General features: G+C 65.8%; 49 protein-coding genes (1 of these 49 only partly in view). 30 read left to right on the forward strand and 19 right to left on the reverse strand.

Features of this window, described 5'->3' with window-relative positions; all coding sequences use genetic code 11:
• The 5 genes from GEV01_RS27570 to GEV01_RS27590 form a co-directional block, all read left to right on the forward strand.
• Positions 1-820, forward strand: an 820-nt coding sequence (locus GEV01_RS27570; protein WP_152809153.1) for a DUF3108 domain-containing protein, incomplete at its 5' end; no start/stop codon positions are given.
• Position 821: 1 nt separating this feature from the next.
• On the forward strand, positions 822-1583 hold the full coding sequence (locus GEV01_RS27575) for a DUF3108 domain-containing protein (protein WP_152809155.1): 762 nt from the start codon (positions 822-824) through the stop codon (positions 1581-1583).
• A 61-nt stretch (positions 1584-1644) separates the two neighbouring features.
• Positions 1645-3000 carry a hypothetical protein gene (locus GEV01_RS27580; protein ID WP_152809157.1) on the forward strand — a complete coding sequence of 452 codons (1356 nt, stop codon included), beginning with the start codon at positions 1645-1647 and terminating at the stop codon, positions 2998-3000.
• Positions 2993-3721 (forward strand): hypothetical protein, encoded by a 729-nt coding sequence (locus GEV01_RS27585; RefSeq protein ID WP_152809159.1) that lies wholly within the window; start codon positions 2993-2995, stop codon positions 3719-3721. The genes GEV01_RS27580 and GEV01_RS27585 overlap by 8 nt, the downstream gene beginning before the upstream one ends.
• Positions 3722-3723: 2 nt before the next feature.
• Positions 3724-6558 carry an AAA family ATPase gene (locus GEV01_RS27590; protein ID WP_328595646.1) on the forward strand — a complete coding sequence of 945 codons (2835 nt, stop codon included), beginning with the start codon at positions 3724-3726 and terminating at the stop codon, positions 6556-6558.
• Between the two features lie 3 nt (positions 6559-6561).
• On the opposite strand, the gene GEV01_RS27595 is transcribed toward GEV01_RS27590, so the two are convergent.
• The 3 genes from GEV01_RS27595 to GEV01_RS27605 all read right to left on the reverse strand — a co-directional run bounded on the left by GEV01_RS27595 (position 6562) and on the right by GEV01_RS27605 (position 7930).
• Positions 6562-7065: a hypothetical protein gene (locus GEV01_RS27595; RefSeq protein WP_152809161.1), complete on the reverse strand. Its 504-nt coding sequence runs from the start codon at positions 7063-7065 to the stop codon at positions 6562-6564.
• A gap of 101 nt (positions 7066-7166) precedes the next feature.
• Positions 7167-7409, reverse strand: coding sequence for a helix-turn-helix domain-containing protein (locus tag GEV01_RS27600; protein ID WP_008444654.1), 243 nt, complete (start codon positions 7407-7409; stop codon positions 7167-7169).
• Positions 7409-7930, reverse strand: coding sequence for a DUF2975 domain-containing protein (locus GEV01_RS27605; RefSeq protein ID WP_152809163.1), 522 nt, complete (start codon positions 7928-7930; stop codon positions 7409-7411). The genes GEV01_RS27600 and GEV01_RS27605 overlap by 1 nt, the downstream gene beginning before the upstream one ends.
• Positions 7931-8010: 80 nt before the next feature.
• Between GEV01_RS27605 and GEV01_RS27610 the strand changes: the two genes are divergently transcribed.
• On the forward strand, positions 8011-8844 hold the full coding sequence (locus GEV01_RS27610) for an alpha/beta hydrolase (RefSeq protein ID WP_152809165.1): 834 nt from the start codon (positions 8011-8013) through the stop codon (positions 8842-8844).
• A gap of 1 nt (position 8845) precedes the next feature.
• Here GEV01_RS27610 and GEV01_RS27615 read toward each other — a convergent pair whose 3' ends face one another.
• Positions 8846-9379 (reverse strand): hypothetical protein, encoded by a 534-nt coding sequence (locus GEV01_RS27615; protein WP_152809167.1) that lies wholly within the window; start codon positions 9377-9379, stop codon positions 8846-8848.
• 165 nt (positions 9380-9544) lie between these two features.
• Between GEV01_RS27615 and GEV01_RS27620 the strand changes: the two genes are divergently transcribed.
• The gene (locus GEV01_RS27620) at positions 9545-12001 is read left to right on the forward strand and encodes an alpha/beta hydrolase family protein (RefSeq protein WP_152809169.1); all 2457 of its coding nucleotides are present in this window, start codon (positions 9545-9547) and stop codon (positions 11999-12001) included.
• 11 nt (positions 12002-12012) lie between these two features.
• Complete coding sequence (locus tag GEV01_RS27625) at positions 12013-13044, forward strand: S41 family peptidase (RefSeq protein WP_152809171.1); 1032 nt, start codon at positions 12013-12015, stop codon at positions 13042-13044.
• 171 nt (positions 13045-13215) lie between these two features.
• Here GEV01_RS27625 and GEV01_RS27630 read toward each other — a convergent pair whose 3' ends face one another.
• On the reverse strand, positions 13216-17691 hold the full coding sequence (locus GEV01_RS27630) for a translocation/assembly module TamB domain-containing protein (protein WP_152809173.1): 4476 nt from the start codon (positions 17689-17691) through the stop codon (positions 13216-13218).
• A complete protein-coding gene (locus GEV01_RS27635) occupies positions 17691-19553 on the reverse strand; it encodes an autotransporter assembly complex protein TamA (protein ID WP_235914608.1) in 1863 nt (620 codons plus the stop codon). Before GEV01_RS27635 ends, GEV01_RS27630 begins: the two co-directional genes overlap by 1 nt.
• A gap of 106 nt (positions 19554-19659) precedes the next feature.
• Here GEV01_RS27635 and queC point away from each other — a divergent pair, with 106 nt between their 5' ends.
• Together queC and GEV01_RS27645 are read left to right on the forward strand one after the other, a co-directional pair.
• Positions 19660-20367: a 7-cyano-7-deazaguanine synthase QueC gene (queC, locus tag GEV01_RS27640; RefSeq protein WP_152809177.1), complete on the forward strand. Its 708-nt coding sequence runs from the start codon at positions 19660-19662 to the stop codon at positions 20365-20367.
• A complete protein-coding gene (locus GEV01_RS27645; protein WP_152809179.1) occupies positions 20368-23403 on the forward strand; it encodes a sensor domain-containing diguanylate cyclase in 3036 nt (1011 codons plus the stop codon).
• A 23-nt stretch (positions 23404-23426) separates the two neighbouring features.
• On the opposite strand, the gene GEV01_RS27650 is transcribed toward GEV01_RS27645, so the two are convergent.
• The 4 genes from GEV01_RS27650 to GEV01_RS27660 form a co-directional block, all read right to left on the reverse strand.
• Positions 23427-23819: a hypothetical protein gene (locus GEV01_RS27650; RefSeq protein ID WP_152809181.1), complete on the reverse strand. Its 393-nt coding sequence runs from the start codon at positions 23817-23819 to the stop codon at positions 23427-23429.
• A gap of 374 nt (positions 23820-24193) precedes the next feature.
• Positions 24194-24328, reverse strand: a complete 135-nt coding sequence (locus GEV01_RS31365; RefSeq protein WP_268878379.1) for a hypothetical protein — start codon at positions 24326-24328, stop codon at positions 24194-24196.
• Between the two features lie 29 nt (positions 24329-24357).
• Entirely contained in the window at positions 24358-24924 is a 567-nt protein-coding gene (locus tag GEV01_RS31245) for a PEPxxWA-CTERM sorting domain-containing protein (RefSeq protein WP_235914609.1), read from the reverse strand.
• Positions 24925-24936: 12 nt separating this feature from the next.
• Positions 24937-25599, reverse strand: coding sequence for an Npun_F0296 family exosortase-dependent surface protein (locus GEV01_RS27660; protein ID WP_152809183.1), 663 nt, complete (start codon positions 25597-25599; stop codon positions 24937-24939).
• Positions 25600-25965: 366 nt separating this feature from the next.
• Here GEV01_RS27660 and GEV01_RS27665 point away from each other — a divergent pair, with 366 nt between their 5' ends.
• The 3 genes from GEV01_RS27665 to GEV01_RS27675 all read left to right on the forward strand — a co-directional run bounded on the left by GEV01_RS27665 (position 25966) and on the right by GEV01_RS27675 (position 29223).
• Positions 25966-26466, forward strand: a complete 501-nt coding sequence (locus GEV01_RS27665) for a hypothetical protein (protein ID WP_152809185.1) — start codon at positions 25966-25968, stop codon at positions 26464-26466.
• Between the two features lie 139 nt (positions 26467-26605).
• Positions 26606-27154, forward strand: a complete 549-nt coding sequence (locus GEV01_RS27670) for an FxDxF family PEP-CTERM protein (RefSeq protein ID WP_152809187.1) — start codon at positions 26606-26608, stop codon at positions 27152-27154.
• Between the two features lie 125 nt (positions 27155-27279).
• Entirely contained in the window at positions 27280-29223 is a 1944-nt protein-coding gene (locus GEV01_RS27675; protein ID WP_152809189.1) for a GAF domain-containing sensor histidine kinase, read from the forward strand.
• A gap of 10 nt (positions 29224-29233) precedes the next feature.
• On the opposite strand, the gene GEV01_RS27680 is transcribed toward GEV01_RS27675, so the two are convergent.
• The 4 genes from GEV01_RS27680 to GEV01_RS27695 form a co-directional block, all read right to left on the reverse strand.
• The gene (locus GEV01_RS27680; protein ID WP_152809191.1) at positions 29234-30691 is read right to left on the reverse strand and encodes a S41 family peptidase; all 1458 of its coding nucleotides are present in this window, start codon (positions 30689-30691) and stop codon (positions 29234-29236) included.
• A 65-nt stretch (positions 30692-30756) separates the two neighbouring features.
• Entirely contained in the window at positions 30757-31677 is a 921-nt protein-coding gene (locus GEV01_RS27685; RefSeq protein WP_152809193.1) for an SAM hydrolase/SAM-dependent halogenase family protein, read from the reverse strand.
• A gap of 11 nt (positions 31678-31688) precedes the next feature.
• The gene (locus tag GEV01_RS27690) at positions 31689-34172 is read right to left on the reverse strand and encodes a TonB-dependent receptor plug domain-containing protein (protein ID WP_152809195.1); all 2484 of its coding nucleotides are present in this window, start codon (positions 34170-34172) and stop codon (positions 31689-31691) included.
• Between the two features lie 88 nt (positions 34173-34260).
• Positions 34261-35766, reverse strand: coding sequence for a response regulator (locus tag GEV01_RS27695; protein ID WP_152809198.1), 1506 nt, complete (start codon positions 35764-35766; stop codon positions 34261-34263).
• Between the two features lie 134 nt (positions 35767-35900).
• On the opposite strand from GEV01_RS27695, the gene GEV01_RS27700 reads away from it, so the two are divergent.
• Complete coding sequence (locus GEV01_RS27700; RefSeq protein WP_152809200.1) at positions 35901-36125, forward strand: hypothetical protein; 225 nt, start codon at positions 35901-35903, stop codon at positions 36123-36125.
• Positions 36126-36165: 40 nt separating this feature from the next.
• Here GEV01_RS27700 and GEV01_RS27705 read toward each other — a convergent pair whose 3' ends face one another.
• On the reverse strand, positions 36166-38088 hold the full coding sequence (locus GEV01_RS27705; protein WP_152809202.1) for a PhoX family protein: 1923 nt from the start codon (positions 38086-38088) through the stop codon (positions 36166-36168).
• A gap of 217 nt (positions 38089-38305) precedes the next feature.
• Here GEV01_RS27705 and GEV01_RS27710 point away from each other — a divergent pair, with 217 nt between their 5' ends.
• On the forward strand, positions 38306-38809 hold the full coding sequence (locus tag GEV01_RS27710; protein WP_152809204.1) for a DUF3016 domain-containing protein: 504 nt from the start codon (positions 38306-38308) through the stop codon (positions 38807-38809).
• Positions 38810-38825: 16 nt separating this feature from the next.
• Here GEV01_RS27710 and GEV01_RS27715 read toward each other — a convergent pair whose 3' ends face one another.
• Positions 38826-39269: a thioesterase family protein gene (locus tag GEV01_RS27715; protein WP_152809206.1), complete on the reverse strand. Its 444-nt coding sequence runs from the start codon at positions 39267-39269 to the stop codon at positions 38826-38828.
• A gap of 129 nt (positions 39270-39398) precedes the next feature.
• Here GEV01_RS27715 and GEV01_RS27720 point away from each other — a divergent pair, with 129 nt between their 5' ends.
• Positions 39399-39905: a DUF2306 domain-containing protein gene (locus GEV01_RS27720; RefSeq protein WP_152809208.1), complete on the forward strand. Its 507-nt coding sequence runs from the start codon at positions 39399-39401 to the stop codon at positions 39903-39905.
• A gap of 6 nt (positions 39906-39911) precedes the next feature.
• Here GEV01_RS27720 and GEV01_RS27725 read toward each other — a convergent pair whose 3' ends face one another.
• The gene (locus tag GEV01_RS27725) at positions 39912-40610 is read right to left on the reverse strand and encodes a dienelactone hydrolase family protein (RefSeq protein WP_152809211.1); all 699 of its coding nucleotides are present in this window, start codon (positions 40608-40610) and stop codon (positions 39912-39914) included.
• A 53-nt stretch (positions 40611-40663) separates the two neighbouring features.
• The gene (locus GEV01_RS27730; RefSeq protein WP_152809213.1) at positions 40664-42292 is read right to left on the reverse strand and encodes a M28 family peptidase; all 1629 of its coding nucleotides are present in this window, start codon (positions 42290-42292) and stop codon (positions 40664-40666) included.
• Positions 42293-42364: 72 nt separating this feature from the next.
• On the opposite strand from GEV01_RS27730, the gene GEV01_RS27735 reads away from it, so the two are divergent.
• The 5 genes from GEV01_RS27735 (at position 42365) to GEV01_RS27755 (ending at position 44741) form a co-directional block, all read left to right on the forward strand.
• Positions 42365-43171, forward strand: a complete 807-nt coding sequence (locus tag GEV01_RS27735) for an SDR family oxidoreductase (protein WP_152809215.1) — start codon at positions 42365-42367, stop codon at positions 43169-43171.
• 143 nt (positions 43172-43314) lie between these two features.
• The gene (locus GEV01_RS27740) at positions 43315-43614 is read left to right on the forward strand and encodes a hypothetical protein (RefSeq protein WP_152809217.1); all 300 of its coding nucleotides are present in this window, start codon (positions 43315-43317) and stop codon (positions 43612-43614) included.
• Between the two features lie 47 nt (positions 43615-43661).
• The gene (locus GEV01_RS27745) at positions 43662-43907 is read left to right on the forward strand and encodes a hypothetical protein (RefSeq protein WP_152809219.1); all 246 of its coding nucleotides are present in this window, start codon (positions 43662-43664) and stop codon (positions 43905-43907) included.
• A gap of 229 nt (positions 43908-44136) precedes the next feature.
• On the forward strand, positions 44137-44448 hold the full coding sequence (locus GEV01_RS27750) for a hypothetical protein (protein WP_152809221.1): 312 nt from the start codon (positions 44137-44139) through the stop codon (positions 44446-44448).
• Between the two features lie 47 nt (positions 44449-44495).
• A complete protein-coding gene (locus tag GEV01_RS27755) occupies positions 44496-44741 on the forward strand; it encodes a hypothetical protein (protein WP_152809223.1) in 246 nt (81 codons plus the stop codon).
• An 89-nt stretch (positions 44742-44830) separates the two neighbouring features.
• Here the strand turns inward: GEV01_RS27755 and GEV01_RS27760 are convergent, their stop codons facing one another.
• Positions 44831-45436, reverse strand: coding sequence for a hypothetical protein (locus GEV01_RS27760; protein WP_152809225.1), 606 nt, complete (start codon positions 45434-45436; stop codon positions 44831-44833).
• 295 nt (positions 45437-45731) lie between these two features.
• Here GEV01_RS27760 and GEV01_RS27765 point away from each other — a divergent pair, with 295 nt between their 5' ends.
• The 9 genes from GEV01_RS27765 to GEV01_RS27805 form a co-directional block, all read left to right on the forward strand.
• On the forward strand, positions 45732-47957 hold the full coding sequence (locus tag GEV01_RS27765) for a DEAD/DEAH box helicase (RefSeq protein WP_152809226.1): 2226 nt from the start codon (positions 45732-45734) through the stop codon (positions 47955-47957).
• Positions 47958-48246: 289 nt separating this feature from the next.
• Complete coding sequence (locus GEV01_RS27770) at positions 48247-49038, forward strand: hypothetical protein (RefSeq protein WP_152809228.1); 792 nt, start codon at positions 48247-48249, stop codon at positions 49036-49038.
• Positions 49039-49057: 19 nt separating this feature from the next.
• A complete protein-coding gene (locus GEV01_RS27775; RefSeq protein WP_152809230.1) occupies positions 49058-50092 on the forward strand; it encodes a Mu transposase C-terminal domain-containing protein in 1035 nt (344 codons plus the stop codon).
• Between the two features lie 268 nt (positions 50093-50360).
• Positions 50361-51977 carry a flavin monoamine oxidase family protein gene (locus tag GEV01_RS27780; RefSeq protein ID WP_152809232.1) on the forward strand — a complete coding sequence of 539 codons (1617 nt, stop codon included), beginning with the start codon at positions 50361-50363 and terminating at the stop codon, positions 51975-51977.
• Entirely contained in the window at positions 51974-52408 is a 435-nt protein-coding gene (locus GEV01_RS27785; protein WP_152809234.1) for a c-type cytochrome, read from the forward strand. Before GEV01_RS27780 ends, GEV01_RS27785 begins: the two co-directional genes overlap by 4 nt.
• Before the next feature lie 23 nt (positions 52409-52431).
• Positions 52432-52953: a RidA family protein gene (locus GEV01_RS27790; protein ID WP_152809236.1), complete on the forward strand. Its 522-nt coding sequence runs from the start codon at positions 52432-52434 to the stop codon at positions 52951-52953.
• A gap of 52 nt (positions 52954-53005) precedes the next feature.
• Positions 53006-55450, forward strand: coding sequence for a TonB-dependent receptor plug domain-containing protein (locus GEV01_RS27795; protein ID WP_152809238.1), 2445 nt, complete (start codon positions 53006-53008; stop codon positions 55448-55450).
• Between the two features lie 140 nt (positions 55451-55590).
• Positions 55591-56466, forward strand: coding sequence for an alpha/beta hydrolase (locus GEV01_RS27800; RefSeq protein ID WP_152809240.1), 876 nt, complete (start codon positions 55591-55593; stop codon positions 56464-56466).
• Positions 56467-56488: 22 nt separating this feature from the next.
• On the forward strand, positions 56489-56934 hold the beginning of the coding sequence (locus tag GEV01_RS27805; RefSeq protein WP_152809242.1) for a helix-turn-helix domain-containing protein. Its footprint extends 793 nt past the window's final position; 446 of the gene's 1239 nt are visible here — the first part of the coding sequence; its start codon is at positions 56489-56491; its stop codon lies off the right edge, out of view.

Below are 56934 nucleotides of genomic sequence, written 5' to 3' on the forward strand. Positions count from 1 at the left end.
TTCCTATAGGAGACTTCCATGGCCCACACACAAATGCCAAACATACCAGGCGCAGACCGGCACCCCGCCACCGCCGAACGCCGCCGGCGCCACCCCGGCCGCCGCCGTGCCGGTGGACGCGGCGCCGCCGCAGGGCATGCGCCGCTACAAGGTCAACCTGCCGCCGTCGGCCAGCTTCGACATGGACGTGGCCCGGGTCGACGCCGACGGCACCAAATGGACGGGCGCCGCCGCGATGACATGGCATACTGACGGTAGCAACTACACGGCCTCGGTGGAAGCGGGCATCAGCCTGCTGGTGACGCGGGTGAACCTGCTGGTGATGCGCAGCAGCGGCACCATCGACGATTTCGGCATCGCCCCGGCCACCGGCACGCAGAAGCGCGCGCGCCGCGCCGAGACGGCGACGCATTTCAACCGCGACGCCGGCACCATCACGTTTTCGGCGTCCGAGCGCAGCTACCCGCTGATGGTGGGCGCGCAGGATATGACGACGGTGCCGTTCCAGCTGGGCGGCATCGGCCGCGCCGACGTCAATCAGTTCAGCAGCGACATCGACATGCAGGTCGGCGAGGACAAGGAAGCGAACATCTTCCGCTTCCAGCTGGTCGGCGAGGAAGAGCTGGAGACGAAGATGGGCAAGGTCGTGACCTGGCACCTGAGCCGGCCGCCGCGTCCCGGCAGCTACTCGTCGCGACTGGACGTATGGCTGGCGCCGGGCCTGAACTGGTACCCGATCCAGCTGCGCAATACCGAAGCAAGCGGCGCGCTGACGACGCAGACCGTATCCAAGATAACGATGACAGAATCCGGAAAATAATATGCATACTTCCCCCACCGCGCGCCTGCTGGCCCTGAGCGCCGCCATCCTGTTCAGCTGCGCGGCCCGCGCCGCCGCACCGGACGCCGAGCACCCGAGCGTCAAGCGCCCATACAGCCTGCCGCCGTCGGCCGACCTGACATACACCATCAAGGCCAAGCAGCACGGCTTGAGCATAGGCGGCACCGCCACCGTGCAATGGCGCGCCGCCGACGGCAAGTACATGGTCGCCACCGAAAGCCGCGCCGCGCTGTTCGGCAAGATCCTGGAAAACCGCAGCGAAGGCCTGATCGACGACTTCGGCCTGGCGCCGGCCACCTTCTACGAAAAGCGCTTCCGCAAGGACCCGAGCAACACGGTCTTCAAGCGCGATGTCAAAACCATCACCTTCAGCGAGGGCGACGAGAGCTACCCGCTCAAGGGCGGCGAGCAGGATCGCACCAGCATCCAGTGGCAGCTGGCGGCGCAGGCGCGCGCCACGCCGGACAAGTTCAAGCCGGGCAGCGAGTGGAATTACTTCGTGGCCGGCCGCCGCGACGCCGAGGTGTGGAGCTTCAAAGTGGTGAAGAACGAGGCGGTGCAGGTCGGCGCGGGGGAGGTCAACGCGGTCCACCTGGTCAAGGCGCCGCCGCCGGATGCGCAGGGCCAGCAGGTCGACCTGTGGCTGGCGCCGTCGATGGACTGGTACCCGGTGCGTGTGCGCTTCAACGACAATGACGGCGACTTCGTCGACCAGACACTGGAAAAGGCCGTGAAAAAGTAAGCTCCTGCTATACTGACGCCCCCGCAATCTAGTCGTTGCGATGCGTACAGAATGGCAAAGAATGATAGAAATTATAACAAGTGAGCTGGATCAGCAACAGCAGCAGGACAGCCTGCAAGCCCACTTCCAGCCGAATATCTCGGCCGACGAGATCGAGCAGGTCTACCACCTGAAACGCGCGCAGCCGCTGCTGCAGGTGTTCACGGCGCTGTTCCACGGCGGCTTCGACGGCGTCCTGGTGCGCCTGCTGGTGCTGCGCGAGCTGGCGTCCGACGCCGCCTCGTCCACCTTCTCGCGTGCCGACATCAACACCCGCCTGGCCTACCTGCTGCCCGAATCGCTGGAAACGGCGCTGATGCGCTTGCGCACCAACCAGCTGCTGGCCTGGGACGCGCAGCAAGCCGTCTACCGCGTCACGCCGATGGCGCGCAACGTGCTGTCGGCCATCGACGGCCTGCTCGCGCTGGGCAAGGAAGAAGACACGGCCGACATGGGCTTCCTGCTGTCGCAGGTGGCCGGCGCCCAGGTGATGGGCGGCGTCACCGTCGAACAACTGAACCACCTGCTGGGCCGCCTGGTCGACCTGACCGAGGAATTCTCGGACGCCATCGCCTCCGGTTCCGAGTTCCGCCTGCGCGCCTCGCAGGCCAAGTGGCATACCGCCTGCGACTGGGTCGAGAAGGGTTCCGAGATCCTGCGCGCCATCCTGTCCGATGAAAACGCCGACGGCGCCACTCACAAGGCGGCGCAGGCCATCGGCCGCGCGCAATCGGCGCTGCTCAACATGCAGGGCATGTTCTCGCGCGCGCTGAACCAGATCGAACGCCAGCGCGTGCACCTGGGCCAGTCCGGCCTGTCCACCACCGACATCAAGCGCTGGCTGCTGCTGCACGAAGACCTGGCCTCGCTGGCCGAAGGCGCGATCGACCAGCCGGTGGTGCCGCTGTTTATCACGCCGGCCGAGATGATCGACGTCGCCGAAACGGAACTGCTGCAGGACCGCGCCATCAGCGCCGTCTCCGGCGGCCTGCCCACCGGCCAGGATGCGCCGACCACCATCAGCGACGGCCCGCAGATGCAGCGCGAGCTGGACGACTGGCTGGCGCGCCTGTCCGACTTCGCCGCGCTGGGCAACTTCCCCAGCATCGCCGACGAAGGCCCGAAATCGATCCCGGTGCAGGATTCGCTGCTGCCGGCCACCTTCGCCGTGGCCTCGTACCGCGCCTCGCTGCTGCCGCTGCTGGGCGACGCCGACGAGGCCCGCCTGCAAGGCGCCACCGCCGAACTGGCGCGCCTGCCGGTCAAATTCGCACCCACCGACGAAATGATACAGCTGCCCGATTTGCACGTGGCGGCGATGTCCCTGGCCTCCCTCTCACTGTCTTTGAATACGGAAGGCGACAAGTCAGATGAATGACGATTCCCAAATCCTGATCGCGCGCCTGCTGACGCATCAAACCCTGCGTCGCGACGACAAGCTGGTCAAGCGCGTGCTGTCCGACGAATTGTTCCGCGCCGAAGTCGACGCCCGCCTGCTGGCCACCGGCCTCAAACTGCTGGACAACGTCTACGCCGACCACGTGACCATCGCGCTGCACCGCGCCATCGAGCCGAAGATCTTCGGCGCCCGCGACGTCTGGCAAAACAATAACTTCGGCCTGTCGCGCGACGGCGTGGCTTTGCTGGTGGTGCTGTGGGCGCAGATCATCCTGCCCAAGCGCGAACGCCAGGAGACGCACCAGCACGCGGACGACGACCAGAACGACATGTTCGGCGTCGAGAAGCCGCTGCCGCGCGCGGAAGACACCTCGATCGGCATCGCCTACAAAGCGCTGCTGGCCGACTTCGGCGACAAGCTGGGTAAGAAGACCCGTCTGGACATGAACCTCGGCATCCTGGCCAAGCTGGGCTTCATCGAGCGCCGTGGCGACGTGATCGTCGAAGGCCCGCTGCTGGACCTGATGATGGATACCGACCAGCTGAAAGAGCGCATCATCAACGGCGCACTGGCCGACGTGTTCAAGCGCTCGCCGGCGCAGATCATTCCGGTGCCGCGCAGCGCTCCGCCGACCGCCGCCAACGACGACGAGGCGGCTGAAGAAGCCGCCCCAGACTCCGAACTTCCAGCCGAGGACTAAACGTGTTTCACATTAAATCATTAGAACTGGTCCACTGGGATTACTGGCAGCGCATCAAGAACATCCCGCTGGACGCCAAGATCATCACCATCGCGGGCCAGAACGGCTCCGGCAAGACCACCTTGCTGGACGCCTTGCGCACGCTGTTCGGCCTCGATTGCTCGATGGGCCGCACCTACAAGCACTACGCCCGCCACAGCGGCCAGCAGACCGCATGGCTGCGCGCCGTGGTGGACAACAAGAACATCGGCAAGCAGCTGTCCAACCGTCCGTTCCGCAGCTCCGGCTTCTTCAGCGACGACGAAGTCACGCTGTTCTGCCAGATCCAGAAGAATGGCGGCGACTGGAAGCGCCAGTACCTTATGCGCCCCGGTAACGTGCAGATCGAAGACATCGGCGAAGCCGGCAACGACTGGCTCGGCGTCGAAAACTACCGCAAGCGCCTCGCCAACGCCGGCCTGTCGCCGGCGATGGCGAAAGTGCTGGCGCTTGAGCAGGGCGAAACCGACAAGCTGTGCGAATACGCGCCGCGCCAGCTGCTGGACCTGGTGTTCCAGGTCTTCGGCGACAAGGAAGTGCTGGACGCCTACGACGAAGCCAAGCGCCACCAGCGCGATACCGAAGTCGAACTGAAACGCTTCGAGTCCGAACTGGAAGCCTCCAAGACCAACTTGGAGGGCTTGCGCCTGCGCGTGGCCAACTACCACCAGTGGGAAGACCTGAACAAGGAGCGCCGCAACCTGCAGGAAGAAGTGCTGCCGACGCTGGAGTACCACGAAGCGCGCGAGAAGCACGCTAACCTGAGCCGCCAGCTGCGCGATGCACGCAAGCCGCTGATGCAGGCCGACGCCCAGCTGACCGACAAGCGCAACGCGTTGGCCGCGCAGGCCAAGGCGCTGAGCGACGCGCAGCAGCACGAGACGGTGCTGGAGCAGGAATCGACCGCGCTGCAAAGCCGCCTGAATCAGATCAACGGCAAACTCAAGCCGCTGGACAGCCTGCTGGAACAGAAGACCCGCCTGCAAAAGCTGGCCGCCGATGCAGGTGCAGACCTGGCCGAAGTGGCGCAGCAGTTGCAGGAAAAGGAAATCGAGCTGGCCCGCCAGCGCATGGCGCGCGACGCCATCGCCACCAAGATAGCAGGCGAGCTGTCGACCATCGCCGCCTTGCAGGGCAAGACCGCGATGCCGGAGCCGGAAGCGCAACGCGGCATGCGCCGCGCGTTGAACGACGCCGGCATCGGCCACGCCATGCTGTCCGACATCGTCGAGGTGACGGATGCGCGCTGGCAGGGCGCCATCGAAGGCGTGCTGGGTGGCTATGCCTCCGTGGTGCTGCTGGATAAATCGTCCGACGCCTCGGCCGCGTACCGCCTGGCGGAGAAGGAGCGCTATCGCCACTTCATCGTGCCGGACCTGGTGCATGCGCCGACCGTCAAGGATGACTCGCTGATGTCGGTGGTGAAGTTCTCGGCCAAGGTTCCGTCCTGGCTGGTGGAGCAGCTGTCGCGCATCACCCGCGTGGACACCGTGGACGCCGGCGCCAAGCTGGGTAGCCACGACGAGTGGATCACGCCGGACGCCTACCACCGCGAACGCCGCGGTGGCCGCTCGCTGTTCGTGGAAGCTTCGCGCTACCGCTTCGGTTCCGCAGGCCGCACGCAGCGTATGGAAGCGATCCAGAAATCGCTGCCGGCGCTGGAGGCGCAGGAAGATGGACTGACCTTGATCGTGTCCAAGCTGGCGACCGAAATCAGCGCGCTGAAATCGCGCCTGGCCGGTGTGGACGCCGCCAAGGAACTGGCCGCGCGCCAGGAGGAATTCGACGAGGCGGTACGCAATTCGGTGCCGCTGAAGGCGGAACGCACCGAAGTCGGCACCCGTCTGGGCGAGCTGCAAACGCTGATCAAGAACGCCGTGGTCACGCGCACCCGCGCCGACACCACTTGGCAGAACGCGCGCTTCGCATTGTCGGAATCGGAAGCCGGTCTGCGCCTGAACAACAAGCGCCAGATCGAACAACGCTCCGACCACGCGCGCGCTCTGCTCACGCTGCGCAAGGCCTGGCGTCACCTGCCGAAGAGCTGGCGTCGTCCGGCGCGTCGTGCAGGCCTGGTCAGCGAGCATCAGAACTCGCACCAGGTGGTGCTGCGCGTTCACTCGCTGGAGGCCAGCCTGGCCCGCAGCGACTGGGAACTGGACGCCACCGTGATCGACCAGTACCAGCGCTTGAACGACCAGCTGCATGGCCGCCAGTCGGAAACCGAAGAGCGCCGCTACCAGAACAACCGCGCCATCGAAGCCACCGGCAACGCGCGCGGCGCCTACATGGAGCGGCTGCGCTACACCATCAAGACCTACTCCAAGAACATCAAGGAGCTGGGCGAGCTGGCGGGCATCGAGGTGCACTCCGATCCGGTGCGCCTGGAGAACGACGATACGCAACTGGCGCAGGCCGGCCTGCACGTACGCTTCAAGTTCGACGGCAAGGGCATCATCGGCATGAACGACGGCGAAGCGTCCGGCGGCCAGCAGGTGATGAAATCGCTGGTGCTGCTGATTGGCTTGCTGAAGTCGGAAGACGGTTCCGGCGGCTTCGTGTTCATCGACGAACCGTTTGCCCACCTGGATATCCGTAACATCCAGCTGGTCGGCGAGTTCCTGAAGAACACCGAGGCGCAATACCTGATGACGACGCCGCTGACGCACAACACCGACGTCTACGATCCTTCGGAACTGACGCTCATCACGAGCAAAAAGAAGAAGGATACGGAGTGGGCGCAGCCTATCTTCGTGCTGCAGCGCCGTCCCGCCGCCGAGGTGGCGAAGGTGGCCTAAGCTTCAGTAGAAACCCAGCAGCCGATCCAGCTGCATGGCGAGGGCAGCGGCAGTGTCGCTGCCCTTTGCTTTTTGTACCGCCTCCAGATAGGGCTCGCGCAGCTGGCGCAGCTCGTCGACCGAGCTGGCTTTTTCCACCTTCAGCTGCAAGGTGAAGCCGCGCAGGCCTATCGTGCTTTTGATGGTCTGGTTGTAGAACTGGTAGACGGACTGGAATTGCTGGACCTGCTCGGCGGCCGGTTGTTCGGGTTCCGGCTGCGATGGCTCGGCCGGCTCCTCCGCCATCGACGCGTAGCTGGTCGACAGCACGATGTATTCTCCCGCCAGCAGTTCGTGCACTGCGGCGATGGTCAAGCCCAGCCCTGCCACATTGCGCAGCAGTTCTTCCTCCGTACGACGGCCATCGATCAGCACCAGCAAGCTACGCAGACGCGGCGCAAGGCCGTCCCTGCGCGTCGCGATCTCTTCCCGGCCCTTGGCGGTTTTGTCGTAAATGGACGTATTCATAACAGTGCAAATAATTGCCGTACGGATACATCCAGCATATCACCAAATGTCACCAGCACCGCATGAAATACGATAGCACTGTCGCTAAAACGACGGCGTTCTTATAGCAGCTCGCCGGCGTCGTCTTTCGTCTCGCCGTCGTCCGGCTCCCAGCTCAGGATGTCGCCGGGCTGGCAGGCCAGGCGCTCGCAGATTTTCTCCAGCGTCGCAAAGCGGATGCCCTTCACCTTGCCGGACTTGAGCAGCGACAGATTCTGTTCGGTGATGCCGACGTAGGCCGCCAGTTCGCGCGACTTCAGCTTGCGCTTGGCCAGCATCAGATCGAGGTTGATCAGGATCGCCATCAGACAAAGCCCTCGTTCTCTTCGCGCAGGCGGCGGCCTTCCTGCATCAGCCGCGTGATCAGGTAGAACATGCCGCACACCAGTATCAGCATCAGCTGCTCGGAGTTGACGCCGACCGCGAAGTGCTGGCCGCCGTTGCCGCTCAGGCGCAGCGCCAGCGTGCGCACCGGCAGTTCGACGATGGACAGCAGGGTCGCCAGCAGCGTGGCGCCGGCGAAGGCGCGCAGGTGGCCGATGGACTGCGCGGTGAACAGCTCGCGGCGGCGGAAGTTGAGCAGCAGCCGGTCCAGCCGCCACAGCCCCACGAACAGCACCAGCACGGCCGGCAGCGCCAGCGCCGCGCCGATCGCGCGCTGCGCGGGCGTCATCGCCAGCTTGGCGCCGAAGGGCAGGCCGATGGCGGTCATGTCGATGGTCATCGAGCCGATGCTGGGCGCATAGGTGGTCCACGCCAGCACGAAGAAGGCCGCTTGCACGGCAACGCACAGCCACAGCAGCGCGCGGATCAGGGTGATTTTCATATTTATCGTAATACAGTAAAAAATTATCGTTTTACATTAAAACTTTGTTGTAATATATTGTACATTCACTGGAGATAATTATGAAACTCATATTGGCGATGATGGCGGTTTTGTTGTCTGGATGTGCGATGCAGATAGGCGAGGGCAGCATCGTGCGGCCGGACCGCGCCGGTGCGGTGCTGCCTCCGGGCCGGCTCGGCGACGACGGTGCGAGCGCCTACAAACTGGCGCCGCTGACGCTGGCGGCGGACGACGCGCAACTGGCCGGCGTCAGCGCCAGCGGCGACGGTAACGCGCTGACGGTGCTGTACTTCGGCGGCAACGGCTTCCACCTGGACCAGCATGGCGACCATGTGCTGGCCGCCGTCGCGCCGTGCCGCGCGGATGTGGTGATGATCGATTATCGCGGCTACGGCCGCAGCACCGGCGTGCCGACCATCGCCACGCTGAAGGCCGATGCGCTGCGCGAGTTCGACCTGGTCAACGGGCAGGCGCCGGGCCGGGTGATCGTGCACGGGCAATCGCTGGGCAGCTTCATCGCCGCCTATGTGGCGCAGCAGCGCCCCGCCGTGCGCGGGCTGGTGCTGGAATCGACCACCACCAATGCGCGCGACTGGGCCAACAATATGATGCCGTGGTATGTGTGGCCGTTCGTGCGGGTGGAGCTGAGCGAGTCGCTGAAGGGGATAGACAACGTGGCGGCGGCGTCGGGGTATGCCGGGCCGGCGCTGGTGCTGGAGGGCGCCGACGACGAGGTCACGCCGCCGCGCCTGGCGCGCAAGGTGTACGACGCCTTGCCGACGCCGTCCAAACGCATGGTGATGGTGCCGGGCGCCGGACACAATGGCGTGCTGTCCAGCGCTGCGGTGCGGCCGGCCTACTGCGAGTTCGTGCAGCAGCTGGCGGCTAAATAGTTTATTTAATATCGAAGATATCGATAGGGCGCGGCACCGGTTTCTGGGTGCGGCGCCAGCGCAGCAGCAGCACGCTGTAGCAGGCGTAGAAGCCGCCCAGCAAACCAAACAGCACGGCCGTCAGCGGATTGCCGACGAAATCGGGATCCAGCGGCAGGTGGTCGTGCATGTGCAGGTAGGCCTCGAACAGGCGGTAAATCAGGCGGCTGATGAACAGCATCGCCACCAGCAGGCCGAGACGGCGGTTGGGCGTGTAGAAGAAGCCCTCGGTCGTATTTTCAAGCCGGGTCAGTTGCATGTTGCGGTAGCCCAGCGCGGCGCCGAACGCGGCGCCCACCACCAGCGCGCCGAAAGCCTCCCATTTGCCCAGCAGCGTCGCGGCCAGTACGCCCAGCAGGGCGGACATCGCGCCCGCCGCCAGGTAGTGGCGCCACAGTTCCGAGCGGGTGCGGCCCATCAGGCGCTTCAGGCGCGAGTAGATGCGCCAGATGGCCAGGGGCACCAGCAGCAACAGGACGATAGTAGGCATATCCATAAGCGATTCCAACGGCGAAATTCAAAGAACAGCGATTGTACGCCACTCCGCCTTCTCCCCACAGCGTTACAGATTGTCACCCAATATCCTGCATTGATTGACAATCACGGATAGCATAAGCAAACTGATCCGCAGCAGCCTCGCTTCTGGACCGAAAGGACTTCCATGAACAAACCGTTACCCCTGCTGCCCCTGAATCTGGGTTTGATGGCCGCCTCGCCGCAATCCGGCGCCCAGGAGGGCGGCTACCGCCTGCCGCCCGCCGCCCTGATGGAGATCGTCGACGCCCCGCGCGCGCCGGCCCTCAGCCTGAGCCCCCAACGCAACCTGGCCGCCGTGGTGCAGACGCCGCCGCTGCCCGGCATCGCCGAAGTGGCGCAGCCGGAGCTCAAGCTGGCCGGCCTGCGCATCAACCCGCGCACCTGTTCCTCTTCCCGCTTCGCCTTCGGCACCGATCTCGGCCTGCTCGATATCGCCACGCAAAAGGAAAGCCGCATCCGCGGGCTGCCGCGCGCGCTGCGCCTGGCGGACCTGGCCTGGTCGCCGGACCAGCGCTACCTGGCCTTCTCGCACGTGGCCTACAAGGGCGAGCGCGGATCGGTGGAGCTGTGGCTGGTAGATATCGCTGCACGCAAGGCCTCGCGGCTGTCGGCCCAGCCCTTGTCGGCGGTGCTGACGCGCGGCTTCAACTGGCTGCCCGACAGCAGCGGGCTGCTGGTGCACTGGCGTCCGGCCGGCATCGGCAAGGCGCCCGTGTCGGACGGCATTCCGACCGGCCCGATCCAGCAGGACAGCGATGCCGGCGGCGCGTTGCGCCAGCTGCGCACCTATCAGGATCTGCTGAAGAACGAGGCCGATGCGCGCCTGTTCGAATACTACGTGACGGTGCAGATGGTGCTGCTCGACCTGCACGGCAAGGGACGGCCCATCGGCGAGCCGGGGCAGTTCTCGCGCACGTCGGTCGCGCCGGGCGGCCAGTACCTGCTGACGCAAAGCGTGACGCGGCCGTACTCGTACATCGTGCCCGCCTCCAGTTTCGGCGAGCGGGTGGAAGTGCGCGATCTGCATGGCACGGTGCTGCACACGGTGGCCTTGCTGCCGCTGGAGGAGGGCCTGCCGCCGGGGAATGACGCGGTGTCCGAAGGCGTGCGCCATGTGTCGTGGCGCGCCGACGCGCCGGCCACGCTGGTGTGGACCGAGGCGCAGGATGGCGGCGATCCGGCCCGTCCGGTGATCGACAACATCCGCGACCTGGTCTACCAGCACGCGGCGCCGTTCCGCGAACCGCCGCTGGTGCTGGCGCGGCTGACGATGCGCTACGCCGGCATCGCCTGGGGCCGTGGCGATGTCGCGCTGATCAATGAGCGCTGGCACAAGACGCGCGACTACAAGCAGTGGATGATACAGCCCGACCATCTGTCCACGCCGCCGGAGCTGATCTACGCCGGTTCGTACGAAGACCGCTACAGCAGCCCCGGTTCGCCGGTGATGCGGGCCGACGGCAGCGGCTTCCCGCGCCTGTTGATCGGCCCCGGCACCACGCTGCTGCTGGATGGCGCAGGCGCCACGCCGGAGGGCGACCGTCCCTTCATCGATCGCCTGAGCCTGACCACCAAGACCAAGGAGCGCCTGTTCCAGAGCGCCGCGCCGTACTTCGAAAACGTGGCGGCGGTGCTGAACGATGACGGCACGCTGCTGTTGACGACGCGCGAATCGCCGACGGAACGGCCGAACTACTATCTGCGCGACCTGACTAAGCCGGAAGGCCGGCAACTGACGGCGCTGACCAGCTATCCGCATCCGACGCCGCAGCTGAAGGATGTGCACAAGGAGCAGATCCGCTACCCGCGCAACGACGGCGTGGAGCTGACGGCCACGCTGATGCTGCCGCCCGGTTACGACGCAGTGCGCGACGGCCCGCTGCCGCTGCTGATGTGGGCTTATCCGCAGGAGTTCAAATCGGCCGGCGCGGCCAGCCAGACCACCGGTTCGCCGTACCGTTTCAACGCGGTCAGCTACTGGGGGCCGGCGGCCTTCCTGGCGATGGGATATGCGGTGCTGGACAATCCATCCTTCCCCATCGTCGGCGCGGGCGAGGAAGAGCCGAACGACAGCTATCTGCCGCAGTTGGTGGCGGACGCGCAGGCGGCGGTGGACGAGGTGGTACGGCGCGGCGTGGCCGACCGCCACCGCATCGCCATCGGCGGCCATTCGTATGGCGCTTTCATGACGGGCAATCTGCTGGCGCATACGCGTCTGTTCAAGGCCGGCATCGCGCGCAGCGGCGCCTACAACCGCACGCTGACGCCGTTCGGTTTCCAGTCGGAGGAACGGCCGTTCTGGCAGGCGCAGGCGGTGTACCAGGCCATGTCGCCGTTTAATAACGCCGACAAGATCAAGGATGCGATGCTGCTGATCCACGGCGCGGAGGACAGCAATACCGGCACCTTCCCCTTGCAGAGCGAGCGCATGTTCCAGGCCATCAAAGGCCTGGGCGGCACGGCGCGGCTGGTGATGCTGCCGAACGAATCGCACGCCTACCGCGCACGCGAATCGATCCTGCACATGCTGTACGAAACCAATGCGTGGCTGGACAAATACGTGAAGCACGCAAAACCGTGAGAAGAAAAAATATGAAGCGCATCGTCGCGCTGGCGTTGGCGGCGGCCTTGCTGTCGGCCGGCGCGCGGGCGCAGAACGGCGATGCTGGCCAGATCGACGGCGCCACCGCGCGCGCCCTGGTGCAGAAGGTGCTGGAACTGGTCGAGAGCAAGGCGGTGCCGCCGCTCGACCAAGCCGACTACGACGTGGCCAGGAAACGCCTGCTGGCGCTGGCGCCCGCCGATGCGTCTTCGGTGGAGCGGCCCGCAGTCTATGCGGCGATCCGCAAGCTGCTCAACACCTTGGATAGCGACCGTCACAGCTTCTTCTGGTCGGATCAGGCGATCAACGATTACAAGGGCTACGGCGCCAGCGTGGCGGCGAAACTGGTGACAGTGAAGACGATAGAAACCCCCACCGGACGCGCGCTGCTGATACTGCCGCCACCCATTACCGACGGCACACCGGAAGCCGTTACTGCTTATGTCGACACCTTGTTGCAGCAGGTGGCAAGTGAGCCCGGGCTGGCGGAGACTTGCGCGCTGGTGGTCGACCTGACGATGCAAACCGGCGGCAACGCCTGGCCGCCGATGGTGGCGCTGGCGCCGCTGTTCACGGTGGAGAACCAGGCCCGCTTCGTGCCCGCCCATGGCGAACGCTGGCCGCTGGCCAATTTGCAGAGCATCGCCCATCTCGCGCAGAAAAGCGTCAAGGCCAGGACTAATCCCCTGGAGAAGTTCAGGGGGCAGGACTTTGCCGTCATCCTTGGTTCCGACACGGCGAGTGCCGGCGAGATGGTGGCGATCGCCCTGCGCGGCGAGACAGGGCGTTCGCGCTCCTTCGGCCTGGCCACCGCCGGAAAGACGACGGCCAACAACGTATTCGATACGCCGGATCACGGGCATCTGGTGTTGACGACGGCGCTGTATGCGTACGGCCAGCAGCCGCCGCTGCGCGGCAAGCTGGTGCCGGACGAACCCGCGTTCGGCGGTGAGTCGCTGGCTTCGGTGCGCGCCAGGGCGGCGGCGTGGGCCACCGCGCGCGCCACGGCGTGCCGGCGCTGAGCGGGGCGGCGTAGAATACAGGACGTGCCAATCACCGGAGTGTCGACCATGGATACCGTTACCGCTCACCGCGCCCCCGATCCCGTACCGGTGGATGATCCGGCGCCGCCGGCCATCCCCCATCCTGTGCCGCAGGATGATCCGGTGCCGGACCATAACCCAAGCTAGGGCTTAATCGAAGGCCCAGGTGTAGAGCACGTCCAGCGCGTTGTTGGTGCCGGTCTGGAATTGCAGCGTGATGCGCGGGTTCAGTTTGTATTTGAGCTTGACCAGGCTGGTCGCCGTGCCCGCACCCTGTTCAAAGCTCAGGTAAGCCCGCGACGACAGGCGCTTGCCCACCGTGACCACCGTCGTCTGCAAGCCGGTGGCCGCACCGGCCGAGGTGCCGGCCGCCTGACTCACGCCCAGTTCATCCACGCCCAATGCATTCGCCAGTTTCCCCTGGCCGCCGCCGAACAGTGCGCCCGCCGCTGCGCTGAGCAGCGCCATGTCGTTGCCGGCGGTGTTGTCGATGCCGTGGCCCAGCACCAGCCAGGCCAGCTTGTCGCTGTCCGACACGGTAGGCGTCGACACCAGCTTGGCCACCGGCGCCAGCGCCGTGCCGCGCACTTCCACGCCCGCTTCCACATTAGTCTCGCTGAGCGCTTCGCCTTCCGGGCGGCGCCGCACGGCGAGGATGTTCAGGCCAGGGTTGTCGTAGGCGCCAGTGAAGTTGATTACGCCGCGGTCGATCGCCAGCTTCTGTCCATACGCCGCATAAGTACCGCTGTCCACGCGGATGCTGCCGGTGACGCGCGGCGGCCGGCGGTCGGCCACGCGGATGCGTACCGCGCCCGCCAGCTGGGCATCCAGGCCTTTGCCTTTGAGGTGGAAGGCGTCGCCGAGGTCCGCTTCCAGGTCGATGTTGAGCGGCTGGCCTTGCGGCGTCTTGGCCGGCGCGGCACCTTTGCCGACGATGACCACGTCGTCGCTGAGCGTCGGTGTGTTCTCGCCGGCCAGTTCGATGCTGGCGCGGTCGGCGCGGAATTTTCCGTCCAGCTGGAAGCGTTTGGCGTCGCGCACCAGCGTGCTCTGGCCGCTGATGACCAGGATGCGGTCCGGCCGCGCCAGCACTTCCAGTTTGTCGGCGCTGAGCTTGAGGTTCATGGTGGCTTCGTTGCCGGCGTAGCGTATCCAGCCGTCTGCCTGGGCGTGGCCCTCGGCACCGTCGAAGGCCAGCTTTTGCAGTTGTAGCTGGTCGCCGCTCAGACGCGCTTGCAATTGGCCGTTGCGCAGCTTGATGCCCTGGTCCAGCCAGTTCAGCACCAGCTTGTCGCCGCTGATGTCGCCGTTCAGTTGCGGCGCGCCGATGGTGCCGGCGCCGGTGACGGCCAGCTTCAGCGAGCCGTCGATCTCCAGGCCGGGTTGGCCGGCCAGCGGTGCGAGCCAGGCCAGCGAACCCATATTGGCGCTGCCGTTCAGCGTGATGGCGCTGCTCTCGGCCAGGCGGCCGTCGTGCAGCTGGGCGGTGGCGTCGATGCGGGCCTGGCCGGCGCGGGTGCCGTCCAGGTTCAGTTGCAGGTGCAGCGTGCCGTCGTTGACGTCGACGCGGCCGTTCAGCGTGCGCAGGCCGAGTGGTTGCGGCAGGTCGGCGCCGATGATGGTCAGGTCGCCCTGTTCGCGGTACACATGCAGCATGCCGCCGAGGACGGGCGGGCTGCCTTTGCTGGCGGCCTGCAGGTTCAGGCCCCATTCGGCGCCGATGGTCATGCTGCTGCGGACGTTGTCGCGCCAGGCGTCGGAGAGCTGGGCCAGGTAGTTGACCGGTACGCCGGCCGCCATGCCTTTGCTGCTCCAGGCGGGGCCGGTCTTCGCCAGGCTGTCGATGCGGATGCTGCCGTCGGGGAGCTTGATGGTGGCGCTGCCCAGTGCGATCTGCTCGGGGTGCAGCAGGCCGGCCACGCCGGTGCCGCTTGGTGCGGTCAGTTTCAGCTGCGCCGGCGCGGCCAGCGTGAGGGCGAAGCGGCCACGGTTTTGCAGTGTGTCGATGGCGCCGGTCCAGGCGTCGTTGGCCCAGGAGCCCTTGACGCGCAAGGCGGCGTCGAAGTCGGCGTTGCTGGCGCTGACTTGCAGCACGTGGCCGCTGCGCGTGCCGCTGGTTTGCAGGCGGGCTTTGTCCAGTGTCAGGGTAGGGGAGACGTAGCGGGTGATTTCGATGTCGCTGACCAGTGGCACGTCGGCGTAGGTGTCGGCGTCGGTGGCCGGTATCGTGCGGCGGCCTTGCTTCGTCGCTGCGGGGGCGGGAGCGGCCGCCATCGCGATCGTGCTGCCCAGCGTGGCGCTTCCGCGTATGGTGCCGATCTGCTGTTGGCCCGGTGCGCGCAGGTTGCTGCCGTCCAGCGTGAGCGCAAGCGCCGGCTTGGCGCTGGTGCCGGACAAGGTGCCGTTGGCGCGCAGCGCGCCTGCAAACTGCGGTCCCAGCGCGGCCAGTTGCGGCGCGTTGAGTTTCCATTCCAGTTTGTCGAGCGCGCTGCCGAAGCTGCCCTTGGCTTGCAGGCTGTTGGCCGCCAGCCGCAGGTCGATGTCGGCGTTGCCGATGCTGTTCTTGTCGGCGTTGAGTTTTGCGTAGCCGTTCAACGGCGCGTTGGCGAAGGTCGATGGCTGCAAGGTCAGGTTCAGGCCTGCGCGCCAGTCGGCGGCCAGCCGTGCGTCGGCCGTGAAGCCGGCGTTGATGGCGCCCGCCTGCGCCGCGCCGAATGCGGCGGGATTGAGGCGCTGTATGCTGCCGTTCATTTTCAGCTCGGGCGTTTTCTTCGCGCCGGCCAGTGCGATGTCGCCGCTGGCGTGGATCAGGCTATCCGGCGCGGGGCGCTTGGCGGAGGCCAGGCCCAGGCCTTTGGCGTCGGCTTCGAAGCTGGTGCGCGGCGCGTCCATGGTGCCGCTGACGATGCCGCTGGCGTTGACGGCGCCGATCAAGTCGGCGGCCACCGCGGACAGTTGGCGCGCGTCGATTTTCCAACGCAGCTGTTCGCCCGCTGCGCCGAAGCTGCCGCTGATATCGGCGGTGTTCTGCGCCATCGCCAGATGCGCGTCGACGCCGCTGATGTGCTTTGCATCGGCATTCAGCTTGCCGCTGCCGGACAGGGTCTGGCCAGCGAGCTTGCTGGCCTTGAGGTCGAAGCCTGCGGCGACTTGCCATGCGGGGGCGATGTGGCCGCTGGCGTTGATGTCTGCGTTCAGATCGGCGATCGGCAGGGCAGGGGCGAGCGCGGACGGGTCGAAGTGTTCGGCGCGCAGTTTGGCGCTGAATTCCTGCTTGTCCTTCAGGCTGGCCTGGCCGGTGGCGGTGATGCTGCCTTTCTTCGCCAGCAGGCGGGCCTGGTGCAGTTGCAGCATGGCGTTGGCCAGCGTGGCTTGCAGGTCGAGTCGCAGGCCGTCTTGCGCGAGTTTGGCGTTCAGCGTTTGCTTGGTGGGCGTGCTGGCCAGCGTGATGTCGCCAGCGACGGCGGTTTTGTTGATGCCGCTGTGGATGTTCTTCAGGTCGAAGCGGTCGGTGTGCAGCGTGAACTGCGCGGCGTCGATGCCGGCTTCGGGGCCGCTGCGCTTGACGTGGCCGCCGCCGGTGAAGCGTCCTGCCTGGCCCAGGTCGAGCAGGACGTTTTCCAGTGTGGAGGCGGTCAGCGTGCCGGCCAGCTTGCCGCTGAAGGCTTGCAGGGGCAGGCCTTGCTGGTCGAGCGGGGCGGCTTTGTCCTGGTTTTGCAGGGCGAATTGGCCGGACAGTTTTTGGTCGGGCGTGATGGCGGCGCTGAGTTTCAGGCTGAACTTCGCCTGCGGCCAGCCGGGATCGAAGCCGGCCGGGTCGAGATCGCGGCCGCTCAGGTCGAGCGCGCGCAGGATGACCGGATCGAACGGCGCCAATGCGGCGCTGGCGTTGCCGCTGGCGCCGTTGGCGCTGCCCTGTGCCTTCAAGGTGATCAGCGCGAGGTTGCCGCCGGCTTCCAGCGACAGCTGCGCGTTGCCGCCTGCCGCTGCGGCTTTGCCTTGCAGTGCAAATGGTTTGTCGGCGCCGATGGTCAGGTCGGCCTTCACGTTGCCGAACGCCGTCTGTGCGCTGGCGTCTTCCAGGTGCCAGCTGCTCTTGTCGCCGTACAGTTTGAAGCGCAGGCGTTCGATGACGTCGCTGCCGGTGGCGCTGCTCAAGGTCAGCTTGTCGAGCCGCGCGTCGGACAGGCTGAGACGGAAGGGCGCCGCCAGCGATGCCGGCATCTTGGCCGGTTCCGACGGGCCGAGACTGCGCACCGTCAGCGCCGCCACGTGCAGTTCGCTGATGGACAAGCCTTCCGAAAAATACTGCAGCGGCGACCAGTTGATATCGATGTTGTCGGCCGTGATGACGCTGTCCTTGCTGCGGTACACCAGCCGGTCGATATGCATGCGGTGGTACAGCGATCCGCTCACGCCCGTCACGGACACTTGCCCGCCGCTGGCGTTGGAGATGCGCTGCACCAGCTGCTGCAAGGTCGATTCGCGGCCCAGCAGCCAGAAGGCGCCGGCCAGCAGGGCCACCAGCACCGCCAGCGTAATGAGCACGCGGCGCGGCCAGCGGCGGCGGGCAGGTGTGGCGGCGTTCGGCGCGTCCGGCGTCGGATTGTCTTTGTTGTCAGCCATCAGAAGGTGAATCCCAGCGAGAAGTGCAAACGGTATTTGCGTACCGCGTGGCCGTAGGCGACGTCCACGTTGATCGGCCCGACGGGGCTCTTCCAGCGGCCGCCGACGCCGTAGCCGGATTTAGGATGCAGCGCGTTGAAGGTGTCGCCCGCGTTGCCGGCGTCGTAGAACACCGCCGCGCCGTACGAAGGCTTGAACCAGTACTGGAACTCGGCGCTGCCGGTGGCCAGGTAGCGGCCGCCGGTGATGGCGTCGCCTTCGCGCACGCCCAGCTCCTGGAAGGCGTAGCCGCGCACCGACTGGTCGCCGCCGGCGCGGAACAGGTACACGGCCGGCACGCCGACCTTGTCGCGCGAGGCCAGCCCGCCCAGTTCTGCGCGCAGTATCAGGTTGGTGCTGGTGGTCAGCGGTCGGTACAACACGCCGCGCGCATAGCCGCGCACGAAGGCGCGGTCGGTCAGGACGGGCAGCAGCGCGCCGCCCAGCTGCGCGTTGAGCGCGTAGCCTTTGGTCGGGAACAGCAGGTTGTCCAGCTTGCGCCAGGTGACGCCGTAGGTCAGCGGCAAACTCTTGCTGGTGCTGGACGGGATGCCGTCCAGCGTCTTGGTCTCGGTCAGCAGCTCCAGCGACAGGCTGCGCTCCAGCAGTGGCGTGCCCCAGGCGCGCTTGCCGGCCACGCTGGCCACGCTGGTGACTTCGCCCGAGATGTCGCTGCGTTCGAAGGAGGCGCCGAAGCTGTCGTTGTAGCCTTCGGCCGTGGTGGGGAAGTAGAAGTCGCTGCGCGCGGTCTGCTTCTTGGTTTCCAGCGTCAGCGCGCTTTTCATGCGCAGGCCGAATACCGACAGGTCGTCGTAGGTGAGCGAGGCGCGGTTGCCGGTGTTGGTACTGAAACCCACGCCGGCGCTGACGTTGCGGCGCTTGTTCTCGGTCACGCGCACCAGCAGCGGCAGCGGCGCCATGGCCGCTTCGGCGTTCTGCGCCGGGGTGGCGGCGGCCGCGTCGAGCTGCTCGTTGAGGATGGCGCCCATGTCGGCGCTCACTTCGACGCTGCTGAAATAGCCGGTGTCCTGCAGGCGCGATTGATACGATTGCAGCGCCGCTTCGCTGTAGTAGTCGCCGGCGTGGATCGGGTTCAGGTTGCGGACGATGGCGGCCGGATAGCGCTTCAGGCCTTCGATGCGCAGTTCGCCGAAGCGCAGCTCCGGGCCGCTGTCGAGCACCACGCGCAGCGCGGCCAGGTGCTGCTCCGGGTCCACCGTAGCCTGGCTGTCGGTCAGCTGGGCGCGCGGGTAGCGCGTCTGCACCACCTGGCGCAGCAGGCCGCGCTTGGCTTGTTCCCAGTCGGTCTGGCGGAACACTTCGCCTTTTTTCAGCGTCCAGCCGGCCTTCAGCCTGGCGGTGTCGAACTGCTGGTCGGGCGGCAGGCCGGGCGTCGGCGCGAAGCCTTCCAGCACCAGGTCGATGTCGCCGACCCGCACCGGCTCGCCCGGCTGCACGCTGATCTCGACCTTGGGCGTTTCGCCGTCACGGTCGAGCTTGGCGCTGACGACCGGCGAGTAGTAGCCGTCGGTGGCCACCAGCGTGCGGATCTGCTCGGGCGCGGCGCGCACCAGGCGCAGCAGTTGCTCGCGGTCCATGCGCGGATTGCCGCGAAAGCGCAGCAGGTCGAGGTTTTGTTCCAGCAGTTCTTCCAGCGCGCCGGGGGCTGCGATGTGGACGTCGTACTTCAGGGCTTGGGCGGCGGCGGGGGAGGCCAGGACGGCCAGGACGCCGGCTGCCGCCAGGCAGCCGGATACTTTTGCCACAACTTGTGCCAAAATTCGTGATCCTGCCAATTTTTTTGCTGGCAATGCCGGTAACATGAGACTCCATCAGGGTGTACGCTGACAGTCATGTTACCGGATTGCCTCAAAAGATGGCGTACTAATAACGTTGCAACACCCTGCACGCCCTTGAAAGAACAAAGCAATGCTGCCTACCGATTCCGCCCTGGTCCTGTTTAGCGGTGGCCAAGATTCCACCACCTGCCTGGCCTGGGCGCTGAAGCACTACGCGCGCGTGGAAACCATAGGCTTCGATTACGGCCAGCGCCACGCCGTCGAGCTGACCGTGCGCCCGTCCGTGATCGCCAGCCTGCGCGCCCATACGCCCGAGTGGAATGCCAAGCTGGGCGAAGACCATATGATCGACCTGTCGCTGATCTCCGAGATTTCGCAGACCGCGATGACGCACGATATCGCCATCGAGACCCAGGCCAACGGCTTGCCGAACACCTTCGTCCCCGGCCGCAACCTGCTGTTCATGACGGTGGCCGCCACCGTGGCGTATCGCCGCGGCCTGACGGTGCTGGTCGGCGGCATGTGCGAGACCGATTTCTCCGGCTACCCGGACTGTCGCGACGACACCATGAAGGCGCTGCAGGTGGCGCTCAACCTGGGCATGGATACGCGCCTGAAGCTGGAAACCCCGCTGATGTGGCGCGACAAGCGTCAGACCTGGGAGCTGGCGCAGGAGCTGGGCGGCCAGGCGCTGGTCGACCTGATCCGCGACGGCACCCACACCTGCTACCTGGGCGAGCGCGGCGCGCTGCACGACTGGGGCTATGGCTGCGGCACCTGCCCGGCATGCGCACTGCGCGCGCGCGGCTACCGCCAGTTCGCGGGCAGCGAGGTGTAGATGGCTGCCGGCGCCCGGGTCAGGCTGCGCCGGTTGTTACAAGGGCTGCTCACGCCGGGTGTCCTGACGGTGGCGGTGCTGGCCGGCTGCCTGGGCGCCACCGCCGTGCTGTGGCAGGGCGCGCGCCAGGATGCCGAACACGATGCCCGGGTTGATTTCGACAGCCGGGCGCGCGAGCTGGTCAACAATCTCGACCAGCGCATGCAGACCTATATGCAGGTGCTGTACGGCGTGCAGGGCTTGTTCCTCAGCTCCGCCGAGGTCGACCGCGGCGAATTCCGCACTTATCTGGCCGGGCAAAACCTGAACCAGCATTTCCCCGGCATCCAGGGCGTCGGCTACATCGCGCTGGTGACGCCGGCCCAGCTTGCGGACCACGAGCGCGCGCTACGCCAGGGCGGCTATCCCGCTTACCGTATCCGGCCCGACGGCGCGCGCGGCTGGTATGCGCCGGTCGTGTATATCGAACCGTTCAGCGGCAACAATCAGCGCGCCTTCGGCTTCGACGTCGCCTCGGAAGCGGTGCGGCGTGCCGTGCTGGAGCAGGCACGCGATTCCGGCCTGCCCGCCGTCAGCGGCAAGATACGGCTGGTGCAGGAAGAGGTCGAGCCGGCCCAGTCCGGTTTCCTGATGCTGCTGCCGCTGTATCGCCGCGGGCAGCCGGCCGATACCGTGGCCGCGCGCCGCGCCGCCATCGCCGGCTGGGTGTATGCGCCATTCCGCGTCGGCGACCTGATGGCGGGACTGGGCGGCCCGCGCGCCGCCGCGCTGGACGTGGAGATCTACGACGGCGTGGCGCTGGCCGAGCCGGCGCGCATGTACGACAGCCATCCGGCCATCGGCGCGCAGCCGCGCGGCAGCGTCCAGCAGATCAGCGTGGGCGGCCATATCTGGACGCTGCGCATCAGCGCCGTGCCCGGCGTTGCAGCCGTGCCGGACAAGGCGGCGCCGCTCGCCGTGGCCGGCACGCTGTTGAGCGCGCTGCTGGCCGGCCTGACCTGGCTGCTGGCGCGCGGCCGCGTGCGGGCCCGCGCAGCGCTGGCGCGCGCCGAGGTGCTGGCCGGCGAGCTGCAGGAAGGCCAGTCGACGCTGCTGGTGCTGGCCGACGGCGCCCAGCGCAGCCAGGCGATGTTGCGCAGCATTCTCGATTCGACCGTCGACGGCATCCTGGTCGACAATCTGCAGGGCGGCGTGCTGAACGCCAACCGCCGCTTCCGCGAGTTGTGGAACCTGCCCGAGCATCTGGACTGGCAGGCCGACGGCGCCGCGCTGATGGCGCACATGGCGCGGCAGATGCTGCACCCGGGCCCGGCCATGCTGTTGTCGCCGCAGCAGTTGCCGCTGCCTGGCCTGCAGGAGGGCAGCCAGCTGGAGCTGCTGCGCCTGAAGGATGGCCGCGTGCTGGAGCAGCACACGCGCCGCCTGCAACTGGGCAGCGAGCCGGCGCGGCTGTGGTCGTTCCGCGATATCACCGAGCGCACCCAGGGCGAACAGCGCGAGCAGACCCGGCGCCAGGTGCTGGAACTGCTGGCCACCGGGGCGCCGCTGCAAACCATCCTGGAGAGCGTGGTGCAGGGCGTCGAGGCGGGCAACGAGGAAATGTTGTGCAGCATCCTGCTGCTCGACGAGGCGGGCGAGCACCTGCTGGTCGGCGCCGCGCCCAGCCTGCCGGCCTTCTTCAACGCCGCCGTGCACGGCCGCGCCATCGCGGGCGGCCAGGGCGCCTGCGCGCAGGCGGTGCTGACCCGCAGCCGCGTGATCGTCGAGGATATCCGCAACGCCCCGACCTGGGTCGAGTACCGCGACCTGGCCTTGCAGGCGCGGCTGGGCTCGTGCTGGTCCGACCCGATCTTCGGCGCCGCCGGCAATGTGCTGGGCGCCTTCGCCATCTACCACCGCGATGCGCGCCTGCCCAGCCTGGCCAACATGGCGCTGATCGAACAGGCCGCGCGGCTGGCCGGCATCGCCATCGAGCAGGCCCGGGCGACGGTGGCGCTGCGCGCCGGCGAGGCCCGCTTCCGCAGCCTGTACGACCATGCGCCGGTGGCGCTGTGGGAGCAGGACTGGTCGGGCGTGCGCGCCGCGCTGGCCGAGCTGGAGCTGTCCGGCATCGACGACCTGGGCCGCTATCTGCAGGCCAACGCCAGCCAGCTGCGGCGCATGGCCGGGCTGGTGCGCATCGTCGACGCCAACGCCGCCGCGCTGGCGCAGGTGGGGATGGCGCCGGGGCGCAAGGATTTATCACAGCTGAGCCTGGCGCAAAACTTCGACCTGGCCGCCATGCCCAGCTTCGCGCTGGCGCTGACCGCGCTGGCGCAGGGCCAGCATTTCTTCGCCTGCGAGGCGAGCTTCGAGCGGCTCGACGGCGTGGCCCGGCTCAACGAGCTGACCTTGCTGGTGATGCCGGGCCACACGCACAGCCTCGACTTCGTCATCGTCTCGACGCTGGACGTGACCGAGCGGCGCCGCATGGACGACGAGCTGCGCCTGCTGGCCACCACCGATTTCCTCACCGGCCTGCCGAACCGGCGCGAGTTCATGCGCCGCCTGGAGGACGAGCACGGCCGCGTGCAGCGCGACGTCGAAGCCTGCGCCACGGTGCTGCTGCTCGACGTCGACCACTTCAAGCGCATCAACGACGAGCACGGCCACGCGGCCGGCGACGCCGTGCTGCGCCAGCTGGGCGCGCTGATGCGCGACGGCCAGCGCAAGATCGACATGCTGGGCCGCATCGGCGGCGAGGAATTCGCGGTGCTGTTGCCGGGCACGCCGCTGGATGCGGGGGCGGTGTTTGCCGAGCGCCTGCGCCAGCGCGTGGCGGAGGCGGCGATGCGGCTCGACGATGGCGTGCTGCTGACGGTGACGGTGAGTATCGGGATCGCCGCGATGGGCCGGGCCGACAGCGGCGGCGATGTGGCGTTGCGGCGGGCCGACCAGGCGCTGTACTGTGCCAAGCGCGGCGGCCGCAACCGGGTGGAACTGCTTGATGTCGAGGCGGATCGGCCGGGAGTTCAGGTCCCGGCCGCTTCCGATTGAAACTGGTGGTGCTGGGGGCTGGCTTAGACCGCGTGTTCCAGCGCGGCGTGCTGGTGTTGCTTGCGGCTGCGCTTGCGGAAGATCCAGTAGATGCCGACCGGGATCAGCAGCGGCAGCAGCAGGGGCGAGACGGCCGCCGCGACCACCACCGCCAGCAGCACCATGCCGCTGATCATCAGGATGCCGAGGCCGGCGAACAGCACGCCGACGAACACGGCCGCGCAGGTGATGGCCACCGCGGCGATCAGCAGGCCGCCGCCGGCGAACACGGTGCCGAGCAGGAAGCCCAGCGGGCCGTCGATCTCGTCGCCGTCGATGTTGACCTGCATGCCGTCACCGAAGATGGCCTGCCATGCGGAGACTGCCAGCAGGGTGACGAAGGCTGCGAATACCAGTTTTTTAGCGGTGATTTTCATGGCTGACCTCGGTGGTTGGGTGGTTCTGTTTTTCTTGTGCCGTTTGGCATGGTTGAACTTTACCGAGCCCGCCCCGCGCCAGCCAGCGGATTGCGACAGACCGGCAAATTGGCGGGATGGAATGCGATCCAGGCGCGACGAGCGGGGGAATGTTCCTTGATTTAAAGTTATCCCTGCCTATACTGATAACCTGACCAGTGCAGGGAGGGCTTTAACATGGCTTGGCTAGAATTGAGCGAGGGTCAATCGATATCCTCGATGTGCAAGCGGAGACAGCGCCAGCGTAGCGCCCAGCGTCTTTCCGGCGGAGGACCCAAAGGACCGCCATCGGCGCCGCCCACGATACCGCCCATCATCATTACGCCGTTCAGCTATCAGATGCCGGAACCGGCCATCGATCCGCGCATCACGCCGCTGCGGCCGCCCATCATGCCGCCGCCGCGGCCGTGCATCTCGTGCTGACCATCACCGGTTGACCGCCCCGGCGCCAGACGAAAAAAAGCCCGCATGATGCGGGCTTTTGTGCTGGCCGGGGTGTTCAGGCGCGGGCGCGGCGGCGGGCGAGCACGCCCACCAGGCCCAGTCCTGCCAGCATCATGGCGTAGGTTTCCGGTTCCGGCACCGGCGGCGTGTACACGCTCAGCTTGTACAGGCCGGCGTTCGAGCTGGCCTGCAGGTGGGTGAAGAACTTGTCGACGCCGCTGCCGGCGTTGAACTCGTAGAACGCCGTGCCATTGCCCGGACCACCGTTGCCGTTGCCGAAGTGCAGGCCGACGATGACGTCGCCGGTCAGCAGGTGGGCGAAGTCGTAGGTGGTGACGTGGGTCGAGGGATTCATGACGACGTTGATCGACTCGATCGGCGCCCCGCTCTGGCCGGGGAAGGCGAATTGCGACGACAGGATGTTTTTCACCGCCAGCGTGTCGGCCGGCGAATTGTCGATCATGTTGCCTGCGACATAGCCGTAGCATTTCGACACCGTCACGCCCGGGATGTCAAAGTAAATATCGGTCAGGCTGCAGTCGGCCAGCGAGGCGCTGGCCGATGCGAAGCCGGACACGGCGAACAGGGCGGCGGCTGCTATTTTTGGAAACAGTGTTTTCATGTCTCTTCCCGTTTAATCAAAGCGTGGCGAACTCTCGTTGTTCTTGCGGCGGCTGGCGAAACCCAGCAGGCCGAGGCCGGTCAACAGCATGGCGTAGGTCCCGGGTTCCGGAACGGCGGCCGCGATGTAGGAGTGGTTGTCCGATTCGAAGGCGTTCTGGTTGGCCGAGAACGTGACCTTGGTGATGTGCGTGCCGCTGTCGGTGAAGAAGTTCATGTAGAAGCCGACCTGCTGGTTGCCGTTGGCCATCAGGCTGGCGGCGCCCGCCATCGCGATGCCGTTAATCTGCAGCACCATGGTGTTGCCGCTGTACATGGTCACGATGTTGTAGTCGTCTGGCGAACCCATGTAGTAGCCGAAATAGTCGACGCCGTTGCCGCCGAAGGTGACGCTGGACGACGAAGGCTGGCCGTTGCTGATGCCGACCGAGAAGAAGGCGGTCGGGTCGCCCGGCGGCTGGGCCGCGTAGCCGGGATTGCCTGGCGAGGGGATCAGTGCGCCCAGCTGGTCGTAGGTGGCGAAACCGACCGGCAGCAGGCCGTCGTCGAAGGTATTGGTGGTGACGCCGCCGACGCCGGAGGTGGGGCCGGCCGAGGCGTTGTAGGTGACACCGGCGCTGGCGCTGAAGGCTGCGCCTGCCAAGCCGATGGCCAGCAAGGTTTTGGAAATGGACATTTTGGACGTTCCTTGTTGAGTGGTCAGTAAGCGATGAAGCGGACTTTCACTTTTATTAACTACTGGAAACTGGTGATTCAAAATTGATAATAGTCATATTCCTTTGTCTATGCTTGGGGAAATTTAGAGTGTCCAATCGGTTTTTGTGAATTCCTGCCCGTATTTGTGACGCCGGACGGCGAAATGGGCCGCCACGCCCGTGGCCGGGAGGCGTGGCGCCATCGATATCAAATACACAAGTACTGTTGTGCTTAATACACAGCCGTGGCCACAAGGATTTCGCACCGTTGCTGACTTTCTATTGTTGTTACAGGGCGGGCCGCTTATTATTTCACCCCAGCCAACTTTTCAGCACGAGCCATCAGCATGAGCGCAGACTACCCCGATACCGACGAGCAACAAGACGACGACGCCCCGATCCAGGAGGCGCGCGTATGGCAGGGGAACGGCTGGACCGCGCGCGTCATCAAGAACGATGACGACGAGGGCTGGGCGGTGGCGATGATCAAGGATGGCGAGCCGGAACCGGCGCTGGTCGGCCCCTGGACCATGGGCCGCGACAAGAAGAATCCCAAGCCGCTGGACGTCAACGCCTTCAACACGCTGGTCAAGACCGCCAACGAGGTGATACGCCGCCACGAGCAGCAACTGCACGCGCAGCTGCACAAGAATGTGTTCGTCAGCACCGACGACGGCCAAGTCAAGGTCAACCTGGACATCGTGCCGGACGAGGACGACGCCTACGCCACCCTGACCGCCTTCGACCAGTACGGCGAGGAGCTGGCCCAGGTGCGGGTAGCCCCGACCTTCAAGCTGAGCGTGACGAGCGCCTCGGCCTGGATAGAAAACGGTTACAAAAAACCATGATTTCCTGCGACATTTGTTCTTTACTGGAATTAAGATTTCATTAATTAAACGTGTAAGCAGATGTAACTTTCAATTGTGCGGGCCCGTCCAAAATTGTCGAGCCTGATACATTTTGATCTCTTTTTTTTAGGAGATCTTAATGACTAAACTCAAAGCCTTGGCTGGCGCTTTCGTGCTAGGCAGTGCCGCCTTTCTGTCGCAAAGTGCGATGGCCGCAGACATCAGCAATCCGGACGCACCGCTCGATCTGAGCTCCGGTTCCGATTTCTTCGGCCACTTCATCACCGGCAACAACGCCGGCAACACTTTCTCCGACCGCTACACCTTCACCCTGACCGGCAACAGCATCCTGACCTCGGATCTGTCTTCGTTCTCGGGTAACGCCAAAAACGGCCTGGACATCACCAGCCTGGGCCTGTTCAACGCGAACGGCCTGGTGCTCAAGGGTACCCAGGTCTCGACCGGCGAGATCGACGTCTGGACGCTGTCCTCGGCCCCGCTGTCCGCCGGCCAGTACTTCCTGCAGATCAGCGGCACCGTGATGTCGAAAGCTGCCGGCGTGTACTCGGCCGGCGCCACCGTTTCGGCCGTGCCGGAACCGGCGACCTACGGCATGATGCTGGGCGGCCTGGCGCTGGTCGGCGCCGTCGCTGCACGTCGCAAGTCCAAGCAAGACGACGCCGCGTAAGCGTCTTCGCGCTGCACAACGACAGCCAGGCCGTTCCGACGGCCTGGCTGTTTTTGTTTCTGTGGCCGGGCCGGGCCGGACCTGCTAGTATTTCCTATGCGCATTACCTCACAATAGGAAAACCGATGGAAAGTCGCCTCACCCGCCTGGAAGCCGTTCAAACGATGTTGCTCGAAATCGGGCAGAAGTCGAGCAGCTGCACCGATATCAGCGAGTTCCTGCAGGCCGTGCACGCGGCGCTGGGGCGCATCATGTACGCGGCCAACTTCTTCGTGGCGTTGAGCGACCGTGACGGTCCGGTCAACCAGGTGCGTTTCGTGTATTTCGTCGACGAGGTCGACGACCCGCCGAGCCGCGACGACTTGTTCGAACTGGTCGAGGGCGAGTCGCCGACCGCCACCGTGATCGCCAGCCGCGAGCGCATGGTGATGACGGCGGCCGAGCACCAGTCGCGGCGCGAGGCCAACGCCGGCTTCGGCATCGGCACCATCGCCGAACACTGGATGGGCTGCCCGCTGCTGGACCAGAACCACCAGGCGCTGGGCGCCATCGTCATCCAGAGCTATGACAAACAGCATACCTTCAACGAGGAAGACCAGGCGCTGTTCGCGCTGATCGCCAACCACGTGTCGAGCGCGCTGCAGCACCTGCAGAGCATGGACCGGCTGGAGCGCGCGGTGCAGGAGCGCACCGCCCAGCTGTCGCACGAGGTGGCCGAGCGCCGCCGCGCCGAGAACATCCAGCGCGCGCTGTACGAGCTGGCCAATCTGTCGGCCACGGCCACCGGCGGCAGCCGCCTGAACATGCGGCTGCACCAGATCATCAGCGAGCTGGTGCCGGCGAAGAATTTCCTGATGGCGCTGTACCACCCGGACACCAAGGAAATCAGCATCCCGTATTTTGTCGACGAGAAGGACGAGCATGCGCCGGTCAAGCGCTTCGACTTCGGCCTCGGCATGTCCTCGTATGTGCTGCAGCGCAAGCAGGCCATGCTGCTGGACCGCGCCGGCTACGCCGCGCTGGTGGACAGCGGCGAGATGGAGCACCCGCTGGGCAATGTCGACATCGCCAGCTGGATGGGGGCGCCGATGCTGCTGGGCGACGTGGCGTATGGCGTCATCATCGTGCAAAGCTATGACGACTCGGTGGTCTACACCCAGGCCGACCTCGACATCCTGGCCTTCATGGCCAGCCACGTGGCGGTGGCGATCGCGCGCATGCAGGCCGACCGCGAGATCCGCCGCGCCAAGGAAACGCTGGAAGAACAGAACGCGGCGCTGGAAAATGCGCTGACCTCGCTCAAGGATGCGCAGGGCGAGCTGGTGCGGCAGGAGAAGCTGGCCTCGCTGGGCCGGCTGGTGGCCGGCGTGGCGCACGAGATCAACACGCCGCTGGGCATCTGCGTGACGGCCACCAGCCACCTGGTGGAAGAGCTCAAGCTGACGCGCGAAGACCTGGCCGCCGGTACGCTGGACGAGGACGGCCTGAACCAGTTCTTCGAGATCATCGACCAGTCGCTGCGCATCATGACCACCAACACGCAGCGCGCCGCGGCGCTGGTGCGCAGCTTCAAGCAGGTGGCGGTGGACCAGTCGTCCGACGATATCCGCAGCTTCAACCTGCGCAAATACCTGGACGAGGTGCTGCTGTCGCTGCAGCCCAAGCTCAAGGGCAAGCCGATCGCTGTCGAGATCGCTTGTGACGAGCACATCAACATGGCCAGCTTCCCGGGGGCGGTGTCGCAGATCGTCACCAATATGGTGGTCAACTCGCTGGTGCACGGCTTCGAGGAGGGGCAGGCCGGCAAGATCAAGATCAGCGGCAAGGTCGATGGCGATTTCGTCGACTTCGAATACAGCGACGATGGCGCGGGCATGGATACCAGCACGCTGGCGCAGCTGTTCGATCCCTTCTTCACCACCAAGCGCGGCTCGGGCGGCAGCGGCCTGGGCGCGCACATCCTGTACAACCTGGTGACGGGCGCGCTGGGCGGCACCATCAAGGTGGCCAGCGCGCCCGGCATGGGCCTGCACTACAAGCTGCGCTTCCCGAAAGTGAAGCGAAAGTAAGCGCCGCCGGCTAGCGGGCCGCCGGCTTGATGGCCGCCAGCGTCGTTTTCACCCAGGTTTTCAGGGCCGCCTCGTCGGCCATGTCGCCGTTGTAGCGGCGCGATGGCACGAAGGGCTCGCGCGTGGCCTGTGAGCCGGCGAAGATAGCCGACGGCAAGGTGATGACGCCATTGCCGCTGGGGAGCTTGTACGGGCCGATCTCGCCGTACGGGGAATAGCCGATGGTCGGCTCACCCAGCACCACGGTGTCGGCGATGGCGCTGATCTGCTGCAGGAAATTCATGCAGGAGCTGAAGCAGCCACGGTCGATCACGGCGGCGATGCGCGGACCCGACGGGCGCTTGCGCACCGCCGCCGCCAATGCATCGGCCTCTTCCTTCGACATTCCTTCGATGCGCGCCATCGGCTCGCCGCGCTCCAGCGCCGCCTTCATCTTGGCGATGGAGTCGTCGAGCATGGGCTTGGCGGAGGCGAACTGCGGCAGGCTGGCGTAGCGCTGGAGCAGGGCGATCGCGGCCGGCGAGGCGATCTGGGATTTGGTGTGGGACGAGGTGTTGCCCAGCTGTTCGCCATAAGCCTCGCCGTACAGCGCCTGCAGCGCGCGGTTGCCCCAGCTGGAATCGCCGCCGCCGTTGCCGCGCAGGTCGAACACGACCCAGCCGGTGTGCTTCAGCGCGGCCAACTGCCGGTAGAGTTTTGCGTAGGCGTCGGCGGAGATGCCGCCGTTGAAGTTCGGCATGGCGACCCACTGCATGTCCGCCGCCAGCGGCGTCAGGCCGACCGCGCCGGCCTGGGCGGTGTAGCGCTGCTGCACCTCGCTCAGGCGGGCCTTGCCAATGCCGTCCTCGATGGCGCGCAGCGGCAGCGCGTAGTCGCGCACGACGCCGCCGGCCAGCTGGAAGGTGCAGCGCTGCGGCGTCCAGCCCAGGCCGATGTCGAACATGGACTGGCGGGCCAGCTCGCTCGGCGTGGTCGCGTATTCGAGGCTCTGGTTGCTGAACGGGGCGACATTGCTTTTCAGGTAGGTGCCGATCCAAACGCCGTCGCAGCTTTGCACGGTGGCGCCGCGCGGCGGCAGCGGCTGCGGCCAGTTCGGCTCGGACCAGATGACGCGGTAGCCGCCGTCGATGTGGTCGAGCACCACGCCGGTCCATGCGCGGGTCGGCATGCGCAGCTGGATGCCGGTGTGCGGATCGCCGAAGCCGTTGATGAAGCGCAGCAGTGCGCGGCGGTAGTCTTGCTCGGTCCTGGCGTTGGCGGCTTCGATCATGCCGGCGCGGCTGCCGGCTTCCAGCGGTGCGGTGACATCGATCTGGCCGCTGACGGCGCCGGCATGGCTGCTGCGCACGGCGTCGATGGCGAACTTCATGTCGGCCTTGGCGACTTCGCTCCAGTCGGTTGCGGAGGCTGTGGATGCCGCGAACGCCAACGGCAGCATGCTGAGACTAAACTTGATGTTGAAGGTCATGAACGGCGCCGGCGCGTAGTTGAGTTGCCAGGATGGTAACTCAACTGCGCGCCCGGCGGAACGGCTTATTTCGCGCCGGCTTTGCTGATCTCCACTTCCCAGTCCACGCCGGAATCGATGTGGTGCTGCTTGGCGTAGTTGCCCTGGCTGACGGCGACCGCCACGTCCAGCAGGCTGTTCAGATAGACCAGCGGCTTGCCCTGCGCGACGCCGCCAAAGGTGTGCTCGAACGGCGCCACCACTTTGTCGACCTGCTTGCCCTTGTGCAGGATGCGCACCTGCACGCGGTCGTGCACGCCGATGCCGAGTTCGTCGAACAGCGCTTTCGGAATATTGGTCCAGACGTTGCCGTACTTGATGTCCAGCACGGGGATGATGCCGCGCACCACCTTGCCGTCGCGGACCGCCTTCTGGTAAGGGATCTTCACCACAGATTCGCCAGGCAACACCGGGCCGACCTGCTCGAAGCTGATCGCGCCGGACGCCAGCCGCGCGCCGACATAGGCGTACACGTCGCGGCCGTGGAAGGTGTAGGACTCGCCGGAGCCGGCCAGGCGGTTGACCTTCTCGTCGATCTCGCGCAGCTCGGCCACGCCGTCGCGCTCGGCGATCAGCGTGAACAGGCCGTTGTCGGGGCCGACGAAGTAGCGGCCTTCCCTGGTCTTCAACACCACCGACTTGCGGGCCGTGCCCACGCCCGGATCGACCACGGCGACGAACACGCTGCCTTGCGGCCAGTAGTTGGCGGTCTGGTAGAGGCGGTAGGCGCCGAGCCAGATGTCGTAGTCGGGAATGTTGTGGGTCAGGTCGGAGACGTTCAGCTTCGGATCGACGCCGAAAGCCACGCCGTGCATGGCGGAGACGGCGCCGTCGGAGGTGCCGAAGTCGGTCAGCAGCACCAAGGCATTGCTGGCGTGGGCTTGCGCGGCCATCAGCGTGCTCATGCAGACGGCGGCGAACAGGTGGGAGATGCGGGTGAGCTTCATGGAATCCTTTTTTAGAATGTGTAGCGCAAGCGGCCGTAGAAGTATGCACCGTTGACGCCGATCGGGTTGATGAAGTTGTACGGCAGCGCGCCGCCGTAAGTGGCGTTGTTGGTCTGGCGCACGCGCTCCGGATAGCGATCGAAGATGTTGTCGCCGCCGACGGCCAGCGTCAGCTGCGTGGTCAGCTTGTACTGCGCCTCCAGGTCGACCGACCACACGGCGCCGAACGATTGCGCGTGGACGCCGTCGACCACCGGCGCCTCCTGGTCGTACGAAAAATCCTTCAGCGCGCCGAAGCGGGTGGCGCGCGCCAGCAGGCTCCAGCGGGCGGCCTGCCAGTCGGCGGTCAGTACCAGCTTGCTGTTCGGCGAAGCGTTGCGGATGCGGAACAGGCTGGTGTCGGTCAGCAGCGTCAGCGATGGATCGATCCTGGCCAGCGCGGCCGAACCCTGGCGCACCTTGTCCAGGCGGGTCTTGTTCAGGTTGAGCGCGGCGTTCAGGTCCAGCTTGCCGCCGGCGAAGGACAGGTCGTGGTTCAGCACGGCGTCCAGGCCGGTGGTGCTGGTGTCGAGCAGGTTGGCCAGGTAGGCCACCGACTGGATGTCGCTGCGGCCGATCGAGGCCAGGTAGGCGGTGGCGGCGTCGCTTTGCAGGTCGCTGCTGCGGGTGATGCGGTCGCGGATCTTGATGCGGTAGGCGTCCAGCGTGACGCTGGTGTTGCGCTGCGGACGCCATGCCAGGCCCAGCGACAGGTTGGTCGATTTCTCCGGCTTCAATGCCTCGGCGCCGAAGCTGCGCGCCAGCGCGTCGCTGGCCGGCAGCAGCGACGCGGTCTGCAAGCCGCTGCCGTCGCTGTTGAAGTTGAGCGTGGAGAAGCGGAAGCCGGTCTGCACCAGGGCCGGCGCGCGGAAGCTGTTGGACAGCGAGCCGCGCAGCAGGAAACCGTCGCTAAGCTTGTAGCGCGCGGACAGCTTGCCGGTGCTGGCGCTGCCGAAATCGCTGTAGTCCGAATAGCGGGCGGCCGCGCCCAGCAACAGGCGGCTGGTGAGGTCGCTTTCGAGGTCGGCGTACACCGAGCGTATCGAACGGCCGCCGTCGAACGCATCCTGCGGCCGCAAGCCCGGGCCGGCCTGCGCGCCCGGCGGCGCGTCGACGATGGGGCCGGCCGCGTAGGAGGCCGCGTCGCCCGGCGAGCTGAGGTAAGTCTCGTGCATGAACTCGGCGCCCAGCGCCAGGTTGACGGGGCTGCCCAGGCCCAGGTCAAGCTCGCGCGTGAGATCGGCGTTGAGCGCGTTCTGGCGGAAGTCGAAGGTGGCCAGGTGGAAGCTGGTCGGGCTCTGCGCGCCCAGCGAGGCGTTGGCCGAGTTGCTCAGGTCGTAGCGGAACAGGTTGCCGCCGTGGCGCGCGCTCAGGTCGGCGTTCCAGCCTGCTGCCGCGAAGCGGGCGCCGGCCACGATGCTGGTGTCGGTCATGTCGCCCTGGGTCACGGGGCGGTAGCCGGACGGGTATAGCGCCGGCACGTTGGACGGGTCGCCCGGATAACGGAAGTAGGCGCTGCCGTCGGACTTGCGCTGGTTGATGGTGGCGAACGAGTAGGCGTCGACGCCGTTGGCCAATGGCAGCAGCGCGTTGTAGAACAGGTAGTGGTTGTCCTGCTGCGAGTCGCCGGACTTGAACACCACCTTGCCGTCCAGCGCCAGGTCGGCCGGGGTCGAGTTCCACGACGTCCAGCCGGCGTCGCTGAAGCCGGCGCGCTGGGTCGGCGAGCGGCTGCGGGTTTCGGCGCCGAAGCGCAGGAAGCCGGCGTCGCCCAGCGGCACGCCGTAGTCGGCGCTGGCGGTCCTGGTCTGGCCGTCGGTCTTGGTCTCGTTGGTGGGCTTGAAGTCGGTGTGGTTGGCGCCGTAGCCGACCGAGGCCGAGCCGCCGCTGCGGGCGCTTTTCAGCACGATGTTGATGACGCCGGCCACGGCGTCGCTGCCGTACTGGGCGCCGGCGCCGTCGCGCAGGATTTCAATGTGGTCGATGGCGCCCGGCGGGATCGCGTTGACGTCTACCGGCACGGTGCCGGCGAAGCTGCTCTCCGTGTCGAGCACGGCGCTGGTGTGGCGGCGCTTGCCGTTGATGAGCACCAGCACCTGGTCCGGCGCCAGTCCGCGCAGCTGGATGCCGCGCACCGAGTCCGAGGCGCCGCTCGATTCGATGCGCGGGAAGTTGATCGACGGCGCCAGGTTTTGCAGGGCCGCGCCCAGTTCGCCGCCGGCCGCCGCGTTCTCGACTTCGCGCTGGCCGAAGCGGTCGATCGGCACGGCGCTGTCGAACACGGTGCGGTTGCGCGCACGCGAGCCGACCACGGTGACCTGGTCGATGGCGGCGTCGCTGGCCGGCGCTTGCTGTGCGTGCACTTCAGGCAGCGCGGCCAGCAGCAGCGCGCAGGCGAGCACGCTGCGGCGCAAAGGCAAGTGGGGGAGGGCGTGTGGGAGCTGGCTGCTTGGCATCGTGAATTCCTTGCGTGGACCGGACTACGATCTTACGGGCAAGGAATTCAGTTTCACAAAGATCTATTGCAAATATGCTTATGCGGGCTTAATCGGGGAAGCGCTCGTTGATGGCGACTGCTTTATCGATGTTTTTGCACAACAGATCGACGTACAGCGGATCGAGGTGATGGCCGGCCACTTCGCGCAAATGCTCGACCACTTTGTCGATCGGCCAGGCTTCCTTGTAGCAGCGCTTGTGCATCAGCGCGTCGAACACATCGGCCACGGCGACGATGCGCGCGTACAGGTGGATGTCGTGGCCCTTCAAGCCTTGCGGATAGCCGCTGCCGTCGAACTTCTCGTGGTGCTGGTGGGCGATCACGGCGGCCGCCTTCAGGATGGGGCGCTGCGAACCGTCGAGGATGGACAGGCCCACCGTCGGGTGCTGCTTCATGATTTCCCACTCGGCCGCGTCGAGCTTGCCCGGCTTGAGCAGCACCGCGTCCGGCGTGGCGATCTTGCCGATGTCGTGCATGGGCGCGGCGTGGCGCAGCACGGCCGTCTCGTCGTCCGGCATGCCGGAGGCCTGGGCCAGCAGGTGGCAGACTTCCGACATGCGGCGCACGTGGTTGCCCGCCTCGTTGGAACGCGATTCGACCACGTCGCCGAGGCGCAGGATCAGCTCGGCCTGGGTGTCGGTGATTTCCTGGGTCAGCAGGATGTTGTCGAAGGCGATGGCGACGCCGGAGCAGAACACTTCCAGCAGCTTGGTGTCGATTTCGGAGATTTCTTCCACGCCCTTGAGCACCAGCAGCGAGGCCTTGCCGCTGCTGTTGGGGAAATAGCCGATGTAGGTGTCGCCTTCGACGCGCGAGATCTTGTTGCTCTTGGCGGCGTCGAGCTGGGCCAGCACGTCGGCGCTGAGCAGGGTGCCGTCCTCGTCGCCGATCTGGGCCAGGATTTCGTAATCGTTCTCGCCGCTGATGGCGGTCGCGCCGCGCAGGCGCAGCAGCATGCTGTGTTCCAGGCGCAGCAGCGCCACCACTTGCTGCAGCAGGCCGTTGGCGAAGTCTTTCAGGTTGCGTTGCTGGAAGATGTGGGCCGAGGCGGCGATCACGCGCTCCAGGCCTTCGCGGTAGTTCAGCTGCTGGCGGCGGGCTTCCTCGACCTTCATGATGTCGCGGTAGGCGCGCAGCGCGGCGAAGGTGGTGGTGAACAGCTTGGTGCGGTCGAGCTCGGTCTTTTCCTTGTAGTCGTTGATGTCGTAGTTGACGATCACGCGTTCTTCGGGAGCCTGGCCGGGCTGGCCGGTGCGCAGCACGATGCGGGTGAACTGGTTGTCGAGGTCCTGGCGCATCCAGCGCGCCACTTCGAGGCCGCTGTCTTCCTTTTCCATCACCACGTCGAGGAACACCAGCGCGATGTCGCTCTCGCGGGCCAGCACTTCCTTGGCTTCGGCGCCGCTGTAGGCGTGCACGAAACTGAGGGCGCGGCCGTCGAGGCGGAAGCGGTTCAGCGTCAGTTTCGTGATGTCGTGGATGTCCGGTTCATCGTCGACCAACAGGACTTTCCAAGGCGCTAGCTTAGGCGAGGCAGCAGACAAAAAAGACATAAGGGCGAGTTCCGCAAAATGGCACTACTGAATGGTTTCTTTCGATTGTAGTCTTACCCACTGCTATTAACAACAGGCAACAAAAATTCCTGTTGCCTTGCACAACACACTCGAAGCGTTTCCAGGCGTTCTGATTGTACGGCGCGTTTGACGGCGGCGGCGCAGCGTTAGTCTTCTGTAACGCCTATGTGCAGCCGAAACAATACTTCGTTTTTGGCAATATTGCTATCTCTGTGAGAAATATTTTATGTAGTGTGCAACAAATCGACGTTGGCGCGGGCCGGGCGGAAATTCTCCAGACGGTGTCTGGCGAATTGGCCGGGCAGCGCTGGACGCAAAAAAGCCCGCAAGGAGCTTGACGCTCGTTGCGGGCCGGGACAGCTGGGGGAAACGTGGAGCTTAGCTCAGCGTCGGCAGGCCGGTCAGGTAGCCGACGGCGGCGCCGAAGCGGTCGCGGTAGTTGGCGCGGATCAGCGGGTCCAGCGTGGCTTGTACCTTGCCGTGCAGCGCCGCTTCCCAGTCGCCAGGGTGCTGGAAGTTGCTCATGATGTAGGCGAAGCCGTTCATGTCGTCCACCGCGTGCAGGCCGGTCGACTCGGCGCCGGCCGGGGTCGACAGCACGCGCGACAGCGCCTTGGTGTCGACGTTGTACGCCCACAGGAAGTTGTTGACGTGCAGGCCGCTATCCTCGCCGATGAACAGCGTGCGCAGCTTTTCCGAGAACTTGATGTTGTCCGGATTGGCGATCTTGTCCGGATTGGCCAGGTTGCCCAGCGCATCAGGCGTGGCCAGGTCTTCGCCCACCAGGGCAGGCACGGCGGCCATGTCGACCGGCACCCATTCGCTGTTGATGGCGGCGCCGGTGTCGTCCACCTGGCCGGCCTTCAGGTTCAGCGCATAGACGATGCCGGCGCTCGGACCCTGGATCTTGATGCCGCCGGAGCCGTCCTTCATGGCGCCGTTGATGTAGCTCATCGCGCTGTAGGCGATCTTGTCCTTGGCGTTGACGGTCGTGCCTTCCATCTTGGTGAAGCCCATGCTGCCGCCCTTGAGCGCGGCGTAGCGGTGGGTTTCCAGGAAGGCTGCGGCTTTTTCCTTGCCCGGCACGATCTTGACCCAGTTGCTCTTGCCGCTGAACGGGATCTTGGTGTAGCTGGCGTCGGCCGGGTCGCTGGTCTTGGCGCTGAGGATGTCGGACGCCTTCAGGGTGTCGGCCAGGGCCTTGATCTCGGCGCTGGTGGCGCTGCCCAGCTTGATCCACGACAGCGTGGCTGAACCGCCGTTTTCGGCCGTCTTCTGGTTCCACTTGGCGACGTACAGCGTGCCGCTGGACAGGTCTTGCGCCTTGTCGGCGACGAACATGAACAGGCCGCCGTTGGTGGCGTCGTCGCCCATCAGCGCGGTGCGCTCGTCAGGCATGACCTGCACCAGCTCGTGCGAGATGCGGCCCATGCAGTAGTGCTTCTTGATGCTGCCGCTGCCGTCCGGGTTGACGGTGATTTCCGGCATGTGGCCGTAGTGGTAAGGGTTGGCCTTGGTGGCGTCGCCGAACAGGTTGGTGCTGAAGTTGGCGAACTGGGTGTTGCTGGCGATGGTGGTCGCGTCCGGCTCGTACTCTTCGCTCGACAGGTGGGTGTTCCACGGCGAACGGCTGGCGCCGCAGGTGATCCACAGGCCGTTGACGCTGCTGGTGTTGACGTTGTGGTACTTCACCAGCGTCAGCGCGCCGGTGGTCTTGTCCTGGTCCAGCGTCAGCACGGCGATCGGCGACGGCAGCATGCCGTACATCGAGTCGCCCTTGACGTTGCGGGTCGCGTATTCGAACTGCACCACGGCGAACACGGTGTTGCCCTTGATGCCGGCCACGGTCGGCGCGGCCAGCTTGAGCAGCGAGGTGCCGTCCGGACAGTCGGAGAAGAACTGGCGCTGGCCGGCGTCGGTCTTGTCGACGATGGGCTGGTTGTTGATGTCGAAGTAGCCGCCGGCCAGGATGGTGCCGCCGGCCTGGTTGGGCACGGTGGCGCCGGTGATGAAGAAGGTCTGGTAGGACAGCGCGTACGGCTGGGTCTTGCCGTCGGAGTAGGTGAAGTTCAGCGTCGAGGCGACGGTGGTGGTGGCCATCTTGGCGGCGTCGGCCAGGGAAGGCGCGCTCATGCCGGAGAAGGTCACGGACAGCAGCTGCGGCGCGGCTGCGGCGGTGTCGCCGCCGCCGCAGGCCGACAGCAGGGTGGCGGCGGCGCCGCCGGCGGTCAGCGGCAGCAGCGGCGCGCTGGACAACATTTTAAGGATGCTGCGGCGGGACAGATCGAGGGACTCGGTCATGGTAAATCCTGTTGGTTGTTATGGCCATTCCATGTGCCTGCGCGGGCGCGGCATCATGCGAGGCGGTGGCTTCACCTCGACGGGCGCAATATTAAGGATTTGTTATGACAGGGGCGTGACAAAGCGCTAAAGTAAGTTTCGTAACAAACTTATTCAAGGCGGGCCTGGCGCAGTGAAAAGGGCTATATTGGAAGTTCGAACCGTGAAGGAGCAGCAAATGCGAACCATGAGCAAAACCTACACCCGGCCGCTGCTGGCCGCCATGCTGGCGCTGCTGGCCGGCGCCGCCTGGGCCGACGTCACCGTCAGCTACGTCAAGCCGGACGACTACGCCGACGTGCCGCGCAACGCCGTCGACCGCGAACGCGTGCTGAAGGATTTCAGCGATTATTTCGCCACGTTCAACAAGCGGCTGCCGGCCGGCCAGAACCTGAAGATCGAGGTGCTGGACATCGACCTGGCGGGCCGCCTGTGGCCGCGCCGCTCGGGCGGCGAGGATATCCGCGTGCTGAACGGCGGCGCCGACTGGCCGCGCATGCATCTGCGCTACACGCTGGAGCAGGACGGCAAGGTGCTGCGCAGCGGCGACGAGCAGCTGTCCAATATGAACTACATGCAGGGCGTGAGCCGCTACAGCGACAGCGACACGCTGCGCTACGAGAAGCAGATGCTGGACGACTGGTTCAAGAAAACCATCGTGCCGCAGGTGGCGGCGCGCTGAGCGCCACCGCCGGGCGTCAGTCGAGGCGGTTGACCTTGGGGAACTTGGCCAGGAATTCGGGCGCCATCGGCGTCACCTGGCTGGTCTTGTAGTTGAAGAAGACGAAGCCCGACTTGGCCATCGCCACCAGCGTGCCGTCCTTGGGGCGGGTGATGCGGAAGGTGATGTCGCCGCCATACTGGTTGAAGTCCATCACGCCGATCTCGAACAGCAGCTGGTCGCGCGCATGGGCTTCGGCGCGGTAGGTGGTGGCGAGGTCGGTGACGATGATGCCCAGGCCTTCGCTGTCGGTTTCCTGCACGCCGAAGTCGAACAGGAAGCGGGCGCGGGCCTCGGAGATCATCGAGATCATCGAGTCGTTGCCCAGATGGTTGGCGCCGTTGATGTCGGTCACGCGCACCGTCAGCTGGGTGGAAAAATAGTATTGGTCTTCCGGGAAGTCCAGTTTCAAACGGGCCATGTGCTCACCTCTGTATCGATCCCCGTATTCTAGCGCAGCCGGCGCCTGCCCCTTTCGGGATAGGACCGCGCCGGTAATCGGGAGTACTATCAGAGTGGCAACTAAGTGCCAACTTTGAAAGGACATCCCATGTATGGTCTCACCCAGCTCGGCGTCATTCATACCCTGATCAGCCTGGTCGCCGTGGCGGCCGGCGTGATCGCCTTCATCCGCGACCGCGGCATCGAGCCAGCCAACACGGTCGGCAAGGTGTATATCGCCACCACCGTGCTGACCTGCCTGACCGGCTTCGGCATCTTCGCCCACGGCGGCTTCGGCAAGCCGCATGCGCTGGGCGTCATCACGCTGCTGACGCTGGGCCTGGCCTGGTGGGCCGGGCAGGGCCGTTTCGGCGCGCGCTCGGCGGCGGTGGCGGTGTGCGCGTATTCGATCACCTTCCTGTTCCACATGATCCCGGCCATCACCGAGACCAGCACCCGCCTGCCGCTGGGCCACCCGCTGCTGGCGGACGCCGAGGCGCCCGAGCTGAAGGCGGCCACCGGCGTGCTGCTGTTGCTGTACCTGGCCGGGGTGACGTTGCAGCTGCGCCGCCTGCGCCGGGTGCGTGGCGTGGCGGCGGCCGCTGCAACCGCCTAGCGATACCTACAGCTGCTCGCCGAGGAACAGCAGCGTGTTGCCGTGCGCCTGGGCGGCGGCGCGCTGCTGGTAGGACGCGCGGTGGTTGCAGTTGAAACCGTGCTCGGCGCCCGGGTAGACGTGGATCTCGACCTGCTCGTTGTCGCCGAAGGTCTCGGCGATGCTTTGCACGGCGGCCGGCGGGATGTGGCTGTCGGCGCCGCCGAAGTGCATCAGCATCGGCACGGTGATCTGCCCGGCGCGATCGAGCGCGTTGTGGATGCCGCCGCCGTAGTAGCACACCGCCGCGTCCACCAGACCGTTGGCGGCCGTGTGGTAGGACAGGCGGCCGCCGAAGCAGAAGCCGATGCTGGCGATCTTGTCTGCCACGCCTTCGGTCGCGCGCAGCGCCTTGACGGTGGCGGCGATGTCCGATTGCGCCAGCGCGAAGTCGGTGGCGTTCATCAGTTCGACGGCGCGCTTCCAGCCGGCGTCGTCGTAACCGAGCTCGATGCGGGCGCCGTGGCGCCAGAACAGGTCCGGCGCGATCACCACATAGCCGTCGGCCGCATACTGGTCGGCGACATTGCGGATATGCTGGTTGACGCCGAAGATCTCCTGCAGCAGCACGATGCCCGGCCCCTTGCCGCCGCGCGGCAGCGAGACGTAGGCGCCGAAGCCGCCGTCGGCGGCGGCGATATCGATCCAGTGGCTATTGGTTTCCATGGTGCTCCTTGTGCGTGGGTGAACGGAGCGGCCATCCTACCTTTTTTTGCGGTTCAGCGTTTGACCTTGCCGAAGGCGTCGCCGTCCTTCCAGCGCTGCATGGCCGGCGCGTTGCCGACCGCGTAGCCGAGGTTGAGCGTGAACTGCGCCTGCTGCACCATGCCCGACAGATCCCAGTCGGCGTGGTACTCGTCGCTGACCTGGTGGTAATCCTGCTTGAAGGCGACCAGGCGCGCGGCCGACTTGGCCGGATCCTTGACGAACTCGAAGTGGCCGTCGCCGGAGAACACCGCCGAGCCGACGTTAAACGCGGGCACGCCGGCCTTGGCGAAGTTGAAGTGGTCGGCGCGGAAGTAGGCGCCCGACAGGTCGGGGATGGCCGGCGCCAGCTTCAGGCCCATCTTGCGCGCGACTTCGCCGGCCGCTTCGTACAGGCTGCTGCGCTCGGCCCCGGCCACGCCGATGTCGCGCGTGGCGCCGACGAAGTTCATGCTGTCCAGATTGAGGTCGGCCGTGGTCAGCGCCAGCGGCCAGGCCGGGTTCTGCACGTAGGCGGCGCTGCCCAGCAGGCCCTGTTCCTCGGCGGCCGGCCACAGGAAGACCTGGGTGCGCTTGGCCGGATGCTTGACCGCTTCGGCCGCCATCGCCAGCAGGGCGGCGGCGCCGGAGGCGTTGTCGATGGCGCCGTTCCAGATATGGTCGCTGCGGTCGTCGCGGCGCACGCCTTCGTCCATGCCCAGATGGTCCCAGTGGGCCGAGTAGACCACCGCCTGGTCCTTCAGCTTGGCGTCGCTGCCGGGCACGATGCCGGCCACGTTGAACTGCTCGATGCGGCGGATGGCGCTGTGCACTTCGGCGTGCACGCGGGTCTTCAGGTCGACCGGGCGGAACTCGCGGGTTTCGGCCTGGGCGCGCAGGGTGTCGAGATCGAAGCCGGCGGCGGCGAACAGCGCGCGCGCGGTGTCTTCCTGCAGCCAGCCTTCGACCGGATTGCCGGCCACGGCGAGGTGGAAGCGCTCGTGACTGAAGCCGTTGGCGGGCACGCTCCACGGGTAGGAGGCGGACGGCGTGGTGTGGATCAGCAGCACGCCGGCGGCGCCCTGGCGCACCGCCTCTTCGTACTTGTACAGCCAGCGGCCGTAGTAGGTGTAGGCCTTGCCGGCGAAGCGGTTCGGCTCGGCGGCGGTGGGCTGCGGGTCGTTGACCATCATGACCAGCACCTTGCCCTTCATGTCGATGCCCTTGTAGTCGTCCCATTTTTCTTCCGGCGCGATGGCGCCGTAGCCGACGAACACCAGCGGCGCGTCGATGGTGACGGCGCTCTTGCCGCTGGCGGTGCCGAACACGATCTCGCTGCCATTCTTCGGCGTGACGCTCTTGCCGCCGGCGTCGAAGCGCACGAAGCTCTTGTCCAGCAGGCGCGTGCCTTCGATCTTGACCGGCATGCGGTAGCCGCCGCCGGCCAGCGGCTTGAGGCCGATGACGGCGGCCTGGGTCTCCAGGTAGCGCACCGCGAGGTCGCCGCCGCGCTGGCCGGTGCCGCGGCCTTCGAACAGGTCGTCGGCCAGGAAGGACAGGTGGGCGCGCAGCGGCGCCTCCGTCACGACCGGGGCCTGCTGGGCGGCGGCGTGCAGGGATGCCAGGCCTAGGCCGGCGGCGATTGCGAGTGCTGGAAGACGCATATTTACTCCGTGATGTGTGATTCGGTGCAGAAGCGGGCTATCTTACTGTACTTGCCAAAATAAGGAAGAGCCATGAAAGTCATCGTCATCACCGGGAGTTCGGACGGCATCGGCGCCGAGATCGCGCGCCAGCTGGCGCATAGCCATGGCGCCGGCGTGGCGCTGGTGCTGGCGGCGCGCAACGCCGCGCTGCTGGAGCAGGTGGCCGCGCAGTGTGCGGCGGCCGGGGCGCAGACGCTGGTGGTGCCCACCGATGTGTCGCAGCAGGCGCAGTGCGCGGCGCTGGTGGCGGCCTGCGTGGCGCGCTTCGGCCGCATCGATGCGCTGATCAACAACGCGGGGCGTTCGGCGCATGCGCTGTTCGAGGAGGTCGCGGATCTGGCGTGGTATGAGGAGCTGATGAAGATTAACCTGTGGGGCAGCGTGTGGTGCACGCATGCGGCGCTGCCTTATCTGAAGCAGTCGCGCGGCAGCATCGTCGCGGTGTCGTCGCTGGCGGGGCTGGTCGGCGTGCCTGGGCGTACGGCCTACGGCGCCACCAAGTTCGCCATGAGCGGCTTCTTCGAGGCCCTGCGCGCGGAGCTGAAGGCGGCCGGGGTGAGCGTGACGATCGCCTATCCGGGTGTGGTGGCGACGCAGATACGCTATCGCGGCTTCAACGCGGCCGGCGGGGCGCTGGGCAGCAGCAGTCTGAAAGAAGACAAGGCGATGACGGTGGAGGAGTGCGCGCGGCTGATTGTCGACGGCATGCAGGCGCGCAGGCGCGAGGTGGTGATGTCGGCAAAGGGCAAGCTGGGTCGCTGGATGAAGCTGATCGCGCCCGGGCTGGTGGAGCGCATGGCGCTGGCGGCGCTGAAGGATGACGTGAAACCGCATTGAGCGGGTTTTGGGCGAGTTGTAAGCGAGTGTAAGAGTCGGTAAGAGGTTGTAATGGTCGTCAACTGATCGGGAGGCTGCGCCGTTTTTTGCTCATGCGACACGGGATTGTCCCGATGCCGAAACCCAGAAAAAGGAAATACATCATGACCAAAATTATCGCTTCCCTGATCGCCGGCCTGTTCGCAACCGCAGCATTCGCACAAGCGCCAGTCGCCGCCACCACCGCTCCAGCCGCCAAGACGGCCGTGGTGAAAACCGAAGCGAAGGCTGAAGTAAAAACCGCCGAAGTCAAAGCTGAAGCCAAGCCTGAAGTGAAGGCCGAAGCCAAAGCTGAAACGAAGACCGACGGCAAAACCAAAGTCCATCACAAGGCCAAAGAATCCAAAGCCGCAGCGCCAGTCGCAGCAGCGAAAGCAGACACCAAAGTAGCAGCAAGTAAGTAATTTAAGTAATTAGCTAAACTATATAAACCAATTAAAGGAAATACATCATGAAAAAAGTAATCGCTACCCTGATCGCCACCCTGTTCGCAGGCGCCGCATTCGCACAAGCTCCGGCCGCTTCGGCTCCTGCAACTGCCGCAGCATCGACCCCGATGCCAGCCGCATCGGCACCGGCAGCGAGCGCACCGGCCAAGAAGGCGCATCACAAGAAAGTCAAAGCCGCCAAAGCCGCCAGCGCACCGGCAGCTTCGACCCCGGCGCCAGCAGCATCGGCTCCAGCAGCCAGCAAGTAATTCGCATCCGCTAGCGCGGAGCGCAGCACGGCTTCGGCCCGAATGCCGCCCAGTTCACACTGGGCGGCATTTTTGTTTTCATAGTGCTGGCCGTTCGGCGAGTTGTAAGCGAGTGTAAGAGTCGGTAAGAGGTTGTAATGAGCGTCAACTGATCGGGTGGCTGCCCCGTTTTTTGCTCATGCGACACGGGATAGTCCCGATGCCGAAACCCAGAAAAAGGAAATACATCATGACCAAAATTATCGCTTCCCTGATCGCCGGCCTGTTCGCAACCGCAGCATTCGCACAAGCGCCAGTCGCCGCCACCACCGCACCAGCTGCCAAGCCAGCCGTGGTGAAGACCGAAGCGAAGGCTGAAGTAAAAACCGCCGAAGTCAAAGCCGAAGCCAAGCCAGAAGTGAAAACCGAAGCCAAAGCTGAAACGAAGACCGCCGGCAAAACCAAAGTCCATCACAAGGCCAAAGAATCTAAAGTCGCAGCGCCAGTCGCCGATGCGAAAGCAGACACCAAAGCAGAAACCAAAGTAGTCGCAAGCAAGTAATTCAAGTAATTAGCTAAACTATATAAACCAATTCAAGGAATAACATCATGAAAAAAGTAATCGCTACCCTGATCGCCACCCTGTTCGCAGGCGCTGCATTCGCTCAAGCTCCAGCCGCTTCGGCTCCTGCAACCGCCGCCGCTTCGACCCCGATGCCAGCCGCATCGGCACCGGCAGCGAGCGCACCGGCCAAGAAGGCGCATCACAAGAAGGTCAAGGCAGCCAAAGCCGCCAGCGCACCGGTAGCTTCGACCCCGGCGCCGGCAGCATCGGCTCCAGCGGCCAGCAAGTAATCCGCATCCGCTAGCGCAGGACGTGCCGCCCCGGACCTCAGGCCTGGGCGGCGCAAGGGAAAAGACAGGCTTAGGCCTGTCTTTTTTGCTTAGAAGGCGATGTCCTCGGCGCGGTAGCGGAATTTGCGCCGTTCGGGCAGATCCCAGCCAGGATCGAATTCAGATTTGCCGGGGCGGGCCGGCGGCGCGGCGGTAGCTGCCGTCGGTTGCGGAGCTACGATGGGCGCAGGCGTTGCAGGAGGCGCGGCGGGCACCGCGCTCCGCTGCGATGTGGATTGCTCGGCCAGCTCCTTGCGCAGCAGGGCTGCCATCTTGAAGTGCTTTTCACCAGGCCGGCGGATCGATAGATCAAACCAGGCGTTGCGCGTGGTGCGCGCGAAGGAGCGCGCGAACTGGTTCGGCGAGACGGCTTTACCTTTGTGGATGATTTCCTCGCCTTCAACCCGCGCGTAGTTATGTTCGCCATAACTCCATGACCGCAAGACGGTGCCCTCAGGCAGAAACAGTGACTTCCATTGGTAGCCGCGCGTGTCCGCCGCTTCGAAATCGGCATCCGCGCTTTGCCCGTCGAGCCAGAGCTGGACCGCTGAACTGATGGCCTCCGACATGTCCTGCGATCCGCCACGGGACCGCAGGCGTTCGACCAGCTGGAGCAGGGTGTGGGTGGGCAGCTGCACGCTCATTGTGGTAAACATCCTCATTTCTCCTCTCTTTTTGACCTTCCTACCTCTCTTTTGACCTCAAACTCCGGCGGAAGTTCAAAAGAGGAGGGCTGCCGGGAAAAGAGAGCAAAAGAGAGGTCGAAAAGAGGGCGTTTGCCACAAGGTCCGGTATGCGCCACCCCCTCTACGTATCCTGAAGGGAACGTCGCGCTTTTGGCTGCAAATCGCCGTTTTTGCCCAAAAACCGGCTTAAAGTGTCGATAGAGAGTAAACTACGCACAAATTTCTTTCGCAATTAGGCGATTCGAACATACTTGTGAGTGACGCCATGTCTGAAACCCCAACATCCCCCATTACCCTTTTCACCGACCTGAACCTCAGCGCACCCCTGATCAAAGTGCTGAAAGAAGTCGGTTACGAGTCGCCTTCGCCTATCCAGGCCGCGACCATCCCGTCGCTGCTGGATAACCAGGACGTCCTGGGCCAGGCGCAAACGGGTACGGGGAAGACCGCAGCCTTCGCGCTGCCTATCCTGTCGCGCCTCGATATCAAACAGACCACGCCGCAAGCGCTGGTGCTGGCGCCGACGCGCGAACTGGCGATCCAGGTCGCCGAAGCTTTCCAGACCTACGCTACGCATATCCCAGGCTTCCACGTGCTGCCGATCTATGGCGGCCAAAGCTACGGCCCGCAGCTGTCGGCCCTGCGCCGCGGCGTGCACGTCGTCGTCGGCACCCCGGGCCGCGTCATCGATCACCTGGACAAGGGTTCGCTCGACCTGTCCAAGCTGAAAACGCTGGTGCTGGACGAAGCCGACGAAATGCTGCGCATGGGCTTTATCGACGACGTCGAACGCATCCTGCAGGAGACCCCGGAGTCGCGCCAGACCGCGCTGTTCTCGGCCACCATGCCGTCGGCCATCCGCCGCATCGCCAACACCTACCTGCGCAATCCGAAGGAAATCACGGTCGCCGCCAAAACCGGCACCAATGAAAACATCCGCCAGCGCTACTGGCTGGTGTCCGGCATGCACAAGCTGGACGCGCTGACCCGCATCCTGGAAGCCGAGAACTTCGACGGCATGATCATCTTCTCGCGCACCAAGCTCGGTACCGAGGAACTGGCGCAGAAGCTGCAAGCGCGCGGCTTCTCGGCCGCCGCCATCAACGGCGACATCCAGCAGGCGCAGCGCGAACGCACCATCCAGCAGCTCAAGGACGGCAAGATCGACATCCTGGTGGCGACCGACGTCGCCGCGCGCGGCCTGGACGTGGAGCGCATCAGCCACGTGGTCAACTACGACGTGCCACACGATCCGGAAAGCTATACCCACCGCATCGGCCGCACCGGCCGCGCAGGCCGCAGCGGCGAGGCGATCCTGTTCATCACCCCGCGTGAAAAGAACCTGCTCAAATCGATCGAACGCGCCACCCGCCAGCCAATCGGCATGCTGGAGCTGCCGACCATCCAGGCCGTCAACGATGTCCGCATCGCCAAGTTCAAATCGCAGATCAGCGAAACCCTGGCCCAGGGCGAGCTGGAACAGTTCCAGTCGCTGATCGAGGACTTCGAACGCGAACAGAATATCCCGGCGATCGAAATCGCCGCCGCGCTGGCCAAGATGGCGCGCGGCGATGTGCCGCTGCTGCTCGATAAAAAGCAGCAGGTGGCTGCCGCGACCTGGGACGAGCGCCCGGGCCGTCAAGTCGGCTTCGAACGCAACGACCGTGGCGACCGCGCCGAACGCTTCGACCGCGGCGGCGACCGTCCGGACCGCAGCGAGCGTTTCCCGAAAAAGGAACGCATCGTGCGCGCCGCCGATCCTGGCATGCAGACCTTCCGCATTGAAGTGGGCTACCAGCACGGCGTCAAGCCGGGCAATATCGTCGGCGCCATCGCCAACGAAGGCGGCATCGACTCCAAGCACATCGGCCGCATCGAAATCTACGACGACTACAGCGTGCTCGATATGCCGGACAACCTGACCGGCGACGTGCTCGATCACCTGGCCGGCATCAAGGTCGCCGGCCAGCAGCTGCGCATCAGCCGCGATAACGGCGACAGCGCACCGGCGCCATCGGCACCGGTCGCGGCCCGTCCGGTACCGGCGCGCGCGCCGGCCGCCGCACCGGCACCGGCATCGTCGCCGCTGGTCAAGGCCGCGCGTGTCGAGTCGACCGAACTGGAAGACGCCGCGCCGAAGAAGAAAAAGGAAAAGCCGGGCAAGATCGCCCTGCCGATGAGCGCCTTCCGCATTGAAGTGGGCAGCAACCACGCGGCCACGCCGTCCAACATCGTCGGCGCCATCGCCAACGAGGCGGGCCTGGAAGCCAAGCATATCGGCCGCATCGAGATCTTCGACACCTACAGCATGCTGGAACTGCCGGACGGGATGCCGCCCGAGCTGTTCAAGCACCTGGGCAAAGTGTGGGTCGGCGGCGCGCAGCTGAAGATCAGCCATGCCGAGCGCATGCCGCCGGAGTCGGGCAAATCGACGCCGCCTAAGAAGCCGGCGCTGGGCGCCGCCAAGGACAAGTTCAAGAAGAAGTATTGAACTTGAAAGTACTGAGGTAGTACAGCACAGGGCCGCAAGGCCCTGTTTTCATATGGCCCCCAACGTGCACGCACGCGGTGCGGCGGCTGTGCGCATTGCACCACAACCAAGCTTGACCAAGTCTTTAAAGTCTTTACCTTGCCGCGAAATCAATTGGTTTCATAGGGCAGGGCGGTGCGCGCGCCCTCTGGCCCGGTTATTGCATTACGAATGGGATAAACCGATCAGTCGTTGAGCAAGGAGCACGGAATGTCCCCATTGTTTCTGACTTCCACCGCACGAGGCGCCGATGCTGCTGCGGAATGACCTGCTGCACTACACGCATCCATCCGCGCGCACCGTCCGCATCCTGTGGATCGCCCCCGAGCAAAGCCACGCCTACGTGTTCGACGTGGCCGCGCGCTCGGCCGAGGTGGAGCTGGTCCGGCTGTCGGCGCTGCATGCGGACCTGCACGCCGGCCACGCGCGCGTGCTGGCGGCCGATCCCTACCTGATGGTGGTCAGCCAGGAGCTGCTGCCGCCCAAGCACCTGCAACTGCGCGCCCGCGCATGGGAGATCGTCGAGCCGCTGGTGGCACAGGAACCTGGCATTTACGAGGCGCGTTTGCGCGGCCAGCTGATCGCGCAGGCCACGGCCACGCACGGCGTCTCGCATCCGACCATCTACCGCTACCTGCGCCGCTACTGGCAGCGAGGGCAGACGCCCAACGCCCTGCTGCCCGACTACAGCAACTCCGGTGGACGCGGCAAGGTGCGCCAGGCTTCGGCCGGCATCAAGCGCGGGCGGCCGCGCAAGAACGGCGCCGGCGACGGCCCGGGCCTGAACGCGGACGAGGAAATCCGCCGCACCTTCCGCGTCGCCATCGCGCGCTACGCGGCGGGCCACGCCAGGTTCTCGCGGCTGGGCGCCTACCAGCAGATGCTGGCCGACTTCTTCATCGAACGCCGCATCGACGCCGACAGCGGCCGCGTACTGGCGACGCCCGGCGCGCAGGCCGCCGAGCTGCCCAGTTTCGGCCAGTTCAACTACTGGCTGGACCACGACGACGACCGCCCGCCGGAAGTCGCCCGCCGCCGCTGACGCGCCGCCCGCGAACGGCATGCCGGCCGCCGAGGCGTTCGATGGCGCGGCCATCGCCGGCCGGCCGGGCGCCACCTTCTACCTGGACGTGGTGCGCGCCGAAGTGCAGCTGGTCTCGCGCGCCGACCGCCAGCAGGCCATAGGCCAACCGCTGGTCTACGTGGCGGTGGACGTCTTCAGCCGCATGGTGGCCGGGGTGTATATCGGCATCGGCGCGGCTAGCTGGCAGCACGCCATGCTGGCACTGGCCCACTGCGGCGCGGACAAGCAGCGCTACAGCCGGCGCTTCGGCCGCAGCATCGAGGCCGGCCTATGGCCCAGCCGCCACCTGCCGGAAACCCTGCACACCAGCGCCGCCCTGAGCGGCGCAACTCAGCGCGAAACCCAGCGCGACACGCTGCTGAACAACTTCAACCTGCGCTGCACCGCCGTCGCCGACGAAGGCCCCGTCGAATGGCGCACCGTGCTGGCAAGGCGCTTCCGCCTGCTGACACCCGATACCGCCGCCGCTCCCTCCCGGCTGGACGGCGTGCTCGATCTGGACCAGTTCACCCGCATCGTCATCGACGCCATCCTGTACCACAACAACCGCCAGCCGCTGCGCCACGCCGGCGGCGCTACACCGCGCGTGTTGTGGGAGTGGGGCGTGGCACATCGCGGCGGCGGCCTGAAAACCTACCCCGAACAGCTGCTGCGTTGCAGCCTGATGCCGGCGGCGCAAGCCACCGTCACCGGCGACGGCATCCTGCTGTTCGACAGCACCTACACCTGCGCGCGCGCCATCAACGAACGCTGGTTCGAACGCGCGCGCCTGCGCGGACAATGGAGCGTGCGCGTCGCCTACGATCCGGCCGACATGGACGTGATCTATCTGCTGGACCCGAACGCACCCATGCAGTTCCACGCCTGCCACATGACCGACAGCAGCAGCGCGCACCGCCACCTGGCGGCGTCGGAAATCGCCCGCCTGCCGCATCCCACTTCCGCCGCCCCCGCAGTCCTCAGCGCTCCCTTACGTAGCACTACGCACGCTTACGTTAGCTACGCTAACTGATTTCCCATATCGATAGCACACGGCGCCAACCGGCGCCGTGCGTCGTGCATCCCGCTGGTGCGGCGCACCAAAAACACCTGCTCAGACGCGCAAATAAAGTCTGTCGCCGGAAGCGTGGTTTTGAACTGAAAACCGCGCTTTCTCCGTTCTATGAAAACACATTGTTCGATGTCGTTTCCCCTTATTCCATAAGGCTCCATGCGTTGACGACGTGGCACGCCGATTGCTAGATAGGAGCTATGGAAACGCAAGTCACATGAGGACGCAGATGAACAGTAAAACAGTCAAACCATTTAAACCGTTTAGCTCATTTAGCTCATTTAGCCGAAGGGACTTTCTATACCGTGCCGCCGCCGTCGGCGGCACCAGCCTGCTGCTCAACACCATGAACGCCTGGGGCATGGGCATAGGCTCCACCGCCTCCGCGCCGCCTGCGCTGAGCGGCAGCGGCAAGGGCAAGAAGGTGCTGATACTGGGCGCCGGCCTGGCCGGCATGACCGCCGCCTATGAATTGGGCAAGCTGGGCTACCACTGCCAGATCCTCGAAGCGCGCGGCTTCGCCGGCGGCCGCTGCCAGACCGCCCGCAAAGGCTTCGGCCTGACCGAGCTCGGAGGCGAAAAGCAGACCTGCGACTTCGACGAAGGCCAATACATCAACCACGGCCCATGGCGCATCCCGCTGCACCACCAGTCCACGCTGCACTACACGCGGCTGTTCGAGGTGCCGCTGGAAGTCATGGTCAACGATAACGACCACGCCTTCGTCTACTCCGAGAACGCCGGCCCCTACGCCGGCAAGCGCATGCGCGTGGCCGAGATCAAGGCCGACATGCGCGGCCACGTCTCCGAGCTGCTGGCCAAGTCGGTCAAGGGCCACCACCTCGACCAGGAACTGACCGCCGACGACCAGCGCCTGCTGCTGGACTACCTGGCGCACGAAGGCCAGCTGGCCGGCGCCGACCTGCAATACAAGGGCCGCAGCGGCCGTGGCTACGCCGTCAATCCCGGCGCCGGCCTGTCGCCGGGGCCGGGCACGCCGTCCGATCCGCTGGGCTTCAAGGATCTGCTGGCGTCCAAGCTGGGCAACGTCTACAGCGCGGTGCAGGACTTCCCGATGCAGAACACCATGTTCCAGCCGGTCGGCGGCATGGACGCCATCGCCAGGGCGTTTGAAAAGCGCGTCGGCAAGAACATCCGCTACCGCTCGGAAGTGCAGACCATCCGCCAGAACGACAAGGGCGTGACCGTCACCTACAAGGACACCGGCACCGGCAAGAGCGCCAGCATCAGCGCCGACTACTGCCTGTGCGCGATGCCGCTGTCGGTGCTGCGCCAGATCGATACCGACTTCTCGGACAAGTTCAAGAAGGCCGTCGCCACCGTCGCCTACGCGCCGGTCGGCAAGATCGGCCTGCAGATGAAGCGCCGCTTCTGGGAGGAGGACGAGCACCTGTACGGCGGCCATGTGCTCACCGACCTCAAAGGCATCAACACCATCTCCATGCCGTCCTACGGCTGGCAAAAGAAGAAGGGCGTGCTGCTCGGGTACTACCAGTACCAAACGGCGGCCATCGAAACCAGCGCGCTGACGCCGAAGGAGCGCGCCGCGTTCGCGCTGGAGGCGGGACAGAAGATATTCCCGCAGTACACGGAGAACTTCGAGACCGCGTTCTCGGTCGCCTGGCACCGCGTGCAGTACAACCTGGGCGGCTGGGCCGAGTGGACCGACAAGACCCGCGTCGCCGCGTATCCGACGCTGGTGGAGGGCGAGGGCCGCGTGCTGCTGGCCGGCGAACACCTGAGCTACCTGACCGGCTGGCAGGCCGGCGCCATCGAATCGGCGTGGCAGCAGATCGCCAAAATCCATGAAAGGGCCAGCGCATGAAGGACGCATTGATCAAGGCGGCGATGGTCGTCGTCGCCGCGCTGGCGGCCGGCGCCACCGCGCCTTCACGTGCCCAGGATGCGCAGGGCGCGGCCGCACCGGGCGATGGCAAGGCGCTGTTCCTGAAGAACTGCGCGGCCTGTCATCAGGCCAGCGGCAAGGGCATACCCGGCGCCTTCCCGGCGCTGGCGGGGAACAGCTTCGTGCAGGGCAAGGGCGCGGAGGTCGCGACGGTGCTGCTGAAAGGGCGGGGCGGCATGCCCGACTTCAGCGATAGCCTGAGCGACCACGAGATCGCCACCATCCTCAGCTTCGTGCGTAGCAACTGGGGCAACCGCGCCACGCCGCTGAGCGAGTCCGAGGTGCTGGCCCTGCGCGACACGCTGCAAGTCGACCATTTTAGCAACGGCCAGATGTCCAACAAACACTGACAAACACTGAAAGAGCACACCGCATGAACAAAGCTATCGCCACCCTGTTGATCCCCGCCGCGCTGGCATGCATGTCCGGCGCCGCCATCGCCGCGCCCAAGGCCGCGCCGAAAGCCGCCGACATCGTCCGCCACAAGATCCCCGGCTCGGACTTCCCGATCGCGCTGGCTGTCAGCGTGCCTGCCACCGCCACCATCCACTTCGTCAGCGGCCAGGTGCCGGCCGTCGCCGACAAGAGCGCGCCGCCCGATAGCGTGGCCGCTTTCGGCGACACGCGCGCGCAATCCGAATCGGTGCTGAAGAAGATCAAGGAAGCCCTGGAGAGCATGCAGCTCGATATGCCGGACGTGGTGAAGATGACCGTCTACCTGGTCGGCGATCCGGCCAAGGGCGGCAAGGCCGACACCAAGGGCTTCATGGAAGCCTACACCCAGTACTTCGGCGGCGCGCAGCCCAACCTGCCCGCGCGCGCCGTGGTGCAGGTGGCGGCGCTGAGCAATCCGGGCTGGCTGGTGGAAATCGAAGTCGTCGCCGCAAAAAAATAAAACGCAGCAGTTGTGAGGTCTTACTTTCTTTTTCATTCAATGGGGATTTACCATGCATAAGGCCATACTCAAGACCGGCGTCGCCGCCGTGCTGTCCACCCTGGCGATGGGCGCCAACGCAGCCGATGCCGCGGCCGATGCCGCCGCAGCAGCCGACGACGCCGTCGTCAGCGCGGTGATCGTCACCGGCACCCGCTCCAGCGGCATCAAGGTGGAGAACAGCGCCTCGCCGATCCAGGTGCTGGACTCGGCCTCGCTGCAGCGCACCGGCCAGCCGGACCTGATCCAGGCGCTGGCGCAGAACCTGCCGTCGTTCACCGCCCAAGCCTTCGGCGGCGACACCGCCAACCTGACGCTGTCGGCCCGCCTGCGCGGCCTGAGCCCGAACAACACGCTGGTGCTGATCAACGGCAAACGCCGCCACGGCACCGCCAACCTGGCCGTGCTGGGCGGGCCATACCAGGGCGGCGCGGCCGCTGACCTGAACTACATCCCGGTCGCCGCGATCGACCACATCGAAGTGCTGCAGGACGGCGCGGCCGCCCAATACGGCTCCGACGCCATCGCCGGCGTGATCAACATCATCCTCAAATCGAACAACCACGGCGGCACCGCCAGCGCCACCGGCGGCGGCTACTCCGACGGCGGCGGCCGCACCGCGGACGCCTCGGCCAACGTCGGCGTCGAACCGTTCAAGGATGCCTACCTGAGCCTGACCGCCGAGTCCAAGTACCACGGCTACAGCGACCGTGGCGGCATCGACCCGCGCGTGATCACCGCCGCCAACATGGCGGCCTATCCCGGCATGTTCCAGCAGGCTGGCTACCCGCACGTCAACCACATCTCGGGCGACGCGCAGTACCACCTGAACGTATTGGCGGCCAACTTCGGCTACGACTTCGCGCCGGACAGCCAGCTGTACGCCATCGCCACCTGGGGCCACAAGGAGGCGCGCGCCTATGAGAACTACCGTCTGCCGAGCCGCCTGCCGAAGGTCTACCCGACCGGCTTCTCGCCGAAGGAGACCATGAAGCAGGACGACTACGCGCTCACCGGCGGCATCAAGGGCGTGGTGGGCGGCTGGAATATGGACCTGAGCAGCACCTACGGCAAGGACACCAGCAAGATCGGTGTGGCCGATTCCGGCAACGTCTCGCTGTTCAACGACACCGGCACCACGCCGACCGTGTTCCATGCCGGCTCCTTCATCGCCAGCCAGCTGACCACCACGCTGGAGGCGAGCCGCGAGTTTGCTATCGGCTGGGCCAAGCCGCTGAACGTGGCGGCCGGCCTTGAGCACCGCATCGACAAGTACGAGATCGAAGCGGGCGACGCCGCCTCGCGCTACAAGGAAGGCTCGCAGTCGTATCCGGGCTTCTCGCTGACCGACGCCGGCAGCCACCGCCGCACCAACGAAGCGGCCTATGTCGACCTGGCCGGCAATCCGATTACCGACCTGACGCTGGACCTGGCCGGCCGCTACGAGCACTTCAGCGATTTCGGCAACGCCAAGGTGGGCAAGTTCACGGCCCGCTACGACGTCTCGCCGGCGCTGGGCATGCGCGGCACCTTCAGCAACGGCTTCCGCGCGCCGACGCTGGCCGAGGAATACTACTCGGCCACCAACGTCAGCCCGACCAGCGCCTTCGTGCAGCTGGCGCCGAATTCGGCGGGCGCCAAGCTGGTGGGCGTGGATGGCCTCAAGCCTGAACGCTCGACCAACTTCAGTGTCGGCCTGGTGCTGAATCCGGCCGCCAACCTGGCCATTACGCTGGATGTCTACCAGATCAAGATCCGCGACCGCATCGTCGGTTCGGGCGCCTTGTACGGCTCGGGTGGATCGGTCAACTCGCCGGCGGTGGTGGCGGCGATCAAGGCCAACGGCAATGTCCTCGACAGCACCGTCAGCCAGACCGGCATCAACATCTTCTCCAACGCGGTCGATACGCGCAGCCGGGGGCTGGAGTTCGTCGCCACGCTGAACCAGAGCTACGGCACGGCGGGCAAGGTGGATTGGTCGGTGGCGGCCAACTACAACAAGGTCGAAGTCACCAAGATCAACCAGGCGCCGGCCCAGCTGCTGCCGCAAACGCTGCTGGACCAGACTGCGATCTCGGACCTGGAGACGGCGTCGCCGAGGGTGCGGGTCAACCTGGGCGCGTTGTGGAAGATCGGTGCCTGGACCATTAACCTGCGCGAGGCGATCTACGGCAAGTCGTCGGAGTATGGCAGCGAGGACGGATCGGTGTACCACAAGACCGAGATCTCGGCCAAGGCCATCACCGACCTGGAGGTGGGCTACAAGATCAATTCCGCGTGGTCGGTGGCGGTGGGGGCCAACAACCTGTTCAACAAGTATCCGGATGGCGTGAATCCGGCGCTGCTGGCTGACCAGCGCGCCGCCGGCGACAACGCGGCGGTGACGGTGCTGCCATCGTTCTCGCCGTTCGGCATCAACGGCGGCTACTACTACGCCCGCGCCAACTACAAGTTCTAAACCAACCCTGGGGTCAAGTCTGACATTTGGACACGAGCTCCGCTGTAGAGGCTTCTACGGTGGAGTTCGTGTCCGATTGTCAGACTTGACCCCAGGGGTTTTGCGTGTAGCATGACGGTATCGTCAAACGGAGCGCACGCATGTTGAATACTGTGGGAACGACCTTGCTGGCGGCAGCCATTGCCGCCGCACCCATGACTTTGCAGGATTATCTGGCGCTGAGCGGCCCGGCGCCGACGCAGCATGTGGCTTACGGCCCGGCGCCTTCGCAGTTCGCGGAACTGTTCCAGCCGCCCGGCGACGGCCCGTTCCCGGTCGCGGTGATCGTCCATGGCGGCTGCTGGACCAAGGAGTTCGGCGGCATCACGCAGATGCACAATATGGCAGGGGCCTTGCAGCAGCAGGGCATCGCGGTCTGGAACGTCGAGTATCGCCGCTTCGACGAGGAGGGCGGCGGCTATCCCGGCATGTACCACGACGTCGCCACGGCGCTGGATCGCCTGCGTACGTTGGCGACGGAGCGTCGCCTGGACCTGTCGCGCATCGTGCTGGTCGGGCATTCGGCCGGCGGCCATCTGGCGCAGTGGGCGGCTTCGCGCGCGCGTCTGCCACGCAGCAGTCCCTTGTATGTGGCCGATCCGCTGCCGGTGTCCACCGTGATCAGCCTGGGCGGGCTGGCCGATCTGCGCAACGAGCAGTCGCTGATCAAGACCAGCTGCGACCGCGACATGGCGCAGTTGGCCGGCACCGCCAGCGCGGCGCGGCCGGACATCTTTTCCGACACGTCGCCCGCCGAGCTGCTGCCGGCCGGCGTGCGCACGGTGCTGATCCACGGAGAATTCGATACCATCTCGCCGCTGCGCGCGGGGCAGGATTATGCGCGCCGCGCCCAGGCGGCGGGCGACCAGGCCGAGGTGATCGTGCTGCCGGGCGGTAGCCATTACGACGAGGTGGCGGCCAGCTCGCCGTCGTGGACCATCGTGTCGGCACAGATCCGCAAGGCGCTGGGCCGGTAGCGCCTTCCCGCGCGCCGCCACCATGGATTCCCTGATCGCCGCCTCCGCACGCGCCCTCGCAGCCGGGGACGCGCTCGGCGCCCTCAAACGCGTCGCCCTGCGCGACGACCCGCCCGCGCTGGCCTTGCGCGGCATCGCCATGGCCCAGCTGGGCGAGCATGGTCGTGCGCGTGAATTGCTGCGGCGGGCCGCGCGCGGTTTCGGCTCCCATGAAGAATTGTCGCGTGCCCGCTGCGTGATCGCCGAGGCCGAGGTGGCGCTGGCCGTGCGCGACTTCACCGCATCGCCGCGCGCGCTGACGGCGGCGATAGCCACGCTGGACGCGCACGCCGACCACGCCAACGCGCTGCATGCCCGGCTGATCGCGGTACGCCGCCTGCTGCTGCTCGGCCGCCTGGAAGAAGCCGGCGCGGCGCTGGCGCAGTCCGACGCGCGCGTCGCACGCGCCACCTTGCCCGTGCCGCCTGC

Source organism: Rugamonas rivuli (genome assembly GCF_009380165.1).
Taxonomy (GTDB): Bacteria; Pseudomonadota; Gammaproteobacteria; order Burkholderiales; family Burkholderiaceae_D; genus Rugamonas; species Rugamonas rivuli.

Bases quoted from the DNA above. Each gene is read 5' to 3' on its own strand.
- GEV01_RS27735 (WP_152809215.1), top strand. From the start codon at position 42,365: ATGAAAGTCATCGTCATCACCGGGAGTTCGGACGGCATCGGCGCCGAG.
- queC (WP_152809177.1), top strand. From the start codon at position 19,660: ATGCTGCCTACCGATTCCGCCCTGGTCCTGTTTAGCGGTGGCCAAGAT.
- GEV01_RS27770 (WP_152809228.1), top strand. From the start codon at position 48,247: ATGCTGCTGCGGAATGACCTGCTGCACTACACGCATCCATCCGCGCGC.
- GEV01_RS27750 (WP_152809221.1), top strand. From the start codon at position 44,137: ATGACCAAAATTATCGCTTCCCTGATCGCCGGCCTGTTCGCAACCGCA.
- GEV01_RS27725 (WP_152809211.1), bottom strand. From the start codon at position 40,610: ATGGAAACCAATAGCCACTGGATCGATATCGCCGCCGCCGACGGCGGC.
- GEV01_RS27800 (WP_152809240.1), top strand. From the start codon at position 55,591: ATGTTGAATACTGTGGGAACGACCTTGCTGGCGGCAGCCATTGCCGCC.
- GEV01_RS27680 (WP_152809191.1), bottom strand. From the start codon at position 30,691: ATGACCTTCAACATCAAGTTTAGTCTCAGCATGCTGCCGTTGGCGTTC.
- GEV01_RS27595 (WP_152809161.1), bottom strand. From the start codon at position 7,065: ATGAATACGTCCATTTACGACAAAACCGCCAAGGGCCGGGAAGAGATC.
- GEV01_RS27795 (WP_152809238.1), top strand. From the start codon at position 53,006: ATGCATAAGGCCATACTCAAGACCGGCGTCGCCGCCGTGCTGTCCACC.
- GEV01_RS27715 (WP_152809206.1), bottom strand. From the start codon at position 39,269: ATGGCCCGTTTGAAACTGGACTTCCCGGAAGACCAATACTATTTTTCC.
- GEV01_RS27665 (WP_152809185.1), top strand. From the start codon at position 25,966: ATGAGCGCAGACTACCCCGATACCGACGAGCAACAAGACGACGACGCC.
- GEV01_RS27620 (WP_152809169.1), top strand. From the start codon at position 9,545: ATGAACAAACCGTTACCCCTGCTGCCCCTGAATCTGGGTTTGATGGCC.
- GEV01_RS27615 (WP_152809167.1), bottom strand. From the start codon at position 9,379: ATGGATATGCCTACTATCGTCCTGTTGCTGCTGGTGCCCCTGGCCATC.
- GEV01_RS27765 (WP_152809226.1), top strand. From the start codon at position 45,732: ATGTCTGAAACCCCAACATCCCCCATTACCCTTTTCACCGACCTGAAC.
- GEV01_RS27730 (WP_152809213.1), bottom strand. From the start codon at position 42,292: ATGCGTCTTCCAGCACTCGCAATCGCCGCCGGCCTAGGCCTGGCATCC.
- GEV01_RS27710 (WP_152809204.1), top strand. From the start codon at position 38,306: ATGCGAACCATGAGCAAAACCTACACCCGGCCGCTGCTGGCCGCCATG.
- GEV01_RS27675 (WP_152809189.1), top strand. From the start codon at position 27,280: ATGGAAAGTCGCCTCACCCGCCTGGAAGCCGTTCAAACGATGTTGCTC.
- GEV01_RS27635 (WP_235914608.1), bottom strand. From the start codon at position 19,553: ATGTTACCGGCATTGCCAGCAAAAAAATTGGCAGGATCACGAATTTTG.
- GEV01_RS27580 (WP_152809157.1), top strand. From the start codon at position 1,645: ATGATAGAAATTATAACAAGTGAGCTGGATCAGCAACAGCAGCAGGAC.
- GEV01_RS27720 (WP_152809208.1), top strand. From the start codon at position 39,399: ATGTATGGTCTCACCCAGCTCGGCGTCATTCATACCCTGATCAGCCTG.
- GEV01_RS27780 (WP_152809232.1), top strand. From the start codon at position 50,361: ATGAACAGTAAAACAGTCAAACCATTTAAACCGTTTAGCTCATTTAGC.
- GEV01_RS27660 (WP_152809183.1), bottom strand. From the start codon at position 25,599: ATGTCCATTTCCAAAACCTTGCTGGCCATCGGCTTGGCAGGCGCAGCC.
- GEV01_RS27745 (WP_152809219.1), top strand. From the start codon at position 43,662: ATGAAAAAAGTAATCGCTACCCTGATCGCCACCCTGTTCGCAGGCGCC.
- GEV01_RS31365 (WP_268878379.1), bottom strand. From the start codon at position 24,328: ATGCGGGCTTTTTTTCGTCTGGCGCCGGGGCGGTCAACCGGTGATGGT.
- GEV01_RS27610 (WP_152809165.1), top strand. From the start codon at position 8,011: ATGAAACTCATATTGGCGATGATGGCGGTTTTGTTGTCTGGATGTGCG.
- GEV01_RS27630 (WP_152809173.1), bottom strand. From the start codon at position 17,691: ATGGCTGACAACAAAGACAATCCGACGCCGGACGCGCCGAACGCCGCC.
- GEV01_RS27785 (WP_152809234.1), top strand. From the start codon at position 51,974: ATGAAGGACGCATTGATCAAGGCGGCGATGGTCGTCGTCGCCGCGCTG.
- GEV01_RS27645 (WP_152809179.1), top strand. From the start codon at position 20,368: ATGGCTGCCGGCGCCCGGGTCAGGCTGCGCCGGTTGTTACAAGGGCTG.
- GEV01_RS27605 (WP_152809163.1), bottom strand. From the start codon at position 7,930: ATGAAAATCACCCTGATCCGCGCGCTGCTGTGGCTGTGCGTTGCCGTG.
- GEV01_RS27575 (WP_152809155.1), top strand. From the start codon at position 822: ATGCATACTTCCCCCACCGCGCGCCTGCTGGCCCTGAGCGCCGCCATC.
- GEV01_RS27760 (WP_152809225.1), bottom strand. From the start codon at position 45,436: ATGTTTACCACAATGAGCGTGCAGCTGCCCACCCACACCCTGCTCCAG.
- GEV01_RS31245 (WP_235914609.1), bottom strand. From the start codon at position 24,924: ATGAAAACACTGTTTCCAAAAATAGCAGCCGCCGCCCTGTTCGCCGTG.
- GEV01_RS27755 (WP_152809223.1), top strand. From the start codon at position 44,496: ATGAAAAAAGTAATCGCTACCCTGATCGCCACCCTGTTCGCAGGCGCT.
- GEV01_RS27625 (WP_152809171.1), top strand. From the start codon at position 12,013: ATGAAGCGCATCGTCGCGCTGGCGTTGGCGGCGGCCTTGCTGTCGGCC.
- GEV01_RS27685 (WP_152809193.1), bottom strand. From the start codon at position 31,677: ATGAAGCTCACCCGCATCTCCCACCTGTTCGCCGCCGTCTGCATGAGC.
- GEV01_RS27600 (WP_008444654.1), bottom strand. From the start codon at position 7,409: ATGGCGATCCTGATCAACCTCGATCTGATGCTGGCCAAGCGCAAGCTG.
- GEV01_RS27690 (WP_152809195.1), bottom strand. From the start codon at position 34,172: ATGCCAAGCAGCCAGCTCCCACACGCCCTCCCCCACTTGCCTTTGCGC.
- GEV01_RS27705 (WP_152809202.1), bottom strand. From the start codon at position 38,088: ATGACCGAGTCCCTCGATCTGTCCCGCCGCAGCATCCTTAAAATGTTG.
- GEV01_RS27740 (WP_152809217.1), top strand. From the start codon at position 43,315: ATGACCAAAATTATCGCTTCCCTGATCGCCGGCCTGTTCGCAACCGCA.
- GEV01_RS27775 (WP_152809230.1), top strand. From the start codon at position 49,058: ATGCCGGCCGCCGAGGCGTTCGATGGCGCGGCCATCGCCGGCCGGCCG.
- GEV01_RS27650 (WP_152809181.1), bottom strand. From the start codon at position 23,819: ATGAAAATCACCGCTAAAAAACTGGTATTCGCAGCCTTCGTCACCCTG.
- GEV01_RS27670 (WP_152809187.1), top strand. From the start codon at position 26,606: ATGACTAAACTCAAAGCCTTGGCTGGCGCTTTCGTGCTAGGCAGTGCC.
- GEV01_RS27695 (WP_152809198.1), bottom strand. From the start codon at position 35,766: ATGTCTTTTTTGTCTGCTGCCTCGCCTAAGCTAGCGCCTTGGAAAGTC.
- GEV01_RS27790 (WP_152809236.1), top strand. From the start codon at position 52,432: ATGAACAAAGCTATCGCCACCCTGTTGATCCCCGCCGCGCTGGCATGC.
- GEV01_RS27585 (WP_152809159.1), top strand. From the start codon at position 2,993: ATGAATGACGATTCCCAAATCCTGATCGCGCGCCTGCTGACGCATCAA.